The organism is Aliivibrio fischeri ATCC 7744 = JCM 18803 = DSM 507 (genome assembly GCF_023983475.1).
GTDB classification, from domain to species: domain Bacteria; phylum Pseudomonadota; class Gammaproteobacteria; order Enterobacterales; family Vibrionaceae; genus Aliivibrio; species Aliivibrio fischeri.
Genome location: NZ_CP092713.1, coordinates 1,382,222 through 1,439,892, shown reverse-complemented (window position 1 = coordinate 1,439,892; position 57,671 = coordinate 1,382,222). Strand labels below are relative to the sequence as shown.

At 36.7% G+C, this 57,671-nt stretch carries 53 protein-coding genes, 1 pseudogene and 1 riboswitch (2 of these 55 running past the window's edge); of the genes and pseudogenes, 33 read left to right on the top strand and 21 right to left on the bottom strand.

The window, feature by feature from the left end:
- The 5 genes in view from AVFI_RS19995 to yjjG are tightly spaced (at most 11 nt apart) and all read left to right on the top strand, a layout consistent with a single transcriptional unit that may run on beyond the window.
- Positions 1 to 550, top strand: partial view of a cobyric acid synthase gene (locus AVFI_RS19995; RefSeq protein ID WP_065597401.1) — the end only. Its footprint begins 938 nt before the window's first position; the window shows 550 of its 1,488 coding nt (coding positions 939-1,488); the start codon falls outside the window, past its left edge; it ends in the stop codon at positions 548 to 550.
- Between the two features lie 11 nt (positions 551 to 561).
- Complete coding sequence (modA, locus tag AVFI_RS19990; protein WP_017020312.1) at positions 562 to 1,299, top strand: molybdate ABC transporter substrate-binding protein; 738 nt, start codon at positions 562 to 564, stop codon at positions 1,297 to 1,299.
- Positions 1,296 to 1,985, top strand: a complete 690-nt coding sequence (gene modB, locus AVFI_RS19985) for a molybdate ABC transporter permease subunit (protein WP_005422234.1) — start codon at positions 1,296 to 1,298, stop codon at positions 1,983 to 1,985. The genes modA and modB overlap by 4 nt, the downstream gene beginning before the upstream one ends.
- 3 nt (positions 1,986 to 1,988) lie before the next feature.
- The gene (gene modC, locus AVFI_RS19980) at positions 1,989 to 3,083 is read left to right on the top strand and encodes a molybdenum ABC transporter ATP-binding protein ModC (RefSeq protein WP_012535009.1); all 1,095 of its coding nucleotides are present in this window, start codon (positions 1,989 to 1,991) and stop codon (positions 3,081 to 3,083) included.
- 10 nt (positions 3,084 to 3,093) lie between these two features.
- Positions 3,094 to 3,780 carry a pyrimidine 5'-nucleotidase gene (gene yjjG, locus AVFI_RS19975; protein ID WP_188863496.1) on the top strand — a complete coding sequence of 229 codons (687 nt, stop codon included), beginning with the start codon at positions 3,094 to 3,096 and terminating at the stop codon, positions 3,778 to 3,780.
- Positions 3,781 to 3,845: 65 nt separating this feature from the next.
- Here yjjG and AVFI_RS19970 read toward each other — a convergent pair whose 3' ends face one another.
- On the bottom strand, positions 3,846 to 4,022 hold the full coding sequence (locus AVFI_RS19970) for a DUF2986 domain-containing protein (protein ID WP_012535021.1): 177 nt from the start codon (positions 4,020 to 4,022) through the stop codon (positions 3,846 to 3,848).
- Between the two features lie 4 nt (positions 4,023 to 4,026).
- On the bottom strand, positions 4,027 to 4,545 hold the full coding sequence (locus AVFI_RS19965; RefSeq protein WP_012535642.1) for a DUF2058 domain-containing protein: 519 nt from the start codon (positions 4,543 to 4,545) through the stop codon (positions 4,027 to 4,029).
- Between the two features lie 83 nt (positions 4,546 to 4,628).
- Between AVFI_RS19965 and AVFI_RS19960 the strand changes: the two genes are divergently transcribed.
- The 9 genes from AVFI_RS19960 (at position 4,629) to AVFI_RS19920 (ending at position 15,860) form a co-directional block, all read left to right on the top strand.
- On the top strand, positions 4,629 to 4,937 hold the full coding sequence (locus AVFI_RS19960) for a DUF1289 domain-containing protein (protein WP_188863495.1): 309 nt from the start codon (positions 4,629 to 4,631) through the stop codon (positions 4,935 to 4,937).
- A 331-nt stretch (positions 4,938 to 5,268) separates the two neighbouring features.
- Positions 5,269 to 5,445, top strand: coding sequence for a trimethylamine N-oxide reductase system protein TorE (gene torE, locus AVFI_RS19955; protein ID WP_005422244.1), 177 nt, complete (start codon positions 5,269 to 5,271; stop codon positions 5,443 to 5,445).
- Positions 5,446 to 5,502: 57 nt separating this feature from the next.
- Positions 5,503 to 6,681 (top strand): pentaheme c-type cytochrome TorC, encoded by a 1,179-nt coding sequence (gene torC, locus AVFI_RS19950; protein ID WP_012535449.1) that lies wholly within the window; start codon positions 5,503 to 5,505, stop codon positions 6,679 to 6,681.
- Positions 6,682 to 6,704: 23 nt separating this feature from the next.
- Positions 6,705 to 9,167, top strand: a complete 2,463-nt coding sequence (torA, locus tag AVFI_RS19945) for a trimethylamine-N-oxide reductase TorA (RefSeq protein WP_155662685.1) — start codon at positions 6,705 to 6,707, stop codon at positions 9,165 to 9,167.
- Between the two features lie 237 nt (positions 9,168 to 9,404).
- The gene (locus tag AVFI_RS19940) at positions 9,405 to 11,390 is read left to right on the top strand and encodes a methyl-accepting chemotaxis protein (RefSeq protein WP_012535570.1); all 1,986 of its coding nucleotides are present in this window, start codon (positions 9,405 to 9,407) and stop codon (positions 11,388 to 11,390) included.
- A 396-nt stretch (positions 11,391 to 11,786) separates the two neighbouring features.
- Positions 11,787 to 13,526, top strand: coding sequence for a glycoside hydrolase family 36 protein (locus tag AVFI_RS19935; RefSeq protein ID WP_012534681.1), 1,740 nt, complete (start codon positions 11,787 to 11,789; stop codon positions 13,524 to 13,526).
- A 218-nt stretch (positions 13,527 to 13,744) separates the two neighbouring features.
- Complete coding sequence (locus AVFI_RS19930; RefSeq protein WP_236782067.1) at positions 13,745 to 14,827, top strand: hypothetical protein; 1,083 nt, start codon at positions 13,745 to 13,747, stop codon at positions 14,825 to 14,827.
- A gap of 66 nt (positions 14,828 to 14,893) precedes the next feature.
- Complete coding sequence (locus tag AVFI_RS19925) at positions 14,894 to 15,724, top strand: methyl-accepting chemotaxis protein (RefSeq protein ID WP_236783554.1); 831 nt, start codon at positions 14,894 to 14,896, stop codon at positions 15,722 to 15,724.
- Positions 15,714 to 15,860, top strand: a complete 147-nt coding sequence (locus tag AVFI_RS19920) for a hypothetical protein (RefSeq protein WP_054775501.1) — start codon at positions 15,714 to 15,716, stop codon at positions 15,858 to 15,860. Before AVFI_RS19925 ends, AVFI_RS19920 begins: the two co-directional genes overlap by 11 nt.
- Positions 15,861 to 15,908: 48 nt before the next feature.
- Here the strand turns inward: AVFI_RS19920 and AVFI_RS19915 are convergent, their stop codons facing one another.
- The 7 genes from AVFI_RS19915 to pspF all read right to left on the bottom strand — a co-directional run bounded on the left by AVFI_RS19915 (position 15,909) and on the right by pspF (position 23,425).
- Positions 15,909 to 17,036 (bottom strand): winged helix-turn-helix domain-containing protein, encoded by a 1,128-nt coding sequence (locus AVFI_RS19915; protein ID WP_054775502.1) that lies wholly within the window; start codon positions 17,034 to 17,036, stop codon positions 15,909 to 15,911.
- A gap of 9 nt (positions 17,037 to 17,045) precedes the next feature.
- Positions 17,046 to 17,870 carry a peptide ABC transporter ATP-binding protein gene (locus AVFI_RS19910; protein ID WP_012534873.1) on the bottom strand — a complete coding sequence of 275 codons (825 nt, stop codon included), beginning with the start codon at positions 17,868 to 17,870 and terminating at the stop codon, positions 17,046 to 17,048.
- A complete protein-coding gene (locus AVFI_RS19905; RefSeq protein WP_012535662.1) occupies positions 17,854 to 18,867 on the bottom strand; it encodes a peptide ABC transporter ATP-binding protein in 1,014 nt (337 codons plus the stop codon). Before AVFI_RS19905 ends, AVFI_RS19910 begins: the two co-directional genes overlap by 17 nt.
- A complete protein-coding gene (gene sapC / locus AVFI_RS19900) occupies positions 18,867 to 19,754 on the bottom strand; it encodes a putrescine export ABC transporter permease SapC (protein ID WP_054775503.1) in 888 nt (295 codons plus the stop codon). Before sapC ends, AVFI_RS19905 begins: the two co-directional genes overlap by 1 nt.
- Positions 19,741 to 20,703: an ABC transporter permease gene (locus tag AVFI_RS19895; RefSeq protein WP_012534674.1), complete on the bottom strand. Its 963-nt coding sequence runs from the start codon at positions 20,701 to 20,703 to the stop codon at positions 19,741 to 19,743. The genes sapC and AVFI_RS19895 overlap by 14 nt, the downstream gene beginning before the upstream one ends.
- On the bottom strand, positions 20,703 to 22,328 hold the full coding sequence (gene sapA, locus AVFI_RS19890) for an ABC transporter substrate-binding protein SapA (RefSeq protein ID WP_188863494.1): 1,626 nt from the start codon (positions 22,326 to 22,328) through the stop codon (positions 20,703 to 20,705). Before sapA ends, AVFI_RS19895 begins: the two co-directional genes overlap by 1 nt.
- A gap of 77 nt (positions 22,329 to 22,405) precedes the next feature.
- Positions 22,406 to 23,425, bottom strand: coding sequence for a phage shock protein operon transcriptional activator (gene pspF, locus AVFI_RS19885; RefSeq protein ID WP_012534704.1), 1,020 nt, complete (start codon positions 23,423 to 23,425; stop codon positions 22,406 to 22,408).
- A 175-nt stretch (positions 23,426 to 23,600) separates the two neighbouring features.
- Between pspF and pspA the strand changes: the two genes are divergently transcribed.
- The 12 genes from pspA to thiE all read left to right on the top strand — a co-directional run bounded on the left by pspA (position 23,601) and on the right by thiE (position 33,284).
- Positions 23,601 to 24,266 (top strand): phage shock protein PspA, encoded by a 666-nt coding sequence (gene pspA / locus AVFI_RS19880; RefSeq protein WP_188863493.1) that lies wholly within the window; start codon positions 23,601 to 23,603, stop codon positions 24,264 to 24,266.
- A gap of 63 nt (positions 24,267 to 24,329) precedes the next feature.
- Entirely contained in the window at positions 24,330 to 24,554 is a 225-nt protein-coding gene (gene pspB / locus AVFI_RS19875; protein WP_012534860.1) for an envelope stress response membrane protein PspB, read from the top strand.
- Complete coding sequence (pspC, locus tag AVFI_RS19870; protein WP_012535604.1) at positions 24,554 to 24,940, top strand: envelope stress response membrane protein PspC; 387 nt, start codon at positions 24,554 to 24,556, stop codon at positions 24,938 to 24,940. The genes pspB and pspC overlap by 1 nt, the downstream gene beginning before the upstream one ends.
- Before the next feature lie 95 nt (positions 24,941 to 25,035).
- Complete coding sequence (locus AVFI_RS19865; RefSeq protein WP_188863492.1) at positions 25,036 to 26,433, top strand: YcjX family GTP-binding protein; 1,398 nt, start codon at positions 25,036 to 25,038, stop codon at positions 26,431 to 26,433.
- Entirely contained in the window at positions 26,430 to 27,455 is a 1,026-nt protein-coding gene (locus AVFI_RS19860; protein ID WP_017020299.1) for a YcjF family protein, read from the top strand. Before AVFI_RS19865 ends, AVFI_RS19860 begins: the two co-directional genes overlap by 4 nt.
- Before the next feature lie 60 nt (positions 27,456 to 27,515).
- Positions 27,516 to 27,613: riboswitch (TPP riboswitch) on the top strand.
- Positions 27,614 to 27,715: 102 nt separating this feature from the next.
- The gene (gene thiD / locus AVFI_RS19855; RefSeq protein WP_155662680.1) at positions 27,716 to 28,594 is read left to right on the top strand and encodes a bifunctional hydroxymethylpyrimidine kinase/phosphomethylpyrimidine kinase; all 879 of its coding nucleotides are present in this window, start codon (positions 27,716 to 27,718) and stop codon (positions 28,592 to 28,594) included.
- Positions 28,587 to 29,333 carry an ABC transporter ATP-binding protein gene (locus AVFI_RS19850; RefSeq protein WP_054775505.1) on the top strand — a complete coding sequence of 249 codons (747 nt, stop codon included), beginning with the start codon at positions 28,587 to 28,589 and terminating at the stop codon, positions 29,331 to 29,333. Before thiD ends, AVFI_RS19850 begins: the two co-directional genes overlap by 8 nt.
- Entirely contained in the window at positions 29,326 to 30,144 is an 819-nt protein-coding gene (locus tag AVFI_RS19845; protein ID WP_188863490.1) for an ABC transporter permease, read from the top strand. Before AVFI_RS19850 ends, AVFI_RS19845 begins: the two co-directional genes overlap by 8 nt.
- Before the next feature lie 27 nt (positions 30,145 to 30,171).
- Positions 30,172 to 31,119: an ABC transporter substrate-binding protein gene (locus tag AVFI_RS19840; RefSeq protein ID WP_054775507.1), complete on the top strand. Its 948-nt coding sequence runs from the start codon at positions 30,172 to 30,174 to the stop codon at positions 31,117 to 31,119.
- Positions 31,120 to 31,136: 17 nt separating this feature from the next.
- Positions 31,137 to 31,799 carry a thiaminase II gene (gene tenA / locus AVFI_RS19835; protein ID WP_012535064.1) on the top strand — a complete coding sequence of 221 codons (663 nt, stop codon included), beginning with the start codon at positions 31,137 to 31,139 and terminating at the stop codon, positions 31,797 to 31,799.
- A 32-nt stretch (positions 31,800 to 31,831) separates the two neighbouring features.
- A complete protein-coding gene (gene thiM, locus AVFI_RS19830) occupies positions 31,832 to 32,635 on the top strand; it encodes a hydroxyethylthiazole kinase (RefSeq protein WP_017020295.1) in 804 nt (267 codons plus the stop codon).
- 10 nt (positions 32,636 to 32,645) lie between these two features.
- Positions 32,646 to 33,284 (top strand): thiamine phosphate synthase, encoded by a 639-nt coding sequence (gene thiE / locus AVFI_RS19825; protein WP_012534811.1) that lies wholly within the window; start codon positions 32,646 to 32,648, stop codon positions 33,282 to 33,284.
- A gap of 5 nt (positions 33,285 to 33,289) precedes the next feature.
- Here the strand turns inward: thiE and AVFI_RS19820 are convergent, their stop codons facing one another.
- The gene (locus tag AVFI_RS19820) at positions 33,290 to 34,096 is read right to left on the bottom strand and encodes a GGDEF domain-containing protein (RefSeq protein ID WP_065597394.1); all 807 of its coding nucleotides are present in this window, start codon (positions 34,094 to 34,096) and stop codon (positions 33,290 to 33,292) included.
- 193 nt (positions 34,097 to 34,289) lie between these two features.
- On the bottom strand, positions 34,290 to 35,630 hold the full coding sequence (locus tag AVFI_RS19815; protein ID WP_235630790.1) for a protein-disulfide reductase DsbD family protein: 1,341 nt from the start codon (positions 35,628 to 35,630) through the stop codon (positions 34,290 to 34,292).
- Positions 35,631 to 36,279: 649 nt separating this feature from the next.
- On the opposite strand from AVFI_RS19815, the gene AVFI_RS19810 reads away from it, so the two are divergent.
- Positions 36,280 to 37,941, top strand: coding sequence for a methyl-accepting chemotaxis protein (locus AVFI_RS19810; RefSeq protein WP_026029421.1), 1,662 nt, complete (start codon positions 36,280 to 36,282; stop codon positions 37,939 to 37,941).
- A gap of 57 nt (positions 37,942 to 37,998) precedes the next feature.
- Here AVFI_RS19810 and AVFI_RS19805 read toward each other — a convergent pair whose 3' ends face one another.
- A complete protein-coding gene (locus AVFI_RS19805; protein WP_011263211.1) occupies positions 37,999 to 38,697 on the bottom strand; it encodes a metal-dependent hydrolase in 699 nt (232 codons plus the stop codon).
- Positions 38,698 to 38,753: 56 nt separating this feature from the next.
- On the opposite strand from AVFI_RS19805, the gene AVFI_RS19800 reads away from it, so the two are divergent.
- Positions 38,754 to 38,924: a hypothetical protein gene (locus AVFI_RS19800; protein ID WP_017020289.1), complete on the top strand. Its 171-nt coding sequence runs from the start codon at positions 38,754 to 38,756 to the stop codon at positions 38,922 to 38,924.
- Between the two features lie 165 nt (positions 38,925 to 39,089).
- Here the strand turns inward: AVFI_RS19800 and AVFI_RS19795 are convergent, their stop codons facing one another.
- Positions 39,090 to 39,758, bottom strand: coding sequence for an OmpA family protein (locus AVFI_RS19795; protein WP_005422307.1), 669 nt, complete (start codon positions 39,756 to 39,758; stop codon positions 39,090 to 39,092).
- A 141-nt stretch (positions 39,759 to 39,899) separates the two neighbouring features.
- Positions 39,900 to 40,367: a MarR family winged helix-turn-helix transcriptional regulator gene (locus tag AVFI_RS19790; RefSeq protein ID WP_186809368.1), complete on the bottom strand. Its 468-nt coding sequence runs from the start codon at positions 40,365 to 40,367 to the stop codon at positions 39,900 to 39,902.
- A gap of 204 nt (positions 40,368 to 40,571) precedes the next feature.
- On the opposite strand from AVFI_RS19790, the pseudogene AVFI_RS20490 reads away from it, so the two are divergent.
- Together AVFI_RS20490 and AVFI_RS19780 are read left to right on the top strand one after the other, a co-directional pair.
- Positions 40,572 to 40,661 (top strand): annotated as a pseudogene (locus tag AVFI_RS20490) (organic hydroperoxide resistance protein); the annotation flags it as partial.
- An 18-nt stretch (positions 40,662 to 40,679) separates the two neighbouring features.
- Entirely contained in the window at positions 40,680 to 41,084 is a 405-nt protein-coding gene (locus AVFI_RS19780) for a DoxX family protein (RefSeq protein WP_155662678.1), read from the top strand.
- A gap of 70 nt (positions 41,085 to 41,154) precedes the next feature.
- Here AVFI_RS19780 and ygjK read toward each other — a convergent pair whose 3' ends face one another.
- The 3 genes from ygjK to AVFI_RS19765 all read right to left on the bottom strand — a co-directional run bounded on the left by ygjK (position 41,155) and on the right by AVFI_RS19765 (position 46,446).
- Positions 41,155 to 43,533 (bottom strand): alpha-glucosidase, encoded by a 2,379-nt coding sequence (gene ygjK / locus AVFI_RS19775; RefSeq protein ID WP_199414890.1) that lies wholly within the window; start codon positions 43,531 to 43,533, stop codon positions 41,155 to 41,157.
- Positions 43,534 to 43,663: 130 nt separating this feature from the next.
- Positions 43,664 to 44,659: a protein YgjJ gene (ygjJ, locus tag AVFI_RS19770; RefSeq protein ID WP_017020279.1), complete on the bottom strand. Its 996-nt coding sequence runs from the start codon at positions 44,657 to 44,659 to the stop codon at positions 43,664 to 43,666.
- Positions 44,660 to 45,021: 362 nt separating this feature from the next.
- Positions 45,022 to 46,446, bottom strand: a complete 1,425-nt coding sequence (locus AVFI_RS19765) for an amino acid permease (protein WP_017020278.1) — start codon at positions 46,444 to 46,446, stop codon at positions 45,022 to 45,024.
- Between the two features lie 601 nt (positions 46,447 to 47,047).
- Here AVFI_RS19765 and AVFI_RS19760 point away from each other — a divergent pair.
- From AVFI_RS19760 to AVFI_RS19750, 3 genes are read left to right on the top strand one after another with little or no spacing between them, the layout of a single operon-like run.
- Positions 47,048 to 48,421 (top strand): GGDEF domain-containing protein, encoded by a 1,374-nt coding sequence (locus AVFI_RS19760; RefSeq protein WP_236783550.1) that lies wholly within the window; start codon positions 47,048 to 47,050, stop codon positions 48,419 to 48,421.
- Entirely contained in the window at positions 48,408 to 49,736 is a 1,329-nt protein-coding gene (locus AVFI_RS19755) for a GGDEF domain-containing protein (protein ID WP_017020276.1), read from the top strand. Before AVFI_RS19760 ends, AVFI_RS19755 begins: the two co-directional genes overlap by 14 nt.
- A gap of 5 nt (positions 49,737 to 49,741) precedes the next feature.
- A complete protein-coding gene (locus tag AVFI_RS19750) occupies positions 49,742 to 51,172 on the top strand; it encodes an EAL domain-containing protein (RefSeq protein WP_017020275.1) in 1,431 nt (476 codons plus the stop codon).
- 73 nt (positions 51,173 to 51,245) lie between these two features.
- Here AVFI_RS19750 and AVFI_RS19745 read toward each other — a convergent pair whose 3' ends face one another.
- From AVFI_RS19745 to ebgA, 4 genes are all read right to left on the bottom strand, one after another.
- Positions 51,246 to 54,146, bottom strand: coding sequence for an HD domain-containing phosphohydrolase (locus tag AVFI_RS19745; protein ID WP_236782066.1), 2,901 nt, complete (start codon positions 54,144 to 54,146; stop codon positions 51,246 to 51,248).
- Positions 54,147 to 54,248: 102 nt separating this feature from the next.
- On the bottom strand, positions 54,249 to 55,679 hold the full coding sequence (locus tag AVFI_RS19740; protein ID WP_012535169.1) for an amino acid permease: 1,431 nt from the start codon (positions 55,677 to 55,679) through the stop codon (positions 54,249 to 54,251).
- A gap of 174 nt (positions 55,680 to 55,853) precedes the next feature.
- Positions 55,854 to 56,306 (bottom strand): beta-galactosidase subunit beta, encoded by a 453-nt coding sequence (locus AVFI_RS19735; RefSeq protein WP_054775510.1) that lies wholly within the window; start codon positions 56,304 to 56,306, stop codon positions 55,854 to 55,856.
- Positions 56,306 to 57,671: the final stretch of a beta-galactosidase subunit alpha gene (ebgA, locus tag AVFI_RS19730; protein ID WP_188863488.1), read on the bottom strand. Its footprint extends 1,736 nt past the window's final position; 1,366 of the gene's 3,102 nt are visible here — the last part of the coding sequence; its start codon lies beyond the right edge, outside the window; the stop codon is at positions 56,306 to 56,308. The genes AVFI_RS19735 and ebgA overlap by 1 nt, the downstream gene beginning before the upstream one ends.

The window sequence follows — 57,671 nt, the reverse complement described above, 5'->3', positions numbered from 1 at the left end:
TAAAGATATTGAACGTCATTTACGTTATGGCGGGAAAGTGATGGGAATTTGTGGTGGTTATCAAATGCTTGGTGAATATCTTGCTGACCCACTTGGTATTGAAGGGGCTCCTTGTAGTATTAAAGGGTTAGGGTATTTATCTATTTCGACAGAATTACAAAAACAAAAGCAACTGACTTTAGTGGAAGGAAAGTTAGTATTACCTAACCAAAGTGCTGTAAAAGTGAAAGGATATGAGATACACGCAGGAGTGAGCACTAACTTAGGACAAGAGCATAGACCAATCAGTATTCATACAAAAGATGCGATGAGATATGATGGTACTATTAATAGTGAAAACTCTATTTTTGGTACGTACTTACATGGTGTTTTTGATGAACCAGAAGCATTTGAGGCGATTTTAACATGGGCTGGATTAGAAAAATGCCAAGCAATTAATATGCACGATATCCAAGAAGAGGCCATTGAGCGTATTGCAAAATCAATGGAAGAAAGTTTAGATTTATCATTAATTTGGCCTGATGTTTTTGAAAAGAATAAAGCTTATTAAAGGGAACACTAATGTTACGAATAATGCTGTTTTTAACTTTAATGATGAGTACATTTTTTGCTTCTGCAAATGTGACGGTTTATGCCGCATCATCACTAACGAATGTAATGGATGATATTGTTTATGCTTACCAACGCCAAACTGGAAATAAAATTCGTGTAAGTTATGCTGGCTCATCTTCTCTTGCTCGCCAGATAGCAAATGGAGCTCCTGCTGATATTTATTTATCCGCTAATACTAAGTGGATGGATTATTTAGTAAATCAGGATCAAATAGAGCCGAACACAAATCGAGATTTATTAAAAAATAGCTTAGTACTCGTTGCTTCAAAAAGCACGCCAAAAGTGGATTCATGGCAGTGGTTTGTTCAACAAAAAGATCTGCGTCTTTCTATGGCAGATCCTAGGCATGTTCCAGCAGGTATTTATGGTAAGCAAAGTTTAGAGAACCAAAAGCGTTGGGAGTCGGTTAGTCATCGAATCGCATCAGGAAATAATGTTCGTTCAGCATTGTTGTTTGTAGAGCGAGATGAAGCGCCATTAGGTATTGTATATAAAACCGATGCGCTTTCTTCAAAAGGCGTTAAGATTGTTGAGGAATTTCCTAATGAATCGCATGATCCGATTGTTTACCCAATCGCCATTGTTAAAGATAAATCATCGAAAGATGTGTTAGATTTTTATCATTATTTATTGTCTGAAAATGCAACAAGTCGATTTATGAAATACGGATTTACCCCTTTCAAATGATACTGACAGATTATGAAATAGAAGCGCTATTATTAAGCTTAAAAATCGCAGGAATTGCGGTGAGCTTTTCATTGCCCATCGGGATCTTGCTCGCTTGGCTATTAGCGCGTTGTGACTTTAAAGGAAAGTCCATACTAGATGGTATTATTCATTTGCCTTTGGTATTACCTCCTGTTGTTATTGGATACTTATTGCTTATCTCAATGGGGAGACAGGGTATTATTGGTAAATGGCTCTATGAGTGGTTTGGGTTAACCTTTAGCTTTAATTGGAAGGGTGCTGCTTTAGCCTCCGCGATTGTCGCTTTGCCGTTAATGGTTCGTGCTATTCGTCTAGCGTTAGAATCTGTTGACCAAAAATTGGAACAGGCGGCAAGAACTCTTGGTGCTTCACGCTTTAAAGTTTTTTCTACTATCACGCTTCCTTTGATGCTACCGGGTATTCTTACTGGAGCCGTTTTAGCTTTCGCTCGTAGCTTGGGAGAGTTTGGGGCAACCATCAGTTTTGTCTCTAATATTGAGGGTGAAACACGTACTTTACCCCTTGCGATGTTCAGTTATATTGAGATCCCAGGAGCAGAGATGGAAGCGGCACGCTTGTGTGTTATTTCAATCATTGTCGCTTTAATCTCATTGCTATTGTCTGAATTTTTGGCTCGTGCAAGCAAAAAGAAGTTGATGGGTTAAGTCATGTTAGTGATTGATATAAAAAAACAACTTGGTGATTTGTTATTAGACGTTAAATTATCACTTCCTTCTTCTGGTATCAGTGCGATCTTTGGGCGTTCTGGTGCTGGGAAGTCCTCACTTGCCAATGTGATTAGCGGATTAACTTCTCCAGAAGAGGGCCGTATTACATTAAATAATCGTGTTTTATTTGATTCAGAATCAAGAGTATCGATGCCGCCAGAAAAACGTAATATCGGTTATGTGTTTCAAGATGCTCGTTTATTTCCTCATTATAAAGTCGAAGGTAATTTACTGTATGGTTGTGGTGGAAAAAGAACACCGCATTTTAACGATGTAGTGAAGTTATTAGATATTGAATCCTTATTGGCTCGTTACCCACATTCTTTATCTGGTGGTGAAAAACAACGCGTAGCTATCGGACGAGCAATTTTATCTGAACCTGCACTGTTAATTATGGATGAACCATTAGCGTCTCTAGATCTACCAAGAAAGCATGAAGTCATGCCTTATTTAGAGCGCCTTGCAAAAGAGATTAAAATTCCAATCCTTTATGTATCACATAGCTTAGATGAGATTTTACGACTAGCTGATAATATGGTGCTGTTAAATCAAGGAGCAGTCAGTTTATCCGGTGATATTACCTCTGTTTGGAGCTCTCCATTAATGAGACCATGGTTAAACGCGTCAGAGCATTCAGCGTTACTGGAAGGAACGATTTCAGAACTACATTCAGATCATCCTATGACCAAAGTGACACTCAATAATAGCCAGCAAGGTATTTGGGTTAAGTCCCCTTGTAATTGTATTGAAGAGGGAAGAAAAATTCGTTTGCGTATCCGCGCTAATGATGTCTCGCTCATTAAACAGCAGCCTCAATATAGTTCAATCCGTAATATTCTTCCGGTTGTCATTGAAGATCTTACTGAAGATAAAGAGAATGATGTTGTTGCGGTAAAGTTAAATTTATCGGGTCATGTGTTATGGGCAAATATTACACCTTGGGCACGTGATGAGTTGCAGTTAGACATAGGGCAGTCTTGGTTCGCTCAAATTAAAGGGGTCAGTGTGACACAGTCTGATCTATGTTCAAAATAAGGAAAACATAATGAAGTACCAATGGATCTTATTTGATGCTGATGAAACTTTGTTTCACTTTGACGCTTTTGCTGGCTTGCAACGCATGTTTGCAGGTTATGGTGTTGAATTTGGTAAAGAAGAGTTTATTGAATACCAGCTAGTGAATAAGCCACTGTGGGTAGATTATCAAAATAATGAAATTACCGCGCAGCAATTACAAGAGACTCGTTTTGAGTATTGGGCTAATAAAGTCGGTGTTACGCCAAAAGCAATGAATAGTGCGTTTATGATGGCGATGGCTGAAATATGTGAACCGTTAGATGGCGCGCGTGATTTATTGGATACGTTATTAGCAAATAATGTAAAAATGGGGATCATTACTAATGGATTTACAGAGTTACAAAAAATTCGTTTAGAGAGAACCGAATTTAGTCATTATTTTGAACTCATTGTTATTTCTGAACAAGTAGGCGTAGCAAAACCGGACAAACGTATTTTTGAACATAGCTTTTCAATGATGGGTGAGGTTGATTTAGAGCGTGTATTGATGGTTGGGGATAATCCAGACTCTGATGTATTAGGTGGAATGAATGCTGGCATCGATACATGTTGGCTTAATGTTCATAGTAAGTCATGTCCTGAAGGCGTACAGCCAACTTATGATGTCACTTCATTAGCTAATTTAAAGACAATATTAATGTCATCATCATCGTGATATAAGAAAGCCCCTAGAGTGTAGCTCCTAGGGGCTTTTATTTTATTATACTGAGTTGAGATTACTTAGTCTTCAGAAGCTGTTGTGTCTGTCAAACTTTCAGTCGTTTGTTCTGCTTCAAGTTCCATTTTCTCTCTATCTGCTTTCGAGATATATTTAGGTTTGTTTGCGCGACTTTGTTTGGTTTGATTTTTACGGTGCTTTTTTAAAATCGCGTCTTTAACTTTCTTTTTACGACTCATCGAATTACCACATTAAATCATCAGGAATAACAAACTCTGCGTATGGGTCATCTTCGTCTTTTTCTTCTTCAGAAATAACGTTATTTAATACTACGATAGACTCATCACGAAGTGTGATTTTGTCAGCAACACCAGCGGGAACGACTTCGTAATCATCATTATAGTTCACGATAGCAAGGCGACCTGCAACTAGTTGATCTTGCATTGCTTTATCAACATAAATTTTCTTCACTAACGTACCATCAGTAAAGTTATAACCGATATCACCATGTGTACGATCAATTTTGTTTACGCTAATTAGTTGCTTAATTTGAGCGGCTAATTCTTTTTGCTCTTTTTCTTGTTTCTGTTGCAGGCTTAACTCTTTGTCTCTTTCTGCTTGAGCAAGTTTATTTGCTTCAACCGCGGCTTTTGCTTCACGGTTTTGAACTCTTGATTTCTTAGATGCTTTTTTTGCTTTTGCTGCTTTCTTTTGGTTCACTAACCCAGCTTTTAGCATTTGCTCTTGTAAGCTCAGTGCCATATGTTGTTCCTAATTGATATTTGCAGAATTGAAATGATTATCCCATGAGTTGTCTGGGATTTAAAGATATAGAGAGAAGTTAGATGAAAAGCCCTTGTCGTGCAGCGTGTAAAAATGAAGGTGGTATTTGCATTGGATGTAAGCGCACTATGAAAGAAGTTCTGGAATGGCGAGATTTAGGTGATGAGGGGAGGGACAAGATTATGGGGATTCTTGATGGTGAAATACAGACACATTTATGCCCCGAGTGTGGTGAGTCAGCGCAATGTGATATTAAAATGGGAAAAGAAACATGCTGGTGTTTTGAGCTAGAACCTCGCAGTGTAAATCTTACATCTGATACATCAACATGCCTTTGTCGACATTGCTTAGTAAAAAAGCCTGTATCCTGATTTTTATGTGCTACTCTGTGTGGATTAACCATGAAGATTGATTTAAATCAATTTTTAAAGGCTTTTTATCCGGTTACTCTTTAGAGGTAATTAACATTATTAACAATTACTACATAAAATTAATTTGTCACATCTATTAATATTTTTATATTTAATTTTTCAATTAAATACATCTCTGGATGAGCTCAAAAAAGTAGTGGATAAAAGGACTTATCTTCAAAATTTAATTGAAGCACTATTTGTGAGGGATTAAAATTTACGGCAAATAGGTTCGACAAGTTGTTAACATTTTCTATATTTAAACAGTAGAAAAATAACTAGGAATATAATTATGAGCAATGTAGTAAAGCAAAGCGATGAAAATAAACGCTCTTCTGAATGGAAAGCATTTTTCTTCATCACAGTTGTTCTTTTCCCAATTTTAAGTGTGGGTGTGGTTGGTGCTTACGGTTTCTCTGTATGGTTCATGCAGATGCTGTTTTTTGGAATGCCAGGTCACGGCGGTTAATTCTTATATAAAGAATGCTGTTACTAACGATTTAGAATTATTAGAAGAGATACAATTATGATGTCATTACTTAAAAAAGCTTGGGCTGTTTTTGCACGTCCGAGTGTTCACATCAGCTTGGGTGTTTTAACCCTTGGTGGTTTCGTTGCGGGGGTGATTTTCTGGGGTGGTTTTAACACTGCTTTAGAAGCAACAAATACAGAAGAATTCTGTGTAAGCTGTCACGCAGACAACATTGCACCAGAATACGCTGGTACTATTCACGATAAAAACCGTTCAGGTGTACGTGCGACATGTCCAGACTGTCACGTTCCACATGATTGGACTTCAAAAATTGCTCGTAAAATGCAAGCAAGTAAAGAAGTATTTGCACACGTATTCGGCTTTATTGATACTCCAGAGAAATTTGAAGAGCGTCGTATCATCTTAGCCCAACACGAGTGGGATCGCTTTAGCGCAAACAAATCTCTTGAATGTCGTAACTGTCACGACTACGACGGCATGGATTTCTCTAAAATGCAGCCAACGGCTCGTATTCAAATGCAAGGTGCAAAAGAACGAGATCAAAGCTGTGTTGACTGTCACAAAGGTATCGCACACAAACTTCCAGCAAACATGGACAGCTCTGGTGGCATGATCAGCGAGTTAACTCAACTTGCGGGCAATACTAAGTATGAAGATGGCCAAACTTACGTTTCTGTTCGTCACTTACCAATGTATGAAGATGAAAAACTAACTGTTGAAGCTGGTTTATTAAACCCAGCATCTCAAGTAACTGTACTTGAAGAGAAAGGTGATGCGATGAAAGTTGCTATCGACGGTTGGCGTAAAGTTAAAGGCTTCGGTCGTGTTATCCAAGAAGATTTTGGTATGAACATCGCTGTAGGTTCTTTACTTAAGAGCGTATCTCAAAACGACAAATTTGTTCAGAAATTTGAAACTAAAGAAGATGAATTAACAGGTCTACCTTGGCAGCGTGTTACTGTGAATCTATGGATGAAGAAAGAAGACTTCATGCCTGATTACACAACGGTTTGGCAGAAAGCTGAAGAATCATACAAAACTAACTGTTCTGTATGTCACACACAGCCAGCAGAAGCACACTTCGATTCAAACACATGGCCTGGTATGTTTGACGGTATGATGGCATTCGTTAACTTCGATACAGACAGCAAGTCACTTGTATTGAAATACCTACAAAAACACTCTTCAGATTTTTCTGACGAAAAACACTAAGAATTAATTGGAGTAGATAGAATATGTCTATTAGCAGAAGAAGTTTTCTAAAAGGTGTTGCAACAACAAGTGCAGTATCTTTAGTAGGTCCAAGCCTACTAATGTCTTCAAAAGCAAATGCAGCTGAAACTACAGGTACATGGCGTACGTCTGGTTCACACTGGGGTGCATTCCGTGCACACATCTACGGTGGTAAAGTTCAAGAGCTTAAAGCAATTGAATTAGATAAATACCCAACAGATATGTTGAATGGTATCAAAGGTATTATCTACAGCCCAAGTCGTGTACGTTACCCAATGGTTCGTCTTGATTGGTTGAAAAAACACAAGTACTCAGCTGAGACTCGTGGTAACAACCGTTTTATCCGTGTAACTTGGGATGAAGCACTAGACCTTTTCTACCGTGAATTAGAGCGCGTTCAAAAAGACTACGGTCCATGGGCTCTACACGCAGGTCAAACAGGTTGGAACCAAACAGGTTCTTTCCACAACTGTACAGCTCAAATGCAACGTGCCGTTGGTATGCACGGTAACTTCATCAAGAAAGTAGGTGACTACTCTACGGGTGCTGGTCAAACGATCATGCCATACGTACTTGGTTCTACAGAAGTTTACGCACAAGGTACATCTTGGTCTGAGATCCTAAAACACTCAGACAACATTATCTTATGGGCAACGGATCCAGTTAAAAACTTACAAGTAGGTTGGAACTGTGAAACTCATGAATCTTACGAATATCTTGAGCAACTTAAAGAAAAAGTAGCGAAAGGTGAGATCAACGTACTTTCTGTTGACCCGGTTAAGAACAAAACACAGCGTTACTTACAGAATGACCACATGTACATTAACCCACAATCTGATGTGGCGTTCATGCTGGCTGTAGCGTATACGCTATACACAGAAGACATGTACGATAAGAAGTTCATCGAAACTTACTGTTTAGGTTTTGATGAGTTCATGCAATACGTACTAGGTGAGACTAAAGATAAAGTAGTTAAAACTCCTGAGTGGGCTGCTGAAATCTGTGGTGTTTCACCAGAGCAAATTCGTGAATTCGCGAAAATGATGTCTACTGGTCGTACACAGATCCTATTTGGCTGGTGTATTCAACGTCAACAACACGGTGAACAACCATACTGGATGGGTACAGTTCTATCAGCAATGACTGGTCAAATCGGTCTAGCTGGCGGTGGTGTATCTTACAGTCACCACTACTCAAGTGTTGGTGTTCCATCAACAGGCTTCTCTGGTCCTGGTGGTTTCCCACGTAACGTGGACCAAGGTCATGAGCCTAAGTGGAATAACAATGACTACAACGGTTACAGCAGCACAATTCCTGTTGCTCGTTGGATCGACTGTCTATTAGAACCAGGTAAAGAGATCCGTTACAACGGTTCTAAAGTTGTATTACCTGATTTCAAAATGATGGTTATTTCTGGTAATAACCCTTGGCATCACCACCAAGATCGTAACCGTATGAAGAAAGCGTTCCAAAAACTTCAAACGGTTGTAACAATTGATTTCACTTGGACTGCAACATGTCGTTTCTCAGACATCGTGCTACCAGCGTGTACGCAATGGGAACGTAATGATATTGACCAATACGGTTCATACTCTGCTCGTGGTCTAATTGCAATGCATAAACTGGTTGATCCTCTGTATCAATCAAAATCAGACTTCGAGATCATGACTGAGCTAACACGTCGTTTTGGCCGTCATAAAGAATACACTCGTGGTATGGATGAAATGGAGTGGGTTCGTTCACTTTATGCTGAATGTCGCACAGCGAATGAAGGCAAATTTGAAATGCCTGAGTTTGATGAGTTCTGGGAAAAAGGCGTTCTAGATTTCGGTGAAGGTAAGCCATGGGTACGTCATGCTGCGTTCCGTGAAGATCCTGAAGTTAACGCATTAGGTACACCATCAGGCTTCATCGAAATTTCAAGTCGTAAGATTGAACGTTTCGGTTATGAGCACTGTCAAGGTCACCCAATGTGGTTCGAAAAATCAGAACGTTCACATGGTGGTCCTGGTTCTAAGAAACACCCATTCTGGATGCAATCTTGTCACCCTGACAAACGTCTGCACTCACAAATGTGTGATTCAGAAGAGTTCCGTGCAACTTACACAGTTCAAGGTCGTGAGCCGGTATACTTAAACCCACAAGATGCTAAAGAAAAAGGCATCAAAGATGGTGATTTAGTACGCGTATTTAACGATCGTGGTCAACTACTAGCTGGTGCTGTTCTAACTGATAGCTACCCACGTGGTGTTATCCGTATTGAAGAAGGTGCATGGTACGGTCCATTGAACGAGAAAGTAGGTGCTATTTGTACTTACGGTGATCCAAACACATTAACGCAAGATATTCCATCATCTGAGCTAGCTCAGGCGACATCTGCAAACACATGTTTGGTTGATTATGAGAAGTTCACAGGTAAAGTTCCACCAGTAACGTCATTCGGTGGTCCAATTATTATTGAGTAATCATAATAATAAATAATATTAAAAAGCACCTAATTTAGGTGCTTTTTTTATATATATAATTCATGATTTATAATATATATATTCAAGTTAAATTGATAATCAAATAATACATTCACAAGACTTATCTAATATCGTTTTTTTTCTAAACTCGCGTTATTTCTCTATGAGAAATCATAAACTTGTATTATTCTCTCGCCGAAATTTCACACTGCGTGAAATGTGCAGGATATAGCAAGAATGTCACACAAATTATTAACTAATCTAAAAACAAAATATCAAATATTAGTCCCTGTATTAGCAACCATTATAGTCATGGTGGTAGCGATTTATCTGGTTAACTCTAAATTAGAGTCAACAAACCGAAATGTTCAGATTTCTGATCACCGTAGCCTTCAATTGAGCAACGTTTCAATTGCAGAATCACGTCTTCTTTTCTTACGATTAAGCGTGTCTTCAGGCTTCACTAATTATGAACTATTAAAATCAATTGATTTTGATGGAATTTCTGCTGAACTCAGTGCTAATTTTAAAAGCATGGTAGAGGAACAGCGTAAATTACAAGAAATGAAAGCGGCGGTGAAAACACCAGAACAACTTCAAACTGAAGTCAACGTTCTGATTTCACAGCTTAATAGCTATAAAAAATATGCTGAAAACATTTCTAAATCAAATGATGCGAAAATAGAGGAATGGGGTAATTCACTGTATTTAACAACGCCTATTCAACAAGCAAGTGAACTAATTTTCACGGCATCTCAAAGTGAAGAATCAAAGCAGTATTGGAGCAAGGTTGTTCCTGAGGTTTATAGTCGAGCTGCTAAAATTGAAATTCAAATGACGTCTTTATTTAATGATGATTTATATACATCAGTAAGTAAGACACCAAGAATTGAACTTGTTGAGAAAGATTTTGAAGCACTAGCAAAATTAATTGCACCGTTAGAAAATAAAAAAGCGAAAGAGATTCTGGTTGCCGCATTTAAGGTTCAATCAGAATTAAATATGTCTTTATGGAATGCAACGGCTGATATTAATAAAAATAAGAAAGCATTGACTGAACTTGGTAGTCTTATTTATCAAGAGCTAAATGATGAGAAAAATCGTTTAACTGAAATGAATGGAAAAATTTCAGATCATAACATGCAATTAATATCAGAAAGCCAGAATCTATTATTAATGGCAATTACGATTACAGTTATTATTTCGTTGATTATCGGAATATTTATTGCGCAAATAGTGACAAGACCGATTTTAATACTGCAGAAACAAATGTCTGATATTTCAGAAGGTCGCTTAGACTCATTAAATGAGCAATCAAGTGATAATGAAATTGGTGAGCTATGTAAAAATACTGACGGCACTGTCATTCGTTTGCAAGAAATGATAAGTAATCTACGAAATGTTGGAGAGGAAGTCTCTTCTTCATCAACAGAACTAGCAGCAATCATGGTACAAAGTGAAGCTAATGCCTCAGATCAAAAATCTCAGGTTGATTTGATCGCAACTGCAATTACGCAATTAGCTGCATCCGCAAATCAGGTAGATGAATCTGCTAACCAAGCAGATGCGAAAGCAAAAGAAGTATTGACGATGAGCCGTGATGGCGCTCGTTCTGCTTCTGAAGGCGTAAAATTAAGCCAAGATTTAGCTTCTCAAATGGATGCAACCTCTGGCGAGGTGATGATACTTAAAGATCAGACCGATCGTATTAGCGAAGTTATTACAGTGATTGATTCAATCTCTGAACAAACGAACTTACTTGCTCTGAATGCGGCGATAGAGGCGGCACGAGCTGGGGAAAGTGGTCGTGGATTCGCGGTTGTTGCAGATGAAGTTCGTGTATTAGCGGCAAAGACACAGCAATCAACTCAGAACATTCAAAATATCATTAATGAGCTACAACAAAAATCATTGAATGTTGTTGAATCAGTAAATCAATCGATAGACATGATTCATCAAACAGCTCAAATGAGCATTGATACAAATAATCAATTGCTTAATATCTCAGAGTCAATTGAGCTCATTTCTGTTACGAATTCAGAGATGGCTACAGCAGCTAATGAACAAAACCGTGCAATTGAATCTATTAGCGAAAATGTAAATATGATCACTGAGACTATCAGTCAAAATGTTGAAGGGATCAAAGAGTCAACTCAAGCAAGTCAACACTTGTCAGAGTTATCAGAGAATCAAAGAGAGCAATTATTGTTCTTCAAATTATAACGAAAACCGAGCAGGCAGCCAAGGTTGTCTGCTCCTCATCTTATTGATTAACATTCTTTGGAATCATTATGAATAATATAAACAACGATTATATTACGACTGTTAGCAAAGAATCATTGCTGGCTTTAGGGCTTACAGACGAAGAAATCGAATATATATTAATTATATTTGAGCTTGAACTGTAATAATTAACGCTAAATTTGATGGGGTAAGGCTACCTAAAAAAGTAAAATAACCACTCTCTATTGTTGATGTAATTCATATAATTAATACTAATAACCATCAAGACTTTCACTTTTATTTGTTCTTGTTGATTGTATTCTTAATAGTAGTATTCTATGCAAATTACAGAATTATCTGATTTTAGTTAATACAGCAGTCAACACTAGGAAGTGAATGATGAACCCACTATTTTTCTTATGTGGACAAGAAAGTATCCCGGTACAAACCGATTTAATTTATGAATTCCAAAATGATCAAATATCGATGCATTTTTCAGGTATTCATAATCTTCCAATTAATGATCATTATCTTATTCTGCAATTTCCAACCCAATTAGAGCACGATGCAAAAATTTTGGGTGATGGTTTTCAAATGCTTGCTCAGACAGGCGGAAAAGTCGACTCACCACAAGAGATCGGCCGCTGTCCTGATAATAGCCCTAGTTATCGAATTTATTCGGATCGCGCAAAAAAAAGATTTTATAATTATTTAGTGATTGAACAATCAGACGGATTTACTCTCTTTGGTTTTACTTCTTGTTATCGATTTGCTGGTTATTTCGAGATACATGAATATCAAGGAGCAATGAATGTGATGGCATTTCTTGATGGTGAATTTACTCATCCGCAAGATTGGGCTAGTAATCGAATGGAGTCATTAACGGTTATTAAGGCTGACTCTTTAGCTGAGTTATATGAGCTTTATGCAGCCAAAGTACAACAGCAGCACCCAATTCGACCAGGAGTAAAACAAGATGCTCCAATTGGCTGGTGCTCCTGGTACGCCTACTATGCAGACGTTACAGAGAAAAATGTCTTAGATAATGTCGAGGTTATGTGCCAAAAAGACTCTGAATTTGAGTGGGTGCTTCTTGATGATGGATATCAAGCCTTCATGGGAGACTGGTTAACCCCTTCAGATAAATTTCCTAATGGCATCAAAGCGCTTTTACAAGATATAAAAGCGAAAGGAAAGAAACCGGCTATTTGGATAGCTCCATTTATTGCACAGCCTGAATCAGACATTTTTAAAAATCATCCAGATTGGTTTGTTCATCACGAAAATGGTGAATTATTAAAAGCAGAAGATATTACTTATGGCGGTTGGCGTTGTACGCCTTGGTATATCCTTGATACTTCAAAACAAGAAGTTCAAATTCATTTAACAGAGGTTATCCACACCATGAAGGAAGAGTGGGGAGTAGAACTGTTTAAATTGGATGCTAACTACTGGGGAACACTAAAAGGTAAGCGAATACAATCTGGGATTACGGGCATTGAGGCATATCGATTAGGTATGCAAGCGATTACAAATGGGGCTGGTGATGCGTTAGTTCTTGGCTGTAATGCGCCAATGTGGCCATCGTTGGGTTTAGTTGATGCAATGCGAGTTTCTGATGATGTCGAACGTAACCCTCAACGTTTTGAACAGATTGCAAAAGAGACATTTTACCGTAGCTGGCAGCATCGTAAATTGTGGCAAATCGATCCTGATTGTGTCACGTTGATCTCATTGTCTAATCAAGGGACTGAACGAAAATATTATGAATTTCACCGAAATGTGATTTTAGCTTCTGGTGGACTTGCATTGTCTGGTGATCCGTTACCAGATTTGAATAAGTTCGCAAAGAAAACATGGAAGAATATTTTGTCTCGTCTTCGTTTAACTCAAGAGGCGGCTCAGTTTACTTCATTGAGTAATAAGCATTGCACATTAACACTCAATCATCAGCATGAATTGCATTGTCTATTTAACTATGATGATGAAGCAATGGAACATACCCTTGTTGCTGATCAGCCATCTATTTGGCGAGATTTCTGGACAGGGGAGCAGTTAAATGAAGAACCTACCCAGATGCTAATTTTAACTTTAGAGAGTGGATTGAACAGTAAAGCTATTTTAGTTTCAAATTAAAAGCTCAATTAAAAATCAGGAATTAGACAGGTGTAATCTTTAAATTTACACTTGTCTTTTTTTATGCCTAAAAACTTCTAAAATATACAAGGATAACTAGATTTAACTATTTGATTTAAAATAACTAACTACTTTTTCCTTTGTTTTTGTTCATTTGAAGACGACTACTGGTATCCATATAATCCGACTCCCTTTTAAATCATAAATAGAGTTATTATATGAATGCTATTAATCGTTTCTTACTGAATATCCCTCTACGATATCAAATACTCTTTCCTCCGCTTTTCGCTATTATGGTTATGATTATATCTATGTTGATCATTTCATCAGCGATGAATCAATCGGTTAAGAACTCAGAAGTACTAAATGTTCGCTTGCAAGAAATGACTCATCTATCTAGCAGTGAAACAAAAATTTTGCAGGTATTTAGTGAAATTAATCGTTCTTTATCAAATCCAGAAGCCTTAGAAAATGTGGATGATTATGTTTTTGAACAAATTGAACTGATTAATTATGATTTCAATTATATTGAAGAAGAGCACAACAAGATTAAAGATCAAAAGCATACAACACAGCAATTGATTACTGATTTAAACAAAGTTTCTGTTTTATTGGAAAACATGAAAGACATTATTGAGTCGAATCAAACCATTTCAAAAAAGATGCAAACGGAATGGGCTAAGTTACCTTATCTAAGTGACTCAATAGAGCTTTTAAGTAAAGAAGTTAAGGATAATGAGCAACATCATTGGATCGAAATGGAAGAGGCACTGTACTCTTCATCTGAAATATTACAGATAAAGTTAAATTCGCTATATAACTTTAATATAGATAAGGAAGATTTTGAGATTATTGATGCTGAATTTATCAAAATAAACCAAGTAATTGATGATATTCATCAAAGTGATGCAAAAAGAAAAATACAATTAAATATTAGTAATTTACAATCAATTTATCATCAATTTTCTGAGTTAATTACTAATCTAAATAACAATAAATCGGATCTATTTAAAATTGAAAATAGCATTAATTACTTGATTAAAAATCAAAGTTCAAGGATTAATGAAATTAGCAGTACTTTATCAAAAGATAGTATTGAGCTTGTTTTTTCTAGCAAGCAAATGATTATTATTTCTATGATTTGTTTTACGTTATTAACCATGTTGATTACATGGATTACGATTCGAACGATTGTGATGCCTATAAGGATCTTGAAGGATCAAATTGAGTTTCTTTCTGAAGGAAAACTGAATGAGTTGAATAACTTAATTGGCAGTAATGAAGTCGCTGAGCTTTGCTAAAATACAGATAAAACGGCACATCATTTACATCAGATAGTGAATGCTCTACGTGATATTGCTTCAGAGGTGTCTACGTCTTCATTAAGCCTTAATGTATTAATGAATACGAATGAAAAGAATATATTAGAAGAAAAGTCTCAGATTGAATTAATTGCAGCGGCTGTTACTGAATTATCGGCAGCAGCTACTCAAGTTGATCACGTTGCTATGAATGCAGATGAAAGAGCAAAAGAGGCATTGAATTTAAGTCGCTCAGGTTCAGATACGGCTTCAGTAAGCAGCCAGTTAAGTCAAGAGTTAGTGAAACAAATGGGGTTAACCGCTCAAGAAGTTGAGTCATTAAAGGTCCAATCAGAGCAAATTAGTGAGGTTATTACGGTTATAGATTCAATATCAGACCAAACTAATTTATTAGCATTAAATGCAGCGATTGAAGCGGCTAGAGCAGGTGAGAGTGGGCGAGGCTTTGCTGTCGTTGCTGATGAAGTTAGGATGCTTGCTGCAAAAACGCAACAATCAACATTAACCATTCAAGAGGTTATCGATCGCTTGCAAAGTACATCTAATGATGTGGTTGAATCTGTTTCTAAATCAATCAAGATCATTAATGAAACTCAAGAAATGACGGAGAAAACAAATTCACAATTACTTGATATATCGAAAGAAATAGAAGAGATAACTTGCTCAAATACAGAAGTTGCGACCGCTGCAAATGAGCAAAATCAGGCCATTTTATCTATAAGCGAAAGTATTAATTTAATGACGGAGAACATTAATAAAAATATTAATGAAATGAATAAAATCAGCTCTAACGCTGATAGGTTATCTGAGTTATCAACATCACAAGTAGAGCAACTTAAATTTTTCACTTTAATAGATAAAGCTCATGAAAAGTAATACAAAAAAAACAGGCGATCCTCAGAAAGAAGCGTCTATTTCTAATGGTTTAACTGTGGAAGAGAGGGATTTCCTTTATAAAGTGTTTTGTTTTCCATTTAATCAAACGTCAAAAAAAGAAGATACAAAGAAATAAGTAAACTAAATGCCATAGCAGCAAAGGTATGCTGCTATGGTGTGCCTTTTAATAAAACTCTTTAACAATAAATGAAATATCTTGTTGTTCACTATAAGTAAGACTGAAGCCTTTATCTATAATATAAAAGTGCAGGTAGTTATACTTATGGTCGTTTTTGAATGTTTTGGGGAACATTTTTAGCTTCGTTTGATCTTCAATATGCCCATGCTGAATTAAGCTACTTTGTTCATCTTCATTAATGACATTTGATATTAAGGTATCTTTATCAAATTGAGCTTTAAAATCACTAAAATAAGTATACTTCCCGTTATATCCAGTTTCTGAGATGTTAATTGACATATCTAAGTCATAGCTTTTATCTTCTTGAAGATTAAAATAGAAATTATATGTCGCAAATGCAATGTAATCTTTATCATCATTTGATGTAAATTGAACATTAGTATGAAGATTAAAATTACCATCCTGATCGGTATCTTTTTGAATGACAGGGTGCTTATCTTGTTTCAAGTTGCTCGTAAGATTTTGATTTATTAGTGTTTCGACGTTATCTTCATTTGTTTCTAGAAAAATAATTTTGTTCGTAACATCATTACATTTATGTTCGACAAATAAACATTGAGATAAAGATAACTTATCTTCACCAAGATGCAAAAAGTATAAGTAATTAGATTGAATATTTAATTTTTCTATATCAATAGGTTTAGATGTGGATAACATATATATATTATCTGATACTTTATTAAGGTTTTGCGTTATTGAGTTAGGTGCTACTTGTTTGAAAATAGGGAAGATTAAGAAAAGGGAAACAAGAATAAGCACTGAAGAGAAGAGCAAATAGAACCTTTTAATTGGTTTTGCGAGTAGACGATCTCCTGATTTATAACCTTTGTTTTTTATTGTATCGATGATTGAGATATTATGAGTTAAGAATTTTTTCCTCAGCAATGATATTGTCTGAGTCACGACGCTATTTGCAACGGAACCATCTTTCCAACATTGTGTGTATATTTCATCTTTTGTATAAATTCTATTTGGATTACTATAAAGAAGAAATAATAAGTTAGCTTCGTTAAGGCTCATTTTTATTTCTTCTTTAGTACTATTGATTACAACAGTTAAACTGCTGTAATCAATAGTGATATTTTGGGTTTTAACTATTTCTTTTTTATTCATTATTACCCTTTAGCATTCGATTTTTGGTGTCGCAGCGCTGATGCGTTGTTTTCTATCGTGAGTTGGAGCATCAAAATGGCTTTCTAAAAGACGCTGTGTGATTGAATGTTGAGGATTAGAAAAGATCTCTTGTGTTGAGCCTTTTTCAACAACTTCTCCCTCATGCATCACCATTACTTTGTCGGTAATATGTTTCACCACACCAATGTGTTGTGATACATAAATAAATGAAATGGCCATTTCTTGTTGCAGTTCCAAAAACAAATTAATGATTTGAGAACGCATTGCCATATCTAAGCCGTTTAAAGCTTCATCAGCAACGATAATTGATGGCTGAAGAATTAATGCTCGAGCCAAACAAACACGTTGTTTTTGGCCTGTTGCAAGCATTTGCGGATAGAAATATGCATGTTCCGGTAATAAGCCAACTCGTAATAAAGTATCTTTTACCCGCTGTTGACGAGCTTCTGGTGACATACTGGTATTACGTTTTAATGGTCCTTCTAAAATACGACCAATTTGAATTCTAGGGTTTAATGATGAGTTTGGATCCTGGAAAATCATCCGAATCAGTTTGCAGCGAGTTTGAAAATCTTTGTAATCTAATACTTCACCATTAACTTTAATGATCCCAGAGGTTGGTTCAACAACTCCAGCTAGCATACGTGCAAGTGTTGATTTACCAGAGCCATTAGCACCAATAAAGCCAATAGTTTGTCCTGCTTCTAAAGAAAAGCTAACAGGTTTAACGGCTTCACGTACTTGTTTACGAAATAATCCAGTACGAAATACATAGTCTTTTTTAAGATCAGTAACCTCAAGAAGCGCAGTCATTCTTCTTCTCCTCAAAATTTAATGGGAAATGGCAGCTAAATTTGTGATCTTTTACTTTTTGTCTTTCTGGTACTTGAACACATTTACGTTGTGCATACGGACAGCGAGGCCCAAGTCGACAACCAATGGGTAAATGTTGTAGCGGCGGAATTGTACCTGGTAACGATTCTAATTTGGCTTTATGTGGGATCCCGTCTTTGCTGAAATCAGGCATCGCACGTAGTAATGCAATAGTATATGGGTGCTTTGGTGCTTCAAGAATGTCTTTACGACAAGCTGATTCAACGGATTGGCCACAATACATCACCGTGATTCTATCTACCCATTGGGTGAGGGTGATTAAGTCATGACTGATTAATAAAATTGTCGTGTTATTAACCTGATTCATTCGACTTAGTAGACGGAATATTTGTGACTGTGTCACCGCATCTAATTCATCGGTTGGTTCATCAGCAATTAAGATACGTGGTTTGTTGGCAATTGCCATTGCGATCATTACTTTTTGACACTCACCATCCGTTAATTCGTATGGATAGCATTTCATAATGCGTTTATGATCTTTTATACCAACTTTGTGGAGTAGGGCGATTGCGCCTTTCGTACGCCAATTCCATCGTTGCCACCAACTGCCGGTAAAATATTTAGAAGGAATCGCTTCTTTTAATTGATTACCCACTTGTTCTGACGGATCGAGACAGGTAGAAGGCTCTTGGAAGATCATTGCCATTTCACGCCCGATAACGCGACGTCTTTCTTTAGGTGATAGGGCTAATAAGTCGATATTACCTAAACGCATGCGGTCTGCGCTAATTTTCCAGTTGTCTTTAGTAATGCCTAAAATGGCTTTAGCAACAAGAGATTTTCCTGAGCCAGACTCGCCCACAAGACCACGAATTTCACCTTCATTTAAGGTTAGACTCATACGGTCTACCGCTTTTACCATGCCTTGTGGTGTCTCTAACTCAATGGTTAAATGGCGAATATCTAATAACGGCATTATTCAGTCCCCGCATTTAGCGCACGTTGAATACCATCACCAACTAAGTTAATGATAATAACTGTAAAGGTAATCACAATACCGGGTAACGTCACTGTCCATGGTGCGGTATAAATTAATTCAATTGAATCACCTAACATGGCTCCCCATTCAGGACTAGGTGCTTGCGCTCCTAAACCAAGAAAACCTAATGCTGTAATATCCAAAATGGCTACCGAGATAGCGAGTGTCATTTCAGCTACTATTACAGTAAGAATATTTGGAAGTACTGAATTCCAAAGGAGATAGAAGTTATTTGCACCATCCAGTCGAGCAGCAAGTACATAGTCTTTTTCTACTTCGTTATGAACGGCAGTATACACAGCTCGAATAAATCGAGGGATAAGTGCTAACCAAATGGCTAATAAAATATTGAATTCACCAAATCCTAAAAATGCCACGAAAATAATCGCCAACAACAGAGATGGGATTGATAAAATGGTATCAAGCAAATGGTTTAATGTACTGGACAGTAAACCCTTTGTCATACCAGCAAAAATACCAATTACACAGCCAACAAAACCTGATAGTAGGGCAACGATAACCGCATAACCAAAGGTTAATTGTGAACCCATGAGTAATCGTGACAAGATGTCTCTACCTAGATCATCAGTACCTAAGAAAAAGATAACATCTCCCTCAGAACTCCATGATGGAGGCATCAGTAAATAATCTGACTGCCATTGTGGATCATATGGACTTAACCATGGAGAGCTGAGTGTGATAATAACAATCAGTAATAAACACCAAAAACCAAACATAGCGAGTGAATTCGCTCGATAACTCAACCAGAAACGTTCCATTTGAGTAGGGATATGTTCTTCTTGATAAACACTATTTGAGAGCATAGAACTCTTTCCTTACTAACGGGTTAACTGCTGCACCCAGTAAATCAGATAAAATGTTGGCTAATAAAATGAACGACGCAACAGTAATTACGCCAGCTTGAATGGCGACAAAGTCTTGATTAATGATGGAATCGAGTAACCAACGTCCAACCCCAGGCCAATTAAAAATCGATTCAGTTAAGATCGCAGCGGTAAACAAGCCAGATAATTGAACCCCTAATTTTGGAATAATTGGAGGTAAGGCATTACGGATAATGTGTTTGACCATTATTTCAAATTTAGATAAGCCTTTAGTATGTGCTACTTTGATGTAGTTTTGTGTAATGACTGTAGCAACAGACGATCGCATCAAGCGTACAACTTCGGTCATTGGTGCAATAGAAAGCACTAATGTAGGCAAAATTAAATGTTGAATAATGTTTTCAAGCATCTCTGCTCGATAAGGCGATTTTGAGGCAAGTACATCAATGAAGGCAAATCCTGTTTTAGCATCGAATTCATACAATAAGCTGTAACGACCAGAAACTGGAGTAACGCCTAGCTGTAAACTGAAAAACATTAACACTAACAATGCAATCCAGAATAAAGGCATTGAATAACCAACTAATGCGATGGATGAGATTAGTGTGTCTAACGGTTTACCTCTACGCATTCCGGCAATAGTACCAATTGGCGTACCTATAATCAGAGCAATAAAGAAAGCAAAGAAACAAAGTTCGATAGTGGCAGGGAAGACTCGAAGTATTTCATCAAGCATATTTACGCCATATTGATTCACACCTAAATTACCATTTAATAGTTGACCAAGATAAGTTAACCAACCAGATAAAAAAGGTGTTTGCGCCCAAGCTGATGTCTCATCTAGACGTAAAATATTAAAACCAATCAGAGTTAAAATGAGTAGGGTAATAATAAATAAATTAAAGCGTCTAATGGTATAAATCCACATTAGTTCAACTCCTTAACTCTAACAACGTTATGGAAAGAGTAAGTATTAAAAGGGCTTAATGTGAAGCCTGTTAAAGAAGATTGATTTGCTTGATATTTAACACCGTGAGCCAGAGGGATAACGGGTAATTCTTCACTTAATACATTTTGGATTTGGCGATAAATATTAATACGATATCTTGGTTGATTTGTTTCTTTAGCTAAATCTAATAACAGATCAAACTCCTCGTTACACCAGTTTGCAACACCAAAACCCGCTTGTTTAGCATCACACGAAAGTAACGGTCTGAGTAATGAATCAGGATCTGAACTGTTTGCATTCCAGCCAGTCAGCACCAAATCGATATCAGCATCTTTTAGTTCATTCGGATTTAAAATATCAGAGGTGATCAGTTTTAAATCTATGCCTAATTTTGCAAAGTCACTTTGAATAATCTCTGCAGATTTTTTTGGACTTGGATTGTATGAGTTATTATCCAGTGGAACCCACATGGTGAGTTCTAACCCATCTTTAACGTCAGCTTCTCGTAACAAGCCTTTAGCGTAATTGAGATCATAGCGAATGTGTGAATTATCGTTACCATAAGCCCATGATGCTGGAGGTAAAATGGATTTTGCTTCAATTCCTGAATTGTAATAAACCGAATTAATTAGGCTAGAACGGTCGATAGCAAAACTGAGCGCTTTTCGAACTCGTTGATCTTGTAAGATAGGCTCTTGCATATTAATAGCGATATAAGCTACGTTCATTGCCGTTTGTGAGTACAAAGTCAATGCGTCATTATCAATAATGATTGGTAGCTGGCTTGATATTGGGTTAGCAACAACATCGCACTCTTGGCGCAGCAGTTTTGCTAAAGAGCCTGTTCCTCTGCTAGAAATATCAAAGACAACTTGAGACATGTTCGCAGGACCTTGCCAATATCTATCATGACGTTTTAAACGGACTAATTCGCTTTTTTGGAATTGAACTAATTTAAATGGACCTGTTCCTATTGGTTCCACATCAATTAATGCTTTTTCGTCTATTGCAGCTAATTGTTGTGCGTACTCTTCTGAATGAATAACGGCATAGCTTGCTGCGAGAACCGATAAAAAGGTGTTGTCTGGTGTTGATAAAATGAAGCGTACCTGATGAGGTGTGATTGCTTCAACAGACGTAACCATTTGAGAAAAGTTTATACTGTTAAACCAAGGGTAGTCTCCTGAATTAACGTTATGAAATGCGTTATTTTTATCTAAGATTCGATTAAAACTGAATACCACATCATTAGCAGTTAAAGCTCGAGTTGGAGTAAACCATTCGGTTGTATGAAATTGAACATTTTGCTTTAAATCAAATGTATAAACTGTGCCTGTATCATCAACCTGCCAAGAGGTTGCAAGGTTAGCTGAAGGTTTTTGCGTTACAGGATCTATGATAAGTAAACGGTCATAAATTTGAGCGCTTATAGCCTCAAGAATACTGTTGCCGTCAGAAATCTGTGGGTTAAAAAAATCCACATTTCCAGATTCACAATAAATGAATCCTGTGTCATGAATCGTTTGTTTGATCCCCGCATCATAACAAGCCGTTAGATTAAATAATCCAGTAGCAGCTATGAGTAGGCGCGCAATAATCTTCATAATGACCGTAGTTTTATCGATTTAAATTAATGAACCTGCCATTTTATACCCAAGTGACTGGTTCTGCACTCAAATATCTAAGAATATCCCTTGATTGTGGTCAAGAGTTGATGTTTTTTTAATAATCCACGAAATTGATGATAAGTAATGCCTAATTCTTCAGCAGCTTTTCGTTGGTGGTACTGTGTTTCAACTAATGCTTGTTGCAGTAATTCTTTTTCTTGGTCTAATTGAAATTGCTTTAGATTCAAAGGTAAAGATGGTTTGCTATCTTGCGTTACCGTCTTGTTGATTATAGTTGAAGAATTTTTTGTTGGCGCATTTTCCCAAGGTGCAATAAATGGGTTTATTTGAATGGATTCTATCTGAGCTTCTTCATGGTTATGTTTAAATACCGCTCGTTCAATACAATTACGAAGTTCGCGAACATTACCTGGCCAGCCATAATCTAAAATTTGATGTTTAGCTTGATGCGAAAAACCAGCGAAATAAGCCAGATTCATTTCCTGACACATTTTGATGGCAAAATGTTCTGCAAGTAATAAAACATCGTTTTCACGGTATCGTAATGGTGGTAGATGAATGACATCAAAAGAGAGTCTATCTAATAGGTCTGCTCGAAATTTTTTCTCATTAACCATTTCTTGAGGGTTTTGATTAGTAGCACAAATTAGACGAACATTGGCTTTTAATGTTTGTGAGCCACCAACTCGTTCATATTCACCATACTCAATCACTCTAAGTAGCTTCTCTTGTACAGTAAGAGGAGCAGTAGTGAGTTCATCTAAAAATAAAGAGCCGCCATCGGCACGTTCAAATCGACCTTGATGACGTTGCTTTGCACCCGTAAAAGATCCTGCATCGTGGCCGAAAAGTTCCGAATCGAGAGTTCCGGAGTTTAGAGCTGCGCAATTTAAACTAATCAATGGCTCATTCCAGCGTCTAGATAAAAAATGCAAACGCTGAGCAATTAACTCTTTACCTGTTCCTCTTTCACCAAGGATCAGTATCGGTCTATCAATTGTCGCTAATTGTGAAGCATGGTCTAGCGCAGATAAGAATGCATCAGATTCCCCAACTAAACTGTCTTTTCTCATCAGATCTCCATTTTTATGGTTATTTTGACCAAAAAGTAGTGGTTTTAATCATGGCTTATTTTTGTTATATGGTCAATTTTAAATAAGTCATTGATTTTTATGGAGTGAAAAAGTGGCATACATTGTGTAATAGCTATATTAAAAGCAAAATCGTTTATTTAGTGAGGATTCAATTATGGGTATTTTTTCACGTTTTGCAGATATCATTAATTCTAATGTAACTTCTTTATTGGATAAGGCTGAAAATCCAGAAAAAATGATCCGTTTGATCATTCAAGAGATGGAAGATACGTTAGTTGAGGTACGCACAGCATCAGCAAAAGCGTTGGCAGATAAAAAAGAGTTAACTCGCAAAATTAGCTCCATTGAAGCACAAGTTGCTGATTGGCAAGATAAAGCAAGTTTGGCATTGCTTAAACAAAGAGAAGATCTTGCACGTTCAGCATTAATTGAAAAACAAAAAGTTCAGGATATTCTTTCTAGCTTAAAAACCGAATTTATTTTGGTAGAAGAGAGTATTGAGAAGCTGAGCGCAGAATTAATTGAGTTAGAAACTAAACTGACAGAAACAAGAGCAAGACAACAAGCATTAGTCATTCGTCAACAAACAGCACAACATAGAAATGACATTAAATCACATACGCATTCAGGTAAGACTGAACGTGCTATGGCTAAATTTGAGCAATATGAACGCCGAATTGATGAGTTAGATGCTAAAGCTGACAGTTACTCTATTGGAAAAACAAATTCATTAGAACAAGAGTTTGCTGAACTGCAAGCGCAAGATGAAATTGATAAAGAAATTGAGCGTCTAAAAGAACAAATGAAGAAAGACGCATAGTCTTCTACCTAAGCAACAATTATCTGAATGGGTAGAGAGTTAATAATTATTTAGGAGAAAACAATGAGTAGCTTTTTTGCTTTCCCATTGGCTGTATTTTTTATTTTTGTTGCACCTTTATGGTTGTTTTTGCATTACCGAAATAAGGGTAAAGCAGGACAAGGTTTGTCATACGAAGACGGCCAGTTACTGAAGTCAATGACAGAACGTACAGATAAAATGCAAAAACGTATTGAAACTTTAGAGAAAATTCTAGATTCGGAGTCCCCAAGTTGGAGGGAGCGCTAATGTCAAGAGAGCTATATAGAGATACTCGAAACGGAAAAATTGGAGGAGTCTGCGCTGGTATTGCTCAATACTTTGGTGTCGAGCCTTGGATTGTTCGTATATTGGTGGTATCAGCCGCACTATTCAGTGCTGGATTTCTTGTTATGCTTGCGTACTTTGCTGGTATGTTGTTTTTAGATAAAGCGCCTATTGAAATGTATTATCGTGCAGAAGAAAGTCGTGAACATACCGTAAAAAACAAGCCATGGCAGGCTGGGCAATCTGCATCAGAGGTGATTAAGCGTGTAGATCGTGATATGGCGAGAATGGAAGAAAAAATTCGTCGTATGGAAGGTTATGTAACTTCTTCTGAATATAAAGTACGTAAAGAGTTTCGTAACTTATAACCTTATTTATAACAAAGTAATACCTTGTTCATGGAGTGTTCAGATTAGGTTCTGTACACTCCACTTTGTATAAATGAATAAAGTGAGAACAATAAATGAGTAAATTAGCTAAAGAAATGAACAGATGGGTTAGTCGTAGTATGGATCGCTATGTGAAATTGGCTGTCACAGGACTTTCTCGTGCAGGTAAGACTGCATTTATCACCTCTTTAGTTAATCAATGCTTGCATGCCTCTACAAGTGACAAGCTACCCTTGTTATCTGCGAGTCGTGAAGGGCGATTGATTGGAGCCAAACGAGTTCCGCAATCTAACTTATCTATTCCAAGCTTTACTTATGACGACGGAATGGATTCACTGTTATCTGATCCACCAACTTGGCCAGAACCAACAAGAGACGTTAGTGAGCTACGTTTAGCTATCAAATTTAAACCTAAGTCTGGGGTGCTTAAGCATTTTCAGGACAGCGCAACTCTGTTTGTGGATATTGTTGATTATCCCGGTGAGTGGTTATTAGATCTGCCGTTGTTGGATATGGATTATTTGGCATGGTCAAAGCAACAGCAAGCTAATTTAACAGGGCATAGAAAAGTGCTTTCAGAGACGTGGTTACAAGAAGCGAAACAGTTAGATCCTCTGGCACCTGTTGATGAAAAACAATTGGCATGTATTGCTGATGCATTTACTGATTATTTGCATACTTGTAAAGATGAAAAAGGACTGCACTGGGTACAACCCGGCCGCTTTGTTTTACCAGGGGAACTTGCGGGTGCTCCAGTTTTGCAATTTTTTCCGTTTATGTTTTTACATAAATACACAGAAGAAGAGTTGGCAAAAGCAAAGAAAGGGTCAAATATTGCTGTGCTCAAGCAACGTTATAAGCATTATCAACAGAATGTGGTTAAAAAGTTCTATAACGATCATTTTCGTCATTTTGATCGCCAGATTGTTTTAGTTGATTGTTTACAACCATTAAATGCAGGGGAAAATTCATTTAATGATATGCGCCAAGCAATAGATCAATTAATGCATAGTTTTCAATATGGCAAGAGTTCATTACTTAAGCGTTTGTTTTCACCGAAAATAGACAAGGTATTATTTGCCGCAACAAAAGCGGATCATGTTACTCCAGAACAACACCCTAATATGGTGTCGTTGCTTCAACAAATGATTTATCAAACATGGCAAGAAACCGCTTATGAAGGAATTAAGATGGAGTGCATGAGCATTGCTTCTATTCAAGCAACAACAGCGGGAATGATTGATGAAGATGGTGAGATCTTTGCGGCAATTTCTGGAATAAATACAGCTCAACAACCAATGATGATGTTTCCTGGAGAAGTACCAAAACGTATACCAAGTAAAGCGTACTGGGAAACAGAACCATTTAATTTTATGAGTTTTCAACCATTAAAAAATGAGAATGATAAACCGTTACAGCATATTCGAATGGATAAAGCGATACAGTTCTTATTGGGAGATAAATTGATATGAGTGAGTTAAAAAAACAGCGTGTTTTTCAATCGCAGGAACTAAAACAACAAGATGTAATTGAATCGCTGAACACTCAAAAATTGTTTAATGATAATGTGACATTTATTCCTCAGAAAACTGAGGATGAAGAGGAGTCAGATAGCTCTGATATAGAAATGTCATTGATAAAAAAGAGAACACATTGGAGTATTAAAACTCTGGTTATTGGTTTTTTAGGTTTAACGCTTTGGCAGAGTATTGATCATGTCATTACTGCAATTCAATCGGCAGATTTTCTTTCATTAGGATGGGCTGGATTAATCAGTTTTGCAGCATTACTGGGTGTGACGGCAATTGGTCGAGAGTTACTGACACTTCGTAAGTTAAAAGATCGTGCAGAGCTTCAAGAACAAGTTACAGAATTGATTGATGGTAATGGCATAGGGCAAGCAAAGGTGTTTTGTGAAGGTTTGGCTAGAAAAAACTTGAAACTTAACCCTATTGAATATACTCGTTGGCAGAACAGTATTGAACCACATCACAGCAATGCTGAAGTATTTGAAATGTATGACAGCATGGTCATCTCTGTTCAAGATAAACGAGCAAAAGCGTTAATAAGTAAGCATGCTGGTGAATCTGCTCTAATGGTTGCATTAAGCCCTTTAGCTGTCGTCGATATGTTATTAGTTGCATGGCGTAATATCCGATTAATAGAACAAGTATCAGAAGTTTATGGGGTTGAATTAGGCTACTTGGGTCGCTTGCGCTTGTTTAAAATGGTTCTACAAAATATGGCTTTTGCTGGAGCAACGGAAATAGCAACGGATGTTGGTGTCGATATGCTTTCTACTGGTTTAGCAGGAAAATTATCAACTCGTGCAGCTCAAGGTTTAGGTATTGGTTTAATCACGGCTCGTTTTGGTTTAAAAACCATGAATTTGATGCGTCCATTGCCTTGGATTAATGATGAAGCACCTAAATTATCAGATATGCGTAAAACGATAGTTACTCAGCTGGCATCAAAGCTAGGTACTCAAAATTAAAACTAATTAACATCTTCAGAAAAAATCATACTATTTACAAATCAATTAATGATAGTATGACGTCATTAGTCGGGGAGCCAATAGGCTGAGATCGCAATAGCGAACCCGTTGAACCTGATTCAGTTAGTACTGACGTAGGGAACTAATGGTCCTTTTGACACGATCTTTTTAGATCCGTTTCTTTTGATGAGAGCTTACGCTTATACGTAGGAGTGATCTCATTTGACTGTTTTTCCTAAACGTCAGTTAGGGAAATTAACATGTCTACCTTCACAGAAATAACGTCTTCTAAATCATCCATTCTAAATAAATTAGCAGCAACTCCTATTGTATTAACCATTGCTGGATCTGATAGTGGTGGTGGTGCCGGTATTCAAGCCGATATTAAAGCTATTTCAGCTACAGGGGGTTATTCCTGTTCTGTTCTTACTGCATTAACGGCTCAAAATACTCAAGGGGTAACAGGAATTTATCCAATTAGTGGTGAATTTGTTGAACAACAACTTGATGCCGTTTTTTCTGATTTAAATGTGATTGCCGTTAAAATTGGAATGTTGAGTGACTCAGATATTATTCATTCTGTAGCTAAAAAAATTAAACAATATGGACCTCAATTCCTAGTGGTTGACCCTGTTATGGTAGCAACTAGTGGAGATTTACTTCTTCAAGCATCTGCAATTGATAGCCTTAAGTCCGAACTACTTCCTCTTGCTGATGTAATCACTCCGAACCTCCCAGAAGCGGCAGCATTAATTAATGCAAAAGTGCCAAAAAATGAAGTCGAAATGACTGCAATGATCAATCAACTTCGTCAATTAGGTGCTAAGTCGGTTTTATTGAAAGGCGGGCATCTCGAAGAGGATACCAATAGTACCGATTTACTTATTCTTTCTGATACCGTTGAGCGTTTATCAACGGCACGTATTGAAACTCGCAATACTCATGGAACGGGTTGTACTTTATCTTCTGCGATTGCTTCGTATTTAGCTCAAGGTCATGAATTACAAACCGCTGTGAAATTAGGTAAGCAATACATTACTCAGGCAATTACTCATGCGGATGACTTGAATATTGGTCAGGGGCATGGGCCTGTTAATCATTTTTTTGCGCTGAATGTAAAAGAGTTGCGTGATGAATAACGGCATTGGGGTAATCATTTCTAATGGTACCTTACGATATACCGATAGTCAGAGTCCTATTATTTCAGGATTGAAGATGACGATCCCTAAAGGGAAGTGGACTGCAATTCTTGGAAGAAGTGGCTGCGGTAAAACGTCTATTCTTCGTTATTTAGCGGGATTACTGAAAAATAAAGTCGAATGGTCAGGTGATATCCACATTGATGGGACAGAAAGCATAGAAGGAAAGATTGCTTATATGGCGCAGCAAGACTTATTAATGCCATGGCTAAATGTTATTGATAATGTTTGTTTTGCTAGCAAGTTTTCAGAGGATAGGAAAGAAGATAAGAATCGAGCATTTGAGTTGTTAGAGCTTGTTGGTTTAAAAGGTTTTGAAAGAAGTATGCCGTCACAGTTATCTGGCGGAATGCGTCAGCGGGTGGCGTTAGCTAGGACACTCATGCAAGATAAGCCGCTGGTACTGATGGACGAACCGTTCTCTGCGCTAGATGCGGTTACACGTTATCGTCTACAAAATCTTGCAGCTCAAGTATTAGTAGATAAGACTGTTTTATTGATTACTCATGATCCACAAGAAGCATTAAGATTGAGTGATAGGGTTTATATAATGAAAGGTCAACCCGCTTCTACCATTTCTTTAACGGTTCCAAATACGCCGATACCTAGAAAAATCAATGCAGAACTGGCGGTTCTTCAGCAACAAATAATTGATTCTTTAGAGGTCGATTATGTCTAAATTTATTCTTATAAAGCAACGCTCACCAACGCCAAATCAGGTAAAAGAAAAACCATTACAAAAAAGCATCAGCGCTATGATAAGGAATGTAATTAGTGCGATTGTTATTTTGGGGTTATGGCAATTTATTGTGATGGCTTTTGCTTTACCTAGTTTCATTTTACCTAGTCCATTTAGTGTATTTTCTCAATTAATAGAAAGATACGACGTGTTGCTTGAGCATTCATGGATAACAGCTCAAGAGATCTTACTTGGTCTTGGTTTAGGGCTATCCATGGGATTATTGTTCGCTTTACAAATGTTGTTATTTGATCCACTTAGACGCTGGCTATTACCCATATTAATAGCCAGTCAAGCGGTCCCTGTTTTTGCTATTGCACCTATTTTGATGCTTTGGTTGGGTTACGGTATTGCGTCAAAAGTGGTGATGGCTGCATTAATTATTTTTTTCCCTGTTACTACCTGCTGCTATGACGGCTTACGTAATACCCCGACAGGTTATCTTGATTTAGCTCACACCATGGGAGCCTCTAAGTGGGAAACCCTCAAATACGTTCGTCTTCCTGCGGCTTTACCAACATTGGCTTCAGGTATTCGTGTTGCTGTTGTTGTCGCACCTATTGGAGCTGTCGTTGGGGAATGGGTCGGCTCAAGTAAGGGGGTGGGCTATTTAATGCTGCAAGCAAATGCTCGAATGATGATAGATGAAATGTTTGCTGCGTTATTTATTCTCGCGGGGTTATCTGTCAGTTTGTATTTTTTAGCAGACGCATTAATTAAAAAACTCATACCGTGGCAACACGATAAATAATGTATAAGTAAAAGGACTCAATGAAAAATGAAGAAGGTACTAATTAAAGGCGCTATGACTCTGATCCTTTCTAGCTATTCCATGATAGTAAGTGCTGAAGATAAAACCATAACATTAATGTTGGATTGGTTTGTAAACCCAAATCATGGGCCAGTAGTGGTGGCACAACAAAAGGGCTATTTTAAAGAAGAAGGCTTGAATATTACGATTCAAGAACCAGCGGATCCAAGTATGCCAGCCAAATTGGTTGCTGCAAATAATATCGATCTGGCGATTTCGTATCAAACCAGTTTAACCATTGATGTTGCTGCTGGTTTACCGTTGATTCGCTCAGCTACCTTGATTGCAACCCCTCTGAATACCTTGATGGTACTTGATAATGGAAAAATTAATTCATTGGCTGATTTGAAAGGTAAGAAAATTGGTATTGCGATTGCTGGCAATGAAGAAGCCACAATTGGAACCATGTTAAAAACAGAAAATGTGAATTTTTCGGACGTCAATATTATCAATGTTGGTTGGGCTCTCTCTTCGTCATTAGCATCAGGTAAAGTAGATGCAATTTGGGGGGGATTACGTAATTTCGAAACTAACCAGCTGGCGTTGGAAGGGTATAAAGCGAAATCGTTCTTCCCAGAAGAGCACGGTGTCCCATCGTATGATGAGCTTGTTTTTGTTGCGAATGCTAAAACTTACGATGCAGATGCATTAAAGAAGTTTAACCACGCTATCGAAAAAGCAACGCAATTTATTGTGAATCACCCTGAAGAATCATGGAAGACCTTTATTTCTTATGCGCCAGATACATTAAATAATGAATTAAATAAACGCGCATGGAATGACACACTAACTCGTTTTGCATTGCGTCCATCTGCGGTAGATTTGCAGCGTTATGACCGATTTTCTGACTTCATGTATCGACATCAAATGATAAAAACACAACCAAAAGCACAAGATTTTGTTCCTGTTCTATAAAATTCTATGGAGGAAATATGAACCATCAAGACTTGATTCAAGCGTGTCAAAGCGAATGGAATGAATACACGGAACATAATTTTGTTCAGCAATTAGCACTTGGTGAATTAGCACATTCATCATTTTTACATTATTTAAAACAAGATTTTTTATTCTTGAAGCAATACACCAGAGCTTATGCACTCGCGATTTATAAGGCGAGGACGTTAGCGGAAATGCGAATGGCTTTACCTAGTGTTCAAGCATTATTAGATTCTGAAATTGCACATCATGTCACTTATTGTGGCGAATGGGGGATTTCAGAGCCAGAGATGGAGGCAGAACCAGAAGCCTTTGGTACCGTTGCATATACACGTTTTGTCCTTGATACCGGAATGTCAGGAGATGTGATTGATCTCTATACAGCGCTAGCACCGTGTTCTATTGGTTATGCTGTTATTGGTGCGCAATTATTAGCGAGTGAATCTACCGTATTAGAGGGGAACCCTTACGCGAATTGGATAAAAATGTATGGTGGAGAAGAGTTTCAAAAAGGTGTCGAAAAAAGTGTTAAGCAATTAGATATCCTACTGAATGATATTGAGTTAGAAAGCCAGCGTGGACAGCGTTTATGTCATATTTTTAAAACGGCAACTCGTATGGAAGTGGCATTTTGGCAGCAAGGGTTGGATGACGCATAAAGCGTGTATTAATAAGAATAGGAAAGAGGGTAGTGACAATCATGAACATACAATACATTGTAGAATGCTTGGCTTTATTGCGTGAGAAAAAACCGCTAGTTGTTAATATTACTAATTACGTTGTGATGAATAATACAGCGAATGCTTTGTTAGCATTAGGTGCATCACCTATCATGGCACATAGTCAGCAAGAAATGGCAGAGATGATGAGTTTCTCTGGTGCGCTAGTTATTAACATTGGAACACTAGATAGTGTATGGACACCACGTATGCATTTTGCTGTTGAGCAGGCTAATTTAAATAATAAAGTCGTGGTTCTTGATCCTGTCGGTTGTGGTGCTAGCCAGTTACGAACACAAGTTGCTCGTCAAATAGCTGAAACTGCAAATAAGTTAATTATTCGTGCTAATGCGTCTGAAGTTATCGCTCTCGCTGGTGAAAATGCACAAAGTAAAGGGGTCGATGCATTAGATAGTAGTGATTCGGCTGTGGGAGCGGCGTGTTACGTTGCACAAAAGTATCAATGTAGTGTGGTAATTTCTGGTGAGACAGACTACATCGTAACTCAAGATGCACAATACAAACTGAATAATGGTCATGCAATGATGCCGTTTGTTACAGGTATGGGTTGTACGCACACTGCGTTAACCGGTGCCTTTGCTGCAATCGGTGATGAGTCTGGTGTTGTTGCAACTGCTGTTTTAGGGGTTGCGGGAGAGATTGCAGCAGAGCAATCAGCTGGCCCGGGTAGTTTGCAAATGAACCTATTAGATACGCTCTATCAGTTAGATGAAGAAACACTCACTCGTCGTTTGAAATTAACGGTTAATGCTTAGGTTTTATAGTATGAATAATCCGTATACATTGTATTTAGTGACAGATGAAAAACAAGATATTGATACATTGTGCCATGTTGTTGCTGAGGCGGTAAAAGGTGGTGTCACCATGGTACAAGTTCGTGAGAAACATGGCGATGTACGTGCTTTTATTCAACGTTCTTTAGCGATAAAAGAAATACTAAAAGATAGTGGTGTACCACTAATCATAAACGATCGTGTTGATGTGGCATTGGCAGTTCAAGCGGATGGCGTTCATTTAGGCCAATCTGATATGCCAGCACAAATAGCCCGTCAATTGATAGGCCCTGATATGATTCTAGGGTTATCTGTTGAGAATGAAACACAACTGCGTAAAGCCCAAGAACTACCTGTTGATTATCTTGGTATTAGCGCGATATTTTCGACACCAACTAAGACTAATATAATTAAAGAATGGGGAATTCAGGGGTTGGCTTTTGCGGTAAAAGAAAGTCAATTACCACTTGTTGCCATTGGTGGGATTAATGACTCAAATATTCGAGAGGTTGGTGATACAGGCGTTGATGGGATCGCTTTGGTTTCTGCAATTTGTCATGCTTCTTCTCCAAAACAAGCAAGCCAAGCATTGTTGGGTTTAATGAATGATGACGTAGAATTAAAAACGTAATCCAATTATATAGAATCAGAGCACTTTTTTTGGTGCTCTTTTTTTTGCTCTTCTTTCATATCATACATGCGTTTATCAGAACAAATTAGCGCGTTTTCTAAATCATCTTTAGTCGATGTTTTTATGCCATAAGCAAAAGAAATTTGTTCATTACAGAGTTGTTCATGTACGTGTTTAATAAACGCGCTTGAACGACCTTTATGAGTCGTTACGATAAATTCATCTCCTCCGACACGAAAAGCCATTTCTTGTTCAAGGCATGCATTTCTAAGAGCTTGAGAAAAACGAATGATCATTAAATCACCAACTTGATGTCCTTTTAAGTCATTCACTTTTTTTAAATCATTTAAATCAAAATAAATAAGATCAAACTCAGCTAACTTTATTTCAGACAGCTTCCTTCTATTATATAGATTAGTTAGTTCATCTTTCATGGTTTGTTTTGCTAATATCTGCATCATTTTAGTAATGCCAATAGCAATGAGTAAAAATGCAATAAATAAGGAACCATCATCTAATAGAGTATCTATAACTTCAAAATGGTCGGCATAAAATTCAACCTGAGGAAATTCTGTTAATAAGTCATAACTTTTATTAAATAAGAGCAGACAAGAGCCAGAAAAAAGAAATGGATGCTTTTTGAAGACGTTAAAAGTAGTTAAAAAAATATAAGTAAGCAGAATAAGGGTTAAGCCTTCAAAACCAATGTCTGATGAGGACTCAAATCCAATATCGTGATAAAAAAACACACAGACAAAAAGAAAAATGAAGAGAATCGCAACAGCGATGAAGGGCATTTTCTTATTTGTCATGATCATTAGCCATTATTTATGGGGTGCTGTTAAGTATAACAATTTAGTTTACGATAAAAAACAAGGAGCGAAGGCGATTTTATCGTTGATTTGTTATGAAATATAAAGAAAAAGCTGCGATTAGAAATAAACAGCAGCTTTTTGAGGGGGGATTCACTTTTTAATGTAACTATTTGGGTTTTATTATCTCGTGTTATTGATTAGAGTTGTCTTTTACGTAATTAAGTGCATGAACGACCTCATCGCCATCTAATAAAACAGGAAGAATTAGACCTTGCGGAGCATTAGGCCCATATACAACGGTCAAAGGAACTCCATATCGTTGATGGCTTTTTAAATACTCAGTTATTTTAGGGCTTGGATGAGTCCAGTCTCCTTGCATGGTAATTACGTTTTCTTTCTGTAATGCAGGATAGACAGGGTTTTGTAATATCACACCGATTTTATTGGTTTTACAAGTAATACACCAGTCAGCGCTGACATTAACAAAGACGGTTTTTCCTTGTTGTACATAGTCATCAATAGCATGCTCATTTAATGATTCCCAGCGTAAGTTATCTTCGGTCGGAGTGACCCAATACTTGGTTGTCATACTGCCAATAATAAGTATTGAACTGCTTAAAAAAATAATGACAGCAATAATTGCGATTACCGTATTTTTTCCATGTATATGAGCAATGCTATAGAGTAAATAAATACTAAAAAGTAAGGCTATAATTATTGTTAATAAGACTCCAATGAATGGCGAAAGCAAGCTCAATAACCAAAATGTTGAACTCAGCATCATTAAACCAAAAACGATTTTGCTTTTGTTCATCCATGGGCCTGGTTTTGGCATATATGAAATTAAGTGAGGAAAAACAGCAAAGAACAACCAAGGCAAGGCCATGCCCAATCCTAAGAAAGTAAAGACTAATAGCATTTCTAATGTGCTAGCACCTAAAGCAAAAGCGACAGCTGTCCCTAAAAATGGAGCACTACATGGTGTTGCTAATAGTGTTGCAAACATCCCTTGTATAAAATTTCCGAGTGTTGAATTGTCCCCTTTTTGGGCAATAAACGTTGAAAATCGATGCGAAAGTTGTATTTCGAATAATCCCAAAAGGTTAGCAGTAAACAGACCCGTTGTGATAGCCATAAAGCCTATAAATAGTGGGTTTTGATATTGAATACCCCAACCAATCATTCCTCCTGTAATTCTTAAAACAAGTACACTAAAAGCGAGTAACCAAAATGAAACCAATATTCCTGAGGCAGAAGCTAAAAATTGTAAACGTATAGATTGGGTATTTGTGGAGGACAGAGCGAGCATATTGCTCAACTTCATACCTAAAACTGGCAGTACACAAGGCATAATATTAAGGATTAAGCCTCCCAGTAATGCGATACCAATAATGTTAAATACATTATTTGATTGTATTTCATTAGTAGGTTGAGCAATCGCAGAAAATGAAAAAAGCGATAGAAAGAAAAGAGTTATTAAAATGATAAATTGACGTCGATTGAACGATTTTACTTTTTGAATGATAAACACGGTATTACTCCAAAAATAATTATATGAAAGAGATAAGTTATTGCGGAATTCTTACTCGTGAAAAATACAAAAAGCTAAATGTCGCCGTACCCTATAAGATGTGTGAGGTTCTGTGAAAAGGTAGATTTTTTCTACTTGTTTTTGAATTGCTGAAATAATTGCAAGCACTAAGATAAACATAACAATAGCCACATCAAAATACGCAGTATGAACTTTAATAAGATGCTCACTACTTGTGCACTTTTTACTGATATTACTTTGATTGGTTGTGGCTTGCTCGTTGAGTTCTGCACTTGGTAGCGTAACAGGGCATGGATATGATCTAGTTAGGTTTTGAGATAAGCAAACACATAGAACGATAGATACTAATAAAAGCATCCAAGAAGCAATGGTTTTTTGTTGATATTGTAAGAGTGTGAATCTCAAAAAGTCTAACTCAGTAACGTAAATTCTTTTGGTATTTTATGTTTAAAACTTAAAAGGTCAATTGGTCCTCATAACAAATATAACCCTATTGTGAAATAATTAAGTTCTTATATTAGTCTTGTGAATTATTGGCATGAAACTTGATAATAAAATGAAATAATAATTATGTATCTACTGCAACTTATTAATAAAGATGTAGATGGAACTACCTGAGAGAAAAGTTATGAACTTATCAATAAAATCAAGATTGTATTTGCTTGCAATATTACCAATAGTTTTAACCTCTTTGTTAATCATGTTAATGACATACAAGGAAACCAATGCGCTTAACCAAGCACAAATGGATATGACGCGCACACAAATGATGGAGATGAAGCGCGTAGAACTGAAATCGTATTTAGATATTGTTTCATCAGAATTAGAACACCTTGAAAAACAAGGGAAATCCATAGATGAAGTGCTTGAAACACTAAAACCGATTCAATTTGCTGATACAGGTTATTTATTTGGCTTTCAATCCAATGGTGTACGAATTTTACAAGGTAATACCAATGATATTGGTAACAATATGTGGAATGCGAAAGACAAAAGAGGCAACTATTTAATCCAAGATATTATTACTGCCGCTAAAAATAAGTCTGGATATTCAACATATTACTACCCTAAATTAAATGAAACTGTTGCTTTACCTAAACTGGCTTACAGTGTTTATTTTTCAACATGGGATTTGATTGTAGGTACTGGTTTTTATACTGATGATGTTGATGCCGTTATTGCGGATATGAAAGCGCTTAGTGATGAGCAGCTTGCACAAAGCATGAAAGCGATTGTGTTGTTCACATTAGTTATTGTGGCTGTTGTTGCAATGATCGGCTTCTATATCAACAGAAGCATTATGGCTCCAATTCAAAAATTTGATGAATCGATTCGTTCATTTGCTTCGGGTGATGCAGATTTAACGGCAAGAATGCCTGAGTTTACCGTTCCTGAGTTTAATCAATTGAGTCATAATTTTAACTTATTCGTTAATTCTCTACATCAAATCATTAGTAATGTATCACTAGTGAGTCAAGATGTTGTCGCTGAAACTACTCGAATGTCAGAGCGTTCAGCGCAAGTTAATGCTGTTGTGACAAATCAGCGTTCTGAAACTGAGCAAATTGCAACAGCGATGACAGAGTTAACGACGTCTTCTCATGAGATCTCTGCTAATGCTGAGCAAGCCGCTAGTTCAGCTCAAGATGCTGATAATAATGCACAAGTTGCAATGCAAACGGTAAATGAAGCATCAGAATCAGTGAAGACGCTAGCTGCAGAATTAGATGAAGCAAGTGATGTTATTTCAAAACTAGAAGGTGATGTACAAAATATCGCAAGTACGTTATCCGTTATTCAAGATATTGCTGAACAAACTAACTTGCTGGCTCTTAATGCGGCCATTGAAGCGGCAAGGGCGGGTGAGCAAGGGCGTGGTTTTGCCGTTGTTGCTGACGAAGTACGTAAGCTAGCAAGTCGCACTCAAGAGAGTACAGCACAAATTCACCAACGAATTGAAGCGCTTAAGTCAGGTTCTGATTCGGCAGTACAAGTGATGGCGGCAAGTAAAAATTTCAGTACATTGACGGTAACTAAAGCGGTTGCTGCATCTGAATCGTTAAGCCAAATTTTAGTGTCTGTTAATACGATCATGGAAATGAACTCATTAATAGCGACAGCGACCCAAGAGCAAAGCTTGGTTGGTCAAGAAATCTCAGAGCGTATTGTGTCGGTATCCGATCAGAGCTCAGAATCAGCAGATTTAGCGAGTCAAAACCGATCTGGTGGTATTGTGTTAAACCAAAAAGCCAACGAACTGTCAGAATTAGTTGAGCGTTTTACACTTTAATCGATACGTAAATTAATACATACAAGCACAAGATTGATGAGATCTTGTGCTTTTTTATTACCATAATTTAAAGGTATCCCAATTACTTAATGCTTCAATACTTGAATCAATTGGAGGTGCTAAAAAAGCTAAAATCACCGTAGCAATTACGAATATTGCAGATAGCGATAAGTTTGAAAAATCAGTCAGTTTTAATGCTGAACCAAATGAGCGTTTAATACGAACATTTGCTAAATCAACACTGTATATTTCGTCTAATAGAAGATGAATGACACCACCACAGAATACAAAGATGCCGGATAACCAAGCAAATAGATCCGCATTTTTAAATTTGTCATTGATAATAAAAGCGGTTGTGTTTGTGGTTAGTAAGCCGCAAAAGAGCAAAAATAACAATGAATGACATATGCCTCTATGAATCGTTTGCCACTCGAATACGTTTCGGATCCCATATTTTATAATTAGGTGTATTACAACAGGTAAACCAATTAAAAGCATAAACTGCCTTTCATTAATGGCATCACTCGTAAAGTAGCGAATACTGAGTAAAACAATACACACAGTAAAAAGGTTAAAAATAATATCGAGAGAGGTTGAATTGTCTGAGTCAATATCAGGCAGCAGGCCACCAATGGTACCTAAAAACCAAAGCCATAATGCGGTATCAAGATCGATATGGTTAGCAGAAAGTAGTGCTGCAGAGGCGGCACCTGATGTTAATGCGGCGACATTTAAATGTGTGCTGAAATTTGCCATAGGTTTTCTAAGAATTCTTTTGTAATATGAAGGCTGATTAATTGAGATAAGAAATTATGTTTAAAATATTTGCATTACTGTTCATCGTGTTAGGTATCTATATTGGAATGAATTACGGCGATGAAGTTCAAAGTGTTATGGATTCAGATGCCTTTGAGCAAGTACAAGATACTTTGGTTGATGGAAAAGATCTTGTGATTGAAAAAATTGAAGATGCTGTTCAGTAATAGTTAGCATGTTCGATGGATAAAATAAAAATCCCCCTTGATAGCAATATCGTGGGGGATTTTTGATTCTATACAAACGAATCATGAAAACAAGAGAATAACTGTTTTTATATACAGTTATTTTCTATTTTGGTTAAATTCACGGCTAACGATGCGTGAATTAACTTATTTAAGCGGTAAAATTGTGATTTCTACACGACGGTTACAAGCACGGCCTTGTTTTGTAGAGTTATCACAAACAGGGTAACGAGCACCGTAGCCACGAGCATTAACTCGACCAGCAGCAACGTCTTGCTTAATTAAGTAAGTACGTACTGAATCTGCACGTTGCTCTGATAGTGTTTGGTTTTTAGTTGCGTTACCTGAACTGTCAGTATGACCATCAATTTGAAGAGCTGTATCTGGGTATTCTACAAGGATACGCGCAACACCGTTTAGTGTGTTGTAGATGCTAGCATCTAATTGGTATGAGCTAGATTGGAAACCAATACCGTTGTCCATTACGAGTTTAAGCTCGTTTTTGCCTACACGTTCAACTTGAACACCAGAGCTCTTAAGCTCATTACGTAGTGCCTTTTCTTGTTGGTCGAAGTAGTAACCAACACCACCACCCACAGCACCACCTGCAGCAGCACCAATTAATGCGTTTTTACGACGCTCTTTTGCGTTATCACCTGTTGCAAGGCCAATTGCAACACCTGCAAGTGCACCAGCAAGAACGCCTTTAGTTGCTGAGTTTGTTTCAGACTCACCAGTTGTTGCGTTTTGGCGTTGAGTTGCCTGACAGCCAGTTAATGAAATAAGTAATGCAAGCGCAATTGTGATTTTTTTCATGTTTTTCTCTAGTTATGTACATCTGTGGCGCGCAGTTTACTCCTAGATGATCAAAAATCAATGCTTTATATGAAAGGTTATTGACAAAAATACTGATAATAACGTGATAAGTGTCACCTTATCTTTAAGAAAATAAATAACTTATTTTTCTAGATTTGCTAATAGCTTTTCACAGGTCGCTTTTAACTGTTGCAGTTCTTCAAGCTGTAATTGGCTTTTACAAAAAATACCATTAGGTACAGATAGGGCTTTATTTTTTAGTTCAATACCTTGTTTTGTAAGGAAAACCAAACGGATGCGTTCGTCTTCTTTGCTGCGCTCTCTTGTGACTATCCCTTTTGATTCTAATCGCTTAAGTAAAGGGGTTAGGGTGCCAGAGTCAAGGTGTAGATCATGTCCTAGATCTTTTACATTAATGCCATTTTTTTCCCAAATAACCATCATTGCGAGATATTGAGGATAGGTAAGATCCAATGCATTGAGCAATGGACGATAGGCTCTGATCATGGCATTAGATGCGCTGTATAAAGAGAAACATACTTGATTCTTAAGTAATAATTGAGGGGAATCAATATTATTTTTATCTTGGGTTTTGTTTTGTTTTTCCATTGATGCCTCTTTAAATAAAAATAGATTGTGCACAATATACTTGTATTTCATTTAAGAATCGACATATACTGAATGAAATTAAATTGTGCGCAATCTAATTGCTGGCAATTTTTGTAGGTTAAATATAATTTAGAATAAAGGGGCACCATCATGACAACATTGTATACAACAAAAGCAACGGCTTTGGCTGGACGTAATGGTCAAGTAAAAACAGCGCATCAAGTTTGTCCATATTCAAATGCGGTTAAAGGAAATATTGATGTAAAACTCTCTGTAAATGGCGTCGAACTTTAACTTGTAAGGAATGATTAAATGAACACGTTATTATTGACGGCAGGGCGTCTACTTCTTGCTTTGTATTTTTTGATCCCAGGTATCATGAAGTTTGTATCTTGGGATATGCACATCCAGTTGATGGAAAAGCATGAGATGCCGTTTGTACCTGTTTTGCTAGGGCTCGCTGGTGTTTTCCAGATTGGTGCTGCGATTTTATTGATTGCAAACCGCTTTACGTGGATCGTTGCTTTGTTATTAGCCGGCTTAGTACTTGTGATTAATGTGTCTTTACATGATTTTTGGAATTATTCAGGAATGGAAGGGGCGCATGAAATGCAAAACTTCATTAAAAACTTAGGTATTTTTGCTGGTTTGCTCGTACTTTCAGGCCACTCTATGCCTGAGTGTTGCAAGATAAAAAGAAGCCATAATAAAACGTGAATAGCGCAATGAAGAAAGGGATATGAAATTAACCATATCCCTTTTTTATTAATTAGTTAATGCGGTCTACTTACTTTTCAGCAGTAAAGAAATCATTATAAAGCATGTAAAGGTGAGCAGAGCTCCAAGAGAAATTTGGTGCACCTTGTTGATCACCCGTTAGTGGGTTGTAGTTTTCACGAATAGGACCGTCACCAACTAAGCCATCAGCATGGTCAAAGAAAGCACTCGCCATTTGTACCGCATCATCACGATAACCGTAACTTTCCATTCCTTTTAATCCGAAATAGAATTGATCAACCCAAACACGACCACGCCAGTAGATATCAGGACCAAAAGCAGGACTTGTTAATGCTGCCGTTCCTAAAGGTACATACGTATTAAATTCTTTAGGGTCTTTCATTACTTTAACAACGGCATCGGCATGAGATTGAGTTGCCGCTTTGTTGAAGAGAGGAGACCAACCTTCAGGACCTTTTCCTCGTTCAACAATAGGTTTACCAGCACAGCCATTGGCTAATGGTTTGTCTTCGATACGAATATCGTAGAAGAATCCAGTACCTTCATCAAACATACAGGTATTAATGTAGTTGGCTAACTTATCTGCTTTTTCTCTAAAGTCTTTTGCCTCAGATGTTTTGCCTAATATATCGGCCATTTCAGCTAGGTATTGGTTATCACTATACATATAGCTTGCTTGGTCAACAGATTCTTGCAGTAATGAATATCCTAGTAGTGTGCCATTTTTATCTCGATTTTGAGCAAATTTAACTTCCCAATCAGAGCGTTTACCACCATTTTTAACATAAGCGTCCAGTTGCTCTTTATCGATAAACCCAAACGCTGCTGAATCATCACGACCTGATTCCCAAGAGGCCGCAGTTTGTGCCGGGATCTCAATATGATCATAGTTACCAGATTTAATGATCTCTTGGTATTTATCTAAACCAGCAAGTTCTTCCTTTTTATTACCACGTTCAACTGTAAATAGCATATCGCCATTGTCAGTATTGTGTGCTTTATCGCGTGAAGCGCCGTATTCAGGAACGCCGTTACCGTTATTATCACGGTTACGCAGCCACCAATCATGATAAGCAACCAGCTTAGGGTACATTTCTTCTAACCATGCTTTATCTTCAGTGGTTTTGTACACTTCCATTACTGCCCATGCAGCAAGACTTGGTTTGGTGTTTCTTTCATTCCAGTTACCACCGTCACCGCCTCGCTCTGGACTTGTGTTGTAGGCAACTAAGTCAGGTATAAAGCCTTTATCCCATGGGCGAACAGCGTCATCAGCTTGGATTTGATAAGCAAACATCGCTCGAATGTTGTCTTTAGCGACTTCAGGATTAAAGTGTGCCATTGCATAGGCCTGTTTCCATGTATCCCAAGGCCATGTTTGATTTCCAGAGAACCAACGAGCAGTAACCGATGGCGTTACTGAATCAAATTGCATAGCACCAGCTGCACCACGCCAGTTGGCATTTAAGGTTTCCATTGCCTTTACGGCTACACGCTCTTGGGCTGGTGTTGCGTCAGGATTTGTTAATCCTTTTTCTAGATAATTTTCCCAACGTTGCTCACTTGCCGTTAAGTATTGTTGTGGGTGGGCGAAAATATCCAATATCTTAATTTGTTCTTCTTGATTTTCTTCAGCAGTTAAGACGTGAGAATAAGTGGTGTAGATTGTGGTGGATTGTTCAATTTTTGCCGTAGAGTTAAAGCTTAACCCCTCAACTTTTGTTGTTGTAGGTATCGATTTGTGAATTTGATACTCTGATTCACCAGATGTTAGCAGTGACCAAGTCGCTCTCACTTTACCAAAAGTCACCTTCAAACCGTCATCTGTAGGTACAATGGTTCGATTATAATTTGGGTACTCTTCAGCAATTGTTTTTTCTGATTGGCTTTTTTCTTCTTTAGCGTGATTTCCTTCGATTAATTGACCGTCCCAAACCAGTTCAACAGGAGTGTTTGTGATAATTTTGGTTTCAACTAGCGAGGTACGGTTCGTTGCAAAGCGAAGTGTCATTTCAATAGTTACTTCATCGGACGTTAATATTTGAACTAAAGCTCCTGGAAGACTGTATGCCTCCATGCTGAATTCAACTTTTTTACCATCTTTATATACACTTAAGCGATCAAAATTATTCGCCATAAAGTTAATGTATTCTTCAGTTAGTAGCGCTGTACCTGGGAAACCTCCCATGCCATCGTCATTATCAGGTAGTAGGTGGCCGTGCCATGCTCCCATATCAAAGAAAGGGTTAAAGCGTTGATGATCATCAAAATCGTAATCACGCATGTAATCAGGGGAACCTGTACGGTCGATAACGTTTTTATATTGAGTCGCTTTTAAATCAGAAGTCTTGGTCGTTGATGTCGTTTGAGTACATCCAACAGCAAAAAGGGCAGTAGCAACAGCAAGTGCAGAAATTTTTAAATTCATAGTGGATTCTTATTCTCATTTAAGTAAAGTTTTACTAAATTTAACCTTTGCATGGTAGTCATAAATGAGGGGAGTTTCAGTGAAGCTTGTCTCACAAAATTAAACAAGCTTCATAAACGGTGTGACCTACTTACCAATAGTAATATTGCATGATGAATATTTCGTTGGATGAGTCAGTGGTGTCATTATTCATGAAAAACTTAGAATCAATGGCGGTAGCGAATTTACCATCAGCATATTCATACCAAACACCACCATTGATATATGAGGTAGTTTCATTTTCTGCTGTATCCATTTTTGTGTTTGCATAGTTGTATGCGGCAGATAAGTAAACGCCTTTTGCAACTTCATAATAGGCACTGGTCATAATGCCTGTTTCTGTTCCTTCACTGTATTCATTACCTTGGTCTGTATGGTGCCAAACACGAGCAGCTAAGGTTTTATACTCAGCACCTAGTAAATACATCTCACCGGAACCGTCAGTAAATTCAGCACCACCAAGTAATGTTAAATCATCGGCAATATCATATTGGATATAACCATTCACAAAAGCATCATAGGTATATTTATTAGCGTATTCATCATATTTACCAAAATGAACTGGCGCATCATTTTCTGTAAAGTCAGACTCTGGTGCTGCTGAGATGCTATAGCGAAGTGCACCAACTTCGTTACGGATCTTGATCCCTACGTGTACGTCACGAGTATTTGGTAGGGTATAACCATTTTCTGGTGTTGCATCTCCCCACCATTGAATATCATCGAGTGAAGAGTCAATGCGTCCAGCAATAAATTCGGTCCCAGCATCGGTTCGATATCCGGCATAAAATCGATTTATACCTCCTTCAAAGCCACCCCAACCATGACCAGTAGCCCATGCATTACCATCGTCATCAGCTTGGACTGTCCAACCTTCACCATAAATGAGGCCAAACCAATTTCCTTCTTCAATGGCAAGACCTCCTTCAATATATGTTCCATCACTGTAACGGCCTTTATCGTTGCCATCAAAAAACGTTCTTCCCCCAATTCCCATTTCACCGTAAAAATCAGTTTCAATGGCGTGAACGTTTGCTGTTAAAAGTAGAGTTGAAAGTAGTGATAGCTTCGCAAAAGTAGGTTTCATATGTAAATATTCTCACTATAGTAGAATTCATTTTTATAGGTAAATATTGGGAACCAACGCTTCTGTAATTGTGTTTGTAGCGATGACCAATAAGAGAAAGAATATCGATGAGAAGGTTGAAATAGTAGGCTCTAAAGGGAAAAGTGTGAGTATGTTAAGACGATTTTTACTTATATTTACCTAAATTTTTACTTGTAGAAAAATCACATGATTTGATTTTTAGAATCGCTACGATTACCGTTTTATCAATGAAAATTGAGCGTTAATATATCTTGCATAGATTAATCGAATAAAAAAGGCACTGAATATTATCAGTGCCTTTTGTCATATCTAGGGGAAACTAAATGCTAATTTGTTTCGTGTTACTTGGTTGATGTTGCTGTTTTGAGCTCTTGACTCTTTGCTTGTTTTTTCTCGAAGCGAGAGATCCACCAGTAAGCAAGTGCTGAGAAAATCATGGTCATAAAGACATTGATAAAGAAGGCTTTCATTAAATCTACACCTGTTGGGAAGGCTGAAGCCGTCATACTTACAACAAAGATAAGAATAAGAACAGATACAACACCCATACCGAAATGACGAGAACCCATGCGGAAATCACGAGGCGTGTCATCAAACTTTAGACGGAAAACAAAGTAGGCAATCATGATGAAAATAGGCGGTAACATTGCAGTACCTGCTGTTAAGTTAATTGCAGTATTCATCATCTCTTGTACTGATTCAGAGCCAAATCCGTTAACAACAAGCATGACAAATACAAAAGCAAATTGCCACCAAGCTGCGCGAACAGGAACACCATGCTCATTTAACTCAGTTGTTTTTTCACCATAGACACCTTTTGGAATTTCAGAAAAGTGGATTTTAACTGGTGCAGCGGTCCACATCATCATTGAGCCAAACATTGCGATGAATAGAACGATACCAACAAAACGACCGACTAGAGCTTCAGAAATATTGAAGTACTGAGCCATACCGGTAAATATTTCAACCATACCGCCAGCATACGTTAAGCTTTCACGTGGAATGAACACATTTACAAGTAAAGAACCAACAGCGTACATAGCACCAATTAAAATACCTGCTGCGATAATGACTTTAATAAAGGTTTTTTGACCACCTTTTACGTCTTTTAAATAAGCCGCTGCGGTTTCTGCACCACCGGCAGCTTGGAAGATCCAACACATAATACCAAGAGTTGCCCAATTAATGGTTGGTGTCATTGCTTCCATCGTAATTGGTTGAGCAGGGGTATGATCGCCACCAAGCGCCATTAATGCTCCGATAACATAGATACCAAACAGGGCAAATACACCATAAGCAACCATTTCTGATATTTTACCTAACCATGATGCGCCTTTGGTCGATATGTGTGTGGCTGCTGCAAATAACACAATAGAGATAATGGATGTCACCATTGGTGAAAAAGAGTATTCATAACCTAGCATTGCATATGAAGCATAAGCAATTACGTTTGGCAGTAGGGATACGAACCAAAATAGATTTACAAACCAGTATAAGAAAGAGCCTAGATAGGCCATCTTTGTTCCCAGAGGTTGTTTTAACCAGTCATACATGCCTGATTCAGAGTTTTTATTAGCAGATACAAATTCGGCAATGATAAAAACGAATGGAATAAAGTAGACAATAGTCGCTAGCAAAAAGATAGGGGCCGAGCTTAATCCCAATTCAATGTTGTTGTTTACAATGTTACGCACGTTAAATACGGCGGCCATTGTCATAGACAGCAAGGCAAACTTACCTATTGTGCCTCGTACAGATTCAGACATAGTTATTGCATTCCTATATGTTTGCGTTAATGTTATTTTTGTATGTAAGGTAACTTTTAGTAAAATTATAGTAATTAATTTTACTAAAAGTTACTGTGAGATGTGTCATTAAATAATGAAGAAAAAACAAACAAAGTGTGATGATGGTCTAGTCTAGTTGGATGAAGTTTATAAAAGTGTTGCTGTATTCAGTTAGTATTCGCCTTCAATAAACAGTTCATTGGTACAGCAATAGATGTTTAATTCATTATCTAAATCTATAAAACGCGACTTTACCTAATGTAATACTCATATAAATTAATAAATGTTTCAATAAGTATAATTATATGAAATTATTTATAGTGAGAGATTGATTATTTATAATCAATTAAATATAAATATTGACCTTTTTGAGATTGCAGCATATAAGGTAGCAAAATTTAATGTATCTAATATAAGGCCTAAATATTTAATTTTAATTGTCTTTAATAGAACGGAAACCTAAACCACTTTCATTCAATACAAACAACAGAAGGTTAAACTGATAGAGCTATTTTGAGTTTTTATTTATTAGTTTTATTGATATAGCAATTATTTTGTCATCATAGAATGATTCATTTTTGTGAATGAATTATATGTATTTGTAGTATGTAAACTTAAAATGATTAATGTTAAATTATTTGGTCTAGAGAAGTTCTTCTTATTCGTTGTTTTGTTTTTTGGTGTTTTAGCATCGATAATTTATTATCATATATATTCCATATCAATTTTGGAAAAAAGCATTCACATTAACTATCAAAAGGTTGTTGATGTAACAAAGCGCTTTCATGGGTATTATATAAATTCGGATACGATACCTTTAAAAAAAGGTGTTCATGATAATGATGGCGTAGGCGTTATTGTTAATAAGTTGGGAAACGTTAAGGTTTTATCTCCAGCTATAAATCAGCTTTATAAGAGCTTATCTGAAGTGATAGAGTCAAAATATATCTGGACTGTTGCTGTTATAGATAAATTGCATCATGAAAATACAGAAAACTCATATTTCAGGCCTTTAAGAGATGGTTATCTTAGATTTAATAATAAATCATTGCATGATTCTAATATATTAGAAAGCATAGTTAATTTAGAAAGCTTGAAAATTAGTTATAAATCTTTTCATCATGACGATGTTAGAATTACTGAGATATATAAAGAGCAATGGACTGGTGAAGAAATATACTCAGTTATTTATCCTATTTACTTAGATACAAAGCTAACGTCGGTTATTATTGTAGATATTAAAAGAGGGTGGAATTCTCTTTTAATTGAAAACTTTAACCAGAAACGCTGGACTCATTTTTATTATGGTAAAGGTGCTAATTGGGCAACGTTTACTCTTGCATTGCCATATACATCTGATAAATATTCACCAGGTGTAAGTATTGATATTTTTTCAATATTAGTTGTGAGCTTTTATATATCTTTTATTGTCTTCTTTGCCGCATTATGTGGTTATTATTTTTATGTAAAAGTAAGCATAGTGAGAAGTTATGATCATATGACGGGTTTTTATCGCCGTGATTTTTATGAGCCAAAGTTAAAAGCATTAGAGTCAGCTTCATTTTTAATGATAGATATCGATCATTTTAAGCGAGTAAATGATACTTACGGACATGATTTTGGAGATATTGTTATTCAACAAGTTTCTTATCGTATAAAAAACTGCATTAGAGTCAATGATATTGCGATCCGGTGGGGAGGCGAAGAATTCATAGTTATTTTTCAAAAAATCGATCAAGACGATCTTATGAATAAAGCAGAAGTTATTCGAAAAGTGATAGAAAATAAATCGATTGATGGAATAAATATTACTATATCTATTGGCGGAGCTAAACAAAGAGATTTTGAATCAGTTAATGATGTAATAAAAAGAGCTGATGCAGCTCTCTATGATTCTAAGAATACAGGTCGTAATAGAGTTACATTAGATAAGAACAACTATGATTTCAATTAATGCGGATAAAAATAATATGTACATGAGATTTTTCTTATGCTCATTCATATTGTCAGGATATGTATTGTATCAATATAACAGATTAGAAATAGATTCGTTTAAAATGGAATTTCAAAGTAACATCAATAAACTTTATGATACGATCAGAAAGATAACACCATATTATTTGAATACCAATACGGTAGAGTTATATAAAGGGACGTATACTATTGATCAAGTTTCGGTAATGGTGAATGAAAATAGTAAGGTAAAGGAGTTATCTTTAGGAATAAATTTATTAGAAACAGAGATTAGAAAATATATTGGTGATGACTATTGGAGTATTGCAATCATACAAAAGTCGGACATAAATACAGATTCAAATACAGCACATTTTAAGCCTTTACGAGATATCCATGTTAATCTAAATTCAGATATGAAATATGATCACAATTGGATAGATAGAATATTGATTAATGAAAATATATCAAGCAATTATCATATTCTATCATTGTGCGACTTGAAATTAACAGAATCTTACGTTGAGAAAATCTCGGAACAAAAGGTTAGAAGTATATTTTACCCTATATATGTTAACAAAAATTTAACTGCAATGTTTCTGTTGGATATTAAAGATACTGTATTTAATAATTGGTTAACTCAATTTAATAAAGATAGATTTAGCTTTTTATACTATATCAATGATAAAAATCCATTTTTTACTTTAGATAACTCAATAGATATTCCTTGTTCTCCAGTAGGAAATATATTGGGATTATCAATTAATGTAAATAATATAATAATATGGAGTTTGTTATTTGCATCTGTTATTACTTGCGGGTTCATTTTTATTGAAAAAACATTAAGAAAATTTATTTTTTATTGCACACTCGATGACATGACGGGGCTTTATCGTCGTGACTTTTATGAAATGAAACTTAATCATATGTCAGGTAAATCTATTATTATTGTGGATATTGATAAATTTAAAGAAATCAATGACAAACACGGTCACTTTAAAGGAGATGAAGTCATAACTGAGGTATGTCGTCGTTTAAGACAATGCATTAGAGGTGATGATTTAGCTATTCGTTGGGGTGGTGAAGAGTTCGTTATTGTTTTAAGTAATGTTTCTTGTATTGATTTATTTAATCGTTCTGAAGCAATAAGAATATCGGTTTCAGAAAGCCCAATTGCTGGTATGAATGTGTCTGTATCTATAGGTGCAGCTATAGGGCAGAAATTATCTTTTAAACGAACGCTAAAAATGGCGGATACTGCATTATATCAATCAAAAAATGCAGGAAGAAACAAAGTAACGGTATTTGAAGGATAATATATATGAAATTTATTACTAATAAATATACTGTTTATTTGTTGATTCTTGTGGTTTTTGTACAATTTTTCGTCGTTACAGATTACGAAAAATTTGTTGATAATAACGTTAGAAGTGCAATTGAGAGTATTGAATATAAACTTGATTCAGCCAAAGAAACAGTCGGTGAGTTACAGAAGTTTAAAGAGAAAAATTGTGAAGAAATGATGTTACCTTTACAAAAGATTGTTGCCTTAAATCCAATGATAAATAGCATTTCATTTGTTCGTGACGGTGCTTACTACTGTAGCTCTATTGCTGGTAAGAAGGTGTCTTCTGCGGTATTACCTAAAAGAGAGATTCATATACATGAAAAGAATTACTTAACTGGAATGCCAAGTTTTTCTTATTATCATCAGTATAATGACGATCATGGGGTTCAATTTTACATGAAGGGGATCTCTGTTGATTTAGGCGATAGTCCGGTTGGTCATCTATCTTTATCTAATAAAGAATACGTGATATCAAAAAACAATGTATTTAGTGTGTATGTGCCAAATGAAAAGCAGACACATAAATCAGAAAAATACGATTTTGTAATTTTACTGGACTATAATGCTGAACTATCAATAAAAAATTATCTCATTAGTCATGTACTTACGATTGTTATCGTCTTACTGCTAATCATGCTTATTAAAGTATTATCATTTAAGCTTTCGTTATTAGATATTGAATTGATAAGGCTAAAAAAAGCAATTAAAAACAACAGGATAGTTCCTTTCATACAACCTATTGTTGATGCTAATGAAAATATCATTGGAGGGGAGGTATTAGCTCGATGGATTACTTCTTCAGGTGAGGTTATTCCGCCGTTGTCTTTTATTCCTAAAATAGAAAAGTTTGGTTTAATTAACGCAATGACGAAATCCTTATTAAATCAGCTTAAAGTGTATGTAAATGAGCATCAGGTTCATGGATTAAAAGTAAGCGTAAATTTTACTGAAAGCTGTCTTTATGATGAAGAAATGTACGAATTGTGTAAAGAGTTATCGGGACACTTTATATTGATTTTAGAATTTACAGAATCTATGGAATTTGCAGATAAAAATAAGATAATTTTGTACATGGAAAAGTTTAGAAAAATTGGCGTTCAATTTTCCCTTGATGATTATGGAACAGGATATTCATCATTGAAATATTTAAACTACTACCAGTTTGATGTTATCAAAATTGATAAATCATTTATTGATGATATAGAAACGAATCAGCACTCTATCAAAATTATCGAGAACATTATCTTATTAGCCAATAATTTAGATATTCAATTAGTTGCGGAAGGCGTTGAGAACCATCGACAAAAGAAAATTCTTAATGATTTGAACATTTCAGCACAGCAAGGGTTTTACTATTTCAAACCAATGCCTTTGGATAATTTTCATTCCATAATGCGTGATTAAAACAAAAGGGGGAATAAATTATGTTTATTCTCCCTTTTGTTTATTTTTGCATCAGGATTAGGTAGTAGTCTAGTTAACTTAAGAATTTTTCTATATCAACGTCATCACATTGTTCTGGTTTTAAATAGGTATCTGCGTACTTTTTATATAAACCAGAGGTTAAGAATAAATCAAATAGATCACTATCAATATGTTGATCTTTAACCATAAAGTGCATTATTTTGAGAGATTCCGTTAAGGTTTTGGCTTTTTTATATGGACGATCGTGACTGGTTAATGCCTCAAAAATATCAGCTATCGCCATCATTTTTGCTGTTAATGGCATTTGTTCAGACGTAAGACCCATAGGGTAGCCTGTACCATTCACTTTCTCATGATGACCGCCGGCTATCTTTGCAATGTCCTTCATCGTTTTTGGAAAGGGAAGGGTTTCTAACATTTGAATTGTTTGAATTATATGGTTGTTTATTACAAATCGCTCTTCGTTATTCAGTGTTCCTCGTTGAATTAACAAATTGTAGATTTCACCGAGATTATTTTCGTATTGAGTCGGTTGTAATGTGAATCGCTCATCATGCGGTAGGTTCATTTCTCTTGGAATTAAGTGAAATAGGTTATCTTGTAATAGATTTACAGTTAATGGTACTTGTTGGCCATCAGAGTTATTTAGACGTTCTTTTTCTTCCCAAGAAAGACCAAGACTGGAGTCTAGAGTTTGTGTCCATGTTCGTTGGCTAATCTCTTGTATTTGTGTCGCGTCTTGTTCAGATAAAAATTCATCTCCGACATTCATTTTTGCAATGAAAGTAAATTCGTCATCAAGTTTCTGCCATTCATTCTGTAATATTTCTTTATTCTTTTGTGGGAGTTCTTGTTTGAACGCTTGCTTCCATTGTTCTATTTCAACATCACGCTTTAATACTTCAAATCGAGTTCTTATTTCATGGATACGGTTATAGATAGTTTCTAGTTTTGTCGCTTTATCAACAACGTGTTCTGGTGTTGTAATTTTTCCGCAGTCATGTAGCCATGATGCAATTCGTAATTCTTCTTTTTGTATGTTGTTTAATGTGAAATGTGTAAATTTGGGTGATGAAGATTGATCTGCAACTTCTGCTAACCATTGTGTTAATACCGGCACTTTTTGACAGTGGTTACCTGTATAAGGTGATTTAGTATCGATCGCACTGGCCATGACTTGAATGAATGATTCAAGTAAGTCTTTTTGGTTTTGTAACATTTTCCGACCATGAAGAGCAATGGCAGTAAAATTTATTAATGATTCGAAGTAATCGAATTTATCATTACGTATGGCTTCACTATCCTTAATATCAAAAACTAATACCATAGCGCCAATAGTTTGCTTTCCTTTTGTGAATAATGGGAAAGTGAGTGACCATGTATCTTCGTCTTTTAGTCCCAGTTTTTCTTTTTCATTTATGTCGAGTTTTTGAATACTTAAACCTTCAAAAGGTTTCTTTTTAACTAGGATGTATTCCAGATTTTTAGCTATCTCTTTGTCGTCGAGAGAGTAACGTTTTAATCCACTAATGTCTTCGTTTTGAGTGTTTGCTCGCCATGCAAAATGAGGCTCTATGTGTGTTTCATCATCATTAATGAGATAGAGGTAGGCTCCTGCTGCTTCTGTTGCGTTAGCTGTATTTCGTCCAATAATTTGTATGAGATCATCAATCTCATGTTCTTCTAATATAGTATTGGTTAAGTTGAAATAATTCTCTATGGCGGATTTCATGCTAGTAACGGATTTATTTAGATTATCTATTTCTAATATCTTGGTTGGTGATTGTTTTAGTTGAGAAAAATCGAATTTTGATATTAACTGAGCTTGTTCAGTTGCTTGTTTAATAGGTTTGGAAATACGCTGCGATACAAAATAAACACAAGGAATGGAGAGACACAGTACTAAAAAAGACCATAAAATAGTTTGGTTGCGAATAACTGACGCACTAGATAAAAGCTCCGATGCTTTTACTGCCACTAATAAATTTAATGTTCGTTGTTGATTAATCGGAACAGAAAAAATTTTTCCATACCAATCCTCATTGTTATGTTGGTATCGTTGTATTTCTTGGTCTAAATGAAGTTGCTGTAATGCCGCCATTGCACTTTGATTGAATATGTCTTTTAACATAACGGCTTGATTATTGATTTCAGTATGAGCGCTGTAATTGCTGGCATACACAATGCTTTCTTCATCATAAAGTACTCTTATCGATGAGCTGTGATTTGAAGTGCTTTTTAATACTTCATCTACCTTGAACATGAGTAGATCGGCACTAACAACCACATCATTATCTGCTTTTTGATGAATGGTTAAGCCAAACTGATTAACAGCGTTGAAGTAACGAGGTTTAGATAGAATTGTTTTATTTATCGTTGAATTTTTAAACCAATCTTCATTTCTAGGATCATTCTTTTGGAGCTTAAATATTCGAGAATCAATGAGTTTGCTTGTCTTATCATAAAAATAGATGGTACTTGTTACTTTTGTTCCTAAGGGCATATCTATAAAGTAAAAGCGAGCGGAAGGAGGGGCATTTAATTCCTTTCTTAAAGATTGGTTTTCAATAATACCGACCCCAAACCAGTCTCCATTAGGGTAAGTGATACGATAGGTTGATACATGGTTATTCAATTTTAAAAGCATTAATAATTCAGAAAAGTAAGCTTTACGCTCTTCTAACGTATTGGTTTTTATTATTTCTTTTTTGGATAACTCTCCAACGGCATTAAAGGCTGGCCGATACTCATCACGCATTGAAAAGCGAGTTTCATTGGCTATTCGGTCAAAAATAGTTGAGTTAGCTTCAAGTAGAATATCATTCATGCTCTTATTGGCTAACAGGATTTGTGCGGTACAGATGATGGCGATCATCAATATAAATAATGTTGATATATGAACGTGTAGTGGGAAGACGAGTTTAGCTCTTATTGTTTTTATTATACGTTTCATAATGCACCATTTATCATTTACCTATAACTAAACGTAGTTGATAAATAGAAAAAGATCCGAGAATATTATTCACGGATCTTTAGGTGGTGCTAAGTATATTAATTATTGTTGAACGGCTGCTTTTGATTCCTCAATTAACTGTTCTTTAGTTAGCGATTTTTCATATTGGCTGTATTTCCACCATGCGAACCCAAGGAAGATTACGATGCCACCAACGTTGTAGAAAATGATAGTCATAATGTCAGCACCTGTTGGGAAGGTTGAAGCAAAGAAACCAACCGTAAAGATACTAATAAGAATCGAAACAATAACAAGGCCAGTAAAACGAGAACCCATTCTGAAATCACGTTCTAAGTGATCCAGTTTTAAACGTAGATTTAAGTAAGCAATCATGATGAACAGTGGTGGAAGCATAGATGCTGCCGCTGTCATGTTGATGATGGTGCTCATTAAGTCTTGTACTGTATCTGAGGCTAATGTTGGGATAAACATCAGTGGAATTACGATTAAGAATTGAATCCATGCTGCACGTTCAGGAACGCCTTGTTTATTTAGAGCTACCGTTTTTTCACCAAAAATGCCTTTTGGAATTTCTGAGAAGAAGATTTTAACTGGTGTTGCTGTCCACATTAATAGTGAGCCAAGCATTGCAGTAAATGAAACGACCCCCACAAAACGGTTCATTAAGATTTCAGATAAACCAAAGTGTCTTGCTAAACCTTCAAATACTTGAACTGAACCACCAGTAAACTTGAGAACTTCACGAGGTACAAACACGTTCGCTAAGATAGAGCCAACAGAGTAAAGTGCACCGATAAAGATACCTGCAATGATGATAACTTTAACGAATGATTTGTGACCACCTTTAATGTCGTTAACGTAAACCGCTACCGATTCAGCACCGCCAGCTGCCATGAAGATCCATGTGATTACACCAAGGAATGCCCAGTTAAATGATGGAGTCATTGCTTCAATGGTAATCGGATCTGCAGGTTCAATACCGCCAATTAATGCTCCACCTGATAATAGAATGTAAGACAGAGTAAGCAGAAGCATTAATGATGAGGTTAAAGAAGTAATTGGACCTAATAATTTTGCACCGTTATTGGATACATGAGTCGCTACAGCAAATAATAAGGTACTTAATACTGCGGTAGTAAATGGTGTAAATATGTATTCAAACCCTAAGAATGCATAAGAGGCATAAGCGATGATTCTTGGTAGAAGTGAGGTGAAGAAAAATAGGTTAACAAACCAATAAGTATAAGCGGTAATGAAAGCCCAACGACCGCCTAATGAACTTTTTACCCAAGCGTATACGCCGGCTTCTGAGTTTTTATTTAAAGATACAAATTCGGCAACAATCAAACAAAAAGGAACGAAATAGAAGAGGGTAGCCAAAAAGAACATGGGTGCAGAAGATAGCCCGATTTCAATATTGTTGTTAATGATATTATTGAAGCTATAAACTGCAGCAAAAGTCATAGACAGTAAGGCGAATTTGCCTATCGTGCCACGAGTTGATGTAGACATAAGGTACTCCGATGAATCACATATTGTAGGGATACCAATCCATTTATTATATAAGTAATGGTATTGGTATGGAGGGATTTGGTCATGCTTATAAACCAATCCCTCCTTATTTTTTGGCTCTGAATGTAGTTTCAGATACCGTTTTATTATTGTTTTATTGCGGTGTTGCTTAGTTTACTTATTCAGGAAATAGCCATCTTCGATTGTGACTTTTAAAACCACTTTACGAACACGATTATCACCGTGGAATTTATAGGCTTTGCTGTTATCAAATACCGCGACTTGACCTTCACAAAATTGGTGTATTTGACCATTACCGTTTAGGTGTTCACGATCCGTTTCATCGGAATATGCTTGCACGCTTTCTAGTTCAGACTTATCTGCGACCTCAACCGTTTCACGGCCTTCTAGGTAGTAATGAATATCAAAGTATCGGCGGTTACCAACAAAGGTTTCTGTATTTTTAGCAATGCCATCTTCAATCATGTAGACCAGAGAATCACCAATTGAATACATGATCCCATCTCTTAGGTTGCCAATGTTTTCAATCGCTTCAACACAACGATTCCATTTACGGCCGTCACGATATACCACTTTAAATTGTTCTAGATTGTCTAAAATGATCATTACTTTTCTCCGCCTTCAATTGTTGTTTTTGAAGTGAATGCTGTGTTTGAGATGAATGTGTGGTTTGCCAATGCTTTTGGTGAACAGCCACCTTGTTGAAATGGAACCAAAGTCAGTGCGTATTGGAATTTATCCATGTAAACACGGTATGAATCTAACACCTCAGAGCCCCAAGAGTTTGAGCCCAACCCCATTAACTTATGGTCAAGGTTTAGGGTGATGTAACCACTCTTCTCAAGTTCAATGGTGTGCTGCGCTTCATGAATGTTTTGGTTAGTGTAGAACCAAGCACTGAAGTTGATTTCTTGCTCAGGTTTAACAAACAGACCACTACCATGACGGTTAGCAAGCGATGCCCAACGAACGTGTTGACGGTTGCCATTATTTTGTGGGAACGGGTAGTTTTCAAACATATTCGCTACCGTTGTTTGGTATACATCAATCATGTTTGCTTGTTGGCTGTCTTGATAGTTTTCTTCTGGGCCACGACCATAGTATTGAACTTGGTCAAAGTCATTGTTGATACCAAGATCCAAACCAATCACAGGGATCACATGAGGGTAATCACCGTAACGCTCACCAGAGAGTTGAATGTTTAGCTGACCTTCTTTGTTGATTTCATACACGTAAGTACAACGCATGCCAAAATCAAACACCGGTGGGGCAATAATGCTGGTTACCGTGAAAGTGGCTTTACCGTTTGAGGCATCAAGGTCGATAGAGCGGAAATGCTCTTGCATGATTTGAAGGTGCGCAGGTTCCCACAGACCTTCATGTTCCTGCTTATGGTTATCCACCATTGGCTTAAAGAAATTCAGTTTAGGTGCGCTTGCAATTAACTCATCACCATTCACAACCCATGAGGTTAATTTACCGTTCACTTTCGAGAAAGTAAGTGCGAAGTTCAGCCCTTTTACTACATAATCCAAACGAGACGCTGTGATATCAAGTGCGATTGCATTGCTGTTAGAGAATACTGGAAGTTGCTCTGTGTTTTCTTTTAACTGAACTTGGTAAACTGCAATGTCGTGATTCGCTTCGCTGTATAGAGTACGAGAATCTTTACGTACTGTGAAATTAACGAATGTTTCGCGTCCATCCAGTTCAGGTAGTGTGATTTCAATATCACGGCTTGAGTTTTCAGTTAATCCTTCCACTTTGAATGTTGTGCTTTGCAGTGTTTCGCCTTCTGCACGGATCTCAGCGGTAATGGTGTAGTCATCAAGGTTTGAGAACCATAACTTGTTATCGACAGTGAAAACACCGTTTGCTGCGTCTTTTGCACGGATTTTAACTGGCGCGATAACTTGCTTATATTCTTTTAAGCCTGGACCCGGAGTTTGGTCTGAGTAAACTAAGCCATCC

Excerpts from the sequence above, each read along its gene's own strand:
- modA (WP_017020312.1), top strand. The coding sequence starts at position 562 with ATGTTACGAATAATGCTGTTTTTAACTTTAATGATGAGTACATTTTTT.
- modB (WP_005422234.1), top strand. The coding sequence starts at position 1,296 with ATGATACTGACAGATTATGAAATAGAAGCGCTATTATTAAGCTTAAAA.
- modC (WP_012535009.1), top strand. The coding sequence starts at position 1,989 with ATGTTAGTGATTGATATAAAAAAACAACTTGGTGATTTGTTATTAGAC.
- yjjG (WP_188863496.1), top strand. The coding sequence starts at position 3,094 with ATGAAGTACCAATGGATCTTATTTGATGCTGATGAAACTTTGTTTCAC.
- AVFI_RS19970 (WP_012535021.1), bottom strand. The coding sequence starts at position 4,022 with ATGAGTCGTAAAAAGAAAGTTAAAGACGCGATTTTAAAAAAGCACCGT.
- AVFI_RS19965 (WP_012535642.1), bottom strand. The coding sequence starts at position 4,545 with ATGGCACTGAGCTTACAAGAGCAAATGCTAAAAGCTGGGTTAGTGAAC.
- AVFI_RS19960 (WP_188863495.1), top strand. The coding sequence starts at position 4,629 with ATGAAAAGCCCTTGTCGTGCAGCGTGTAAAAATGAAGGTGGTATTTGC.
- torE (WP_005422244.1), top strand. The coding sequence starts at position 5,269 with ATGAGCAATGTAGTAAAGCAAAGCGATGAAAATAAACGCTCTTCTGAA.
- torC (WP_012535449.1), top strand. The coding sequence starts at position 5,503 with ATGATGTCATTACTTAAAAAAGCTTGGGCTGTTTTTGCACGTCCGAGT.
- torA (WP_155662685.1), top strand. The coding sequence starts at position 6,705 with ATGTCTATTAGCAGAAGAAGTTTTCTAAAAGGTGTTGCAACAACAAGT.
- AVFI_RS19940 (WP_012535570.1), top strand. The coding sequence starts at position 9,405 with ATGTCACACAAATTATTAACTAATCTAAAAACAAAATATCAAATATTA.
- AVFI_RS19935 (WP_012534681.1), top strand. The coding sequence starts at position 11,787 with ATGATGAACCCACTATTTTTCTTATGTGGACAAGAAAGTATCCCGGTA.
- AVFI_RS19930 (WP_236782067.1), top strand. The coding sequence starts at position 13,745 with ATGAATGCTATTAATCGTTTCTTACTGAATATCCCTCTACGATATCAA.
- AVFI_RS19920 (WP_054775501.1), top strand. The coding sequence starts at position 15,714 with ATGAAAAGTAATACAAAAAAAACAGGCGATCCTCAGAAAGAAGCGTCT.
- AVFI_RS19915 (WP_054775502.1), bottom strand. The coding sequence starts at position 17,036 with ATGAATAAAAAAGAAATAGTTAAAACCCAAAATATCACTATTGATTAC.
- AVFI_RS19910 (WP_012534873.1), bottom strand. The coding sequence starts at position 17,870 with ATGACTGCGCTTCTTGAGGTTACTGATCTTAAAAAAGACTATGTATTT.
- AVFI_RS19905 (WP_012535662.1), bottom strand. The coding sequence starts at position 18,867 with ATGCCGTTATTAGATATTCGCCATTTAACCATTGAGTTAGAGACACCA.
- sapC (WP_054775503.1), bottom strand. The coding sequence starts at position 19,754 with ATGCTCTCAAATAGTGTTTATCAAGAAGAACATATCCCTACTCAAATG.
- AVFI_RS19895 (WP_012534674.1), bottom strand. The coding sequence starts at position 20,703 with ATGTGGATTTATACCATTAGACGCTTTAATTTATTTATTATTACCCTA.
- sapA (WP_188863494.1), bottom strand. The coding sequence starts at position 22,328 with ATGAAGATTATTGCGCGCCTACTCATAGCTGCTACTGGATTATTTAAT.
- pspF (WP_012534704.1), bottom strand. The coding sequence starts at position 23,425 with ATGAGAAAAGACAGTTTAGTTGGGGAATCTGATGCATTCTTATCTGCG.
- pspA (WP_188863493.1), top strand. The coding sequence starts at position 23,601 with ATGGGTATTTTTTCACGTTTTGCAGATATCATTAATTCTAATGTAACT.
- pspB (WP_012534860.1), top strand. The coding sequence starts at position 24,330 with ATGAGTAGCTTTTTTGCTTTCCCATTGGCTGTATTTTTTATTTTTGTT.
- pspC (WP_012535604.1), top strand. The coding sequence starts at position 24,554 with ATGTCAAGAGAGCTATATAGAGATACTCGAAACGGAAAAATTGGAGGA.
- AVFI_RS19865 (WP_188863492.1), top strand. The coding sequence starts at position 25,036 with ATGAGTAAATTAGCTAAAGAAATGAACAGATGGGTTAGTCGTAGTATG.
- AVFI_RS19860 (WP_017020299.1), top strand. The coding sequence starts at position 26,430 with ATGAGTGAGTTAAAAAAACAGCGTGTTTTTCAATCGCAGGAACTAAAA.
- thiD (WP_155662680.1), top strand. The coding sequence starts at position 27,716 with ATGTCTACCTTCACAGAAATAACGTCTTCTAAATCATCCATTCTAAAT.
- AVFI_RS19850 (WP_054775505.1), top strand. The coding sequence starts at position 28,587 with ATGAATAACGGCATTGGGGTAATCATTTCTAATGGTACCTTACGATAT.
- AVFI_RS19845 (WP_188863490.1), top strand. The coding sequence starts at position 29,326 with ATGTCTAAATTTATTCTTATAAAGCAACGCTCACCAACGCCAAATCAG.
- AVFI_RS19840 (WP_054775507.1), top strand. The coding sequence starts at position 30,172 with ATGAAGAAGGTACTAATTAAAGGCGCTATGACTCTGATCCTTTCTAGC.
- tenA (WP_012535064.1), top strand. The coding sequence starts at position 31,137 with ATGAACCATCAAGACTTGATTCAAGCGTGTCAAAGCGAATGGAATGAA.
- thiE (WP_012534811.1), top strand. The coding sequence starts at position 32,646 with ATGAATAATCCGTATACATTGTATTTAGTGACAGATGAAAAACAAGAT.
- AVFI_RS19820 (WP_065597394.1), bottom strand. The coding sequence starts at position 34,096 with ATGACAAATAAGAAAATGCCCTTCATCGCTGTTGCGATTCTCTTCATT.
- AVFI_RS19810 (WP_026029421.1), top strand. The coding sequence starts at position 36,280 with ATGAACTTATCAATAAAATCAAGATTGTATTTGCTTGCAATATTACCA.
- AVFI_RS19805 (WP_011263211.1), bottom strand. The coding sequence starts at position 38,697 with ATGGCAAATTTCAGCACACATTTAAATGTCGCCGCATTAACATCAGGT.
- AVFI_RS19800 (WP_017020289.1), top strand. The coding sequence starts at position 38,754 with ATGTTTAAAATATTTGCATTACTGTTCATCGTGTTAGGTATCTATATT.
- AVFI_RS19795 (WP_005422307.1), bottom strand. The coding sequence starts at position 39,758 with ATGAAAAAAATCACAATTGCGCTTGCATTACTTATTTCATTAACTGGC.
- AVFI_RS19790 (WP_186809368.1), bottom strand. The coding sequence starts at position 40,367 with ATGGAAAAACAAAACAAAACCCAAGATAAAAATAATATTGATTCCCCT.
- AVFI_RS19780 (WP_155662678.1), top strand. The coding sequence starts at position 40,680 with ATGAACACGTTATTATTGACGGCAGGGCGTCTACTTCTTGCTTTGTAT.
- ygjK (WP_199414890.1), bottom strand. The coding sequence starts at position 43,533 with ATGAATTTAAAAATTTCTGCACTTGCTGTTGCTACTGCCCTTTTTGCT.
- ygjJ (WP_017020279.1), bottom strand. The coding sequence starts at position 44,659 with ATGAAACCTACTTTTGCGAAGCTATCACTACTTTCAACTCTACTTTTA.
- AVFI_RS19765 (WP_017020278.1), bottom strand. The coding sequence starts at position 46,446 with ATGTCTGAATCTGTACGAGGCACAATAGGTAAGTTTGCCTTGCTGTCT.
- AVFI_RS19755 (WP_017020276.1), top strand. The coding sequence starts at position 48,408 with ATGATTTCAATTAATGCGGATAAAAATAATATGTACATGAGATTTTTC.
- AVFI_RS19750 (WP_017020275.1), top strand. The coding sequence starts at position 49,742 with ATGAAATTTATTACTAATAAATATACTGTTTATTTGTTGATTCTTGTG.
- AVFI_RS19745 (WP_236782066.1), bottom strand. The coding sequence starts at position 54,146 with ATGAAACGTATAATAAAAACAATAAGAGCTAAACTCGTCTTCCCACTA.
- AVFI_RS19740 (WP_012535169.1), bottom strand. The coding sequence starts at position 55,679 with ATGTCTACATCAACTCGTGGCACGATAGGCAAATTCGCCTTACTGTCT.
- AVFI_RS19735 (WP_054775510.1), bottom strand. The coding sequence starts at position 56,306 with ATGATCATTTTAGACAATCTAGAACAATTTAAAGTGGTATATCGTGAC.